Genomic DNA, 57036 nt, shown 5'->3' with positions numbered 1-57036 from the left:
AGTTCGGCGTCACCGCTCTCGGCGAAGGCGGCGGTGACGGACGGCACGGCGGTCAGGTTCGAGTAGAGGATCACGCAGTTCACGAGGATGACGAGCGGCTGGACGATCCAGGTGAGCGTCTCGTCCCACGAGCTCCCGGCGATCCCGAGCACGGCGGGCACGGCCAGGGACGCGGCGATCCCGACGGGGGCCCAGGTCTCGTGCCCGCCGGCGTCGAGGCGCATGCCGTTCTCGGCCATGACGGTGGTACGCACGCCCTGACGCCCCAACTCGGCCTCGACGGCGGCCTGGGCACGGCTCCCGTAGCGGCTGCGGACGAGCGGGATGCTCAGGAAGGCGAGGGCGATCAGGACCTGCAGGGCGGCGACGGCGTTCATCGGGGGGCCTCGTTTCGGTGTGCTTGCCTGGCGACAGGCACACCATGAACCCGCCCCCTGACACCCCCCGAACACCCACCTGACAAACCGCTGACACGCCCGCGCGGGAGGCAGCGTCCGCGTCTGTCTCGGCCTGCCCGCCGGGACGGGCGGCCCGGGCCCGGGCGCCCGTCAGGGGCGCGTCATGGCGCCGTGGTTCTGACTTCGGCCAGGAAAGGTTCCACGGCCGCGCGCCAGGCCGTTGGCTGGTCGTAGTGGAGGTAGTGGCCGGCGTCGGGGATTTCCGCGTAGCGGCCGGCCGGGAGGACGCGGACCATTTCCTGGGCTTCGGCCCGGCCCAGTTCGCCGTCGAGGCCGCGGACCACCAGGGTCGGGCAGCGGACCTGGGCCAGTTCCTCCCAGTGGGCGTCGTGGACCCAGGTCTCGCGGGCCGTCAGCATCTGGCGGCGGGAGAAGACCGGGCGCCAGCCGTCCTGCGCCTCGTGCATGACCTCGGCGAAGAAGGCGCCGCGGCCGGGGTCGGGCCGTTCCACCCGGGGGTCGTCCTCGCCGAACCAGCGGCGGGCCGCGTCCTGGGTGGGGAAGGGGAGGGGCCAGCGGTGGAACCAGTCCTCCCATTCCTGCTGGGAGGCCGCACCGAGGGCCGAGGCGCGCATGTCGCAGATGACCAGGGCTTCGACCAGGTCCGGGCGGCGGGCCGCGAGCTGCCAGGCGGTCAGGGCGCCCATGGAGTGGCCGATCAACGTCACGGGGGCCAGGCCGAGCTGTGCGACGACGGCCTCGGCGTCGGCCACGAAGGCCTCGCGGCCCAAGGAGGTGTGGACGTCGGGGCCGGGGGGCGGGCGGTCGCTCTGGCCGTGTCCGCGCTGGTCCAGGGCCACGACGCGGTGGCGCTCGCGGAGCCAGCGGGCGGTGCCGGTCCAGTGGAAGGCCCGGCCCATCAGGCCGTGCAATAACAGCACCCCGGGGCGGGGGGCGGGCTCGACCGCTGCTTCGCGGAACTCCCAGGCGGCCAGGCGGACGCCGTCGGCCCCCGTCACATCGATGCGCTGTACCACCGCAGATGCACCCCCTTCGCTCCCCACCAGACTATCGAACCCGTATTCGAAAACGGGGTTCTCGCCCACAACACCGCTCTTTCGAGTGACCTTGCTCAAGGATTGGCCGCCGCTGCCGATGGAGATCCTTTCAACAGGGAGGCGGGCCGCTCGGGGAAGACGGTCCGAGGGGATGACCTTGAGAGCTCGGGGCTCCAGGTCGCAAAGGGGAGGACCGGTCCCGGCGCCGCAAGGCGCCGGGACCGCCCACACCACAACCGATCCGCGGGATCCGCGGAACCCGCAGGGCTGAGGACCCCTACGGACGAATCCACGCCGCCGCGAACGACGCCGGCCGCAGGATCAGCGCTTCGCCACGAACACGTGCGAGGCGACCTCCGCGTCCAGCTCGGCGGCCTCGCCACCACTGCCGACCAGCACACCCCCCGGAGACTCGGTCACACTCACCACCGAGCCGGGCTGTACCCCCGCCCGCCGGAGCGTATACATCAACTGGGCGTCCGTCTGGATCGGCTCACCGATCCGGCGCACGACCACCGTCTTGCCCTCACTGCCCGCGTCGAGCTCGGCCAGGCTGACCATGCCGTCCTCCAGGAACGGATCGGCCTCCGCCTTCTCACCCAGCTCCTCCAGCCCCGGGATCGGGTTCCCGTACGGCGACTCGGTCGGGTGGCGCAGCAGCTCCAGCACCCGCCGCTCCACCGCCTCGCTCATCACGTGCTCCCAGCGGCAGGCCTCGGCGTGCACCTGCTCCCATTCCAGGCCGATGACGTCGACGAGCAGACACTCGGCGAGCCGGTGCTTGCGCATCACGCGCGTCGCCAGCCGCCGCCCCTCGTCCGTCAGCTCAAGGTGCCGGTCGCTGGCGACGGCCACCAGGCCGTCCCGCTCCATCCGCGCCACCGTCTGGCTCACCGTCGGACCGCTCTGGTCGAGCCGCTCGGCGATACGGGCGCGCATGGGGACCACACCTTCCTCTTCCAGCTCAAGGATGGTGCGGAGATACATCTCCGTGGTATCGATCAGTCCGGACATTCGTGCCCCTCGGATTGCGTGCGCTGGCCCTGCCCCCAATTCTGACGCATCGGACAGACAACCGTCCCGTGCCGAGGGTCAAGACGGGTCCCGGACATCTCCGGGGAAGATCGCACGGATGTCGCCGACGGGCCCCGCCCGGACGTTTCGGCGCGGGATTGACGTTCGTATTGACACGCCCTTGGTCCAGACCGCACGGTGAGCGGCGAACACGGACGCACCCCCCACCTCCGGAAGGGCCAACGGCGTATGAGCGAGAGCAAGCTGGCCGGTCAGTTCTTCGACGCTGCCATCGGCCTGCTGGAGCGGGTGCGGGACCAGGAGGCCGCGCACATCGCCGAGGCCGGCTCCCTCGTCGCCGACGCCGTCGCCTCCGGCAACCGGCTCTTCGCCTTCGGCGCCGGGCACTCCTCGCTGCCCGCCCAGGACGTGGTCTACCGGGCCGGCGGCCTGGCCCTGATGAACTTCCTCGCCGTCCCGGGCACGACCGGCATCGACGTCATGCCCGCCACGCTGGGCAGCGCCCTGGAACGGGTCGACGGCCTCGCCGGCGCCGTCCTGGACAGCAGCCCCGCCTCCGACGGCGACGTCCTCGTGATCATCTCCCTCTCCGGGCGCAACGCCCTGCCCGTCGAGATGGCCATGAACGCCCGCGCCATCGGCCTCAAGGTCATCGGCGTGACCTCGGTGGCGTACGCGACCGGGACCAAGTCGCGGCACGTCTCCGGCACCTTCCTCAAGGACCACTGCGACGTCGTCCTCGACAGCAAGATCGCGGTCGGCGACGCCGAGCTGAGCATCGACGGCATCGACGCGCCCTTCGCCCCCGCCTCCACCGTCGTGACCAGCGCGATCATGCAGGCGGTCATGGCGGCGGCGGCCGGCGAGCTCGCCGACCGCGGGGTGGAGCCGCCGCTGCTGCGCTCGGGCAACGTCGACGGCGGCCACGAATGGAACGGCCGCGTGATGCAGGAGTACGGCGACCGGATCTTCTTCCGGCACTGACCCCGGCCGGTCGCCGGGCGCGGGCCCCGTTTCTACGATGGGTGGGAAGGGAACCCGGGACCCGGAGACCAGACCCGGAGACCAGACCCGGAGATCGGACCGGGATCAGACCCGGTGACCAGACCAGGAGATCGGACCAGGGATCAGACCCGGAGATCAGAGGTGACCGGGCATGTCCGCCACTCCCGCCCCGAAGCCGGCACCCGCCGCGGCGCACGCCTCCCGACGGGTCCTGCGGGCCGGTGCGGCGGCGCTCCTGCTGCTCCTGACGGGCGGCGTGGCGGCCCCGGCCGCCCTGAGCGCCCAGACCGCCCAGACCGCCCAGGGCCGGGCCCAGGCCGCGTCCCTCTCCGCCGCCGCAGCGCGACAGGCCGACGCACGGCAGGACCCCGCACGGCACGACGGCCTCCGCCCCGTCGCCCAGGACCTCGACCCGGCCACCGTCGCCCGGCTCGACGCCGCGATCACCGCGGCGATGAAGAAAGACGCCATCCCCGGCGTGATCGTCGGCGTGTGGATACCCGGCCGCGGCGACTACGTGAAGTCCTTCGGCGTCGCCGACCAGGCGTCCGGGACACCCATGAAGTCCGACCTCCACATGCGCATCGGCAGCGTCACCAAGACGTTCACCGTCACCGCCGTCCTCCAGCTCGTCGACCAGGGACGCATCGGCCTCGACGACCCGATCTCGAAGTACGTGGCCGGAGTCCCGGGCGGCGACCGGATCACCCTGCGGCAGCTCGCCGCCATGCGCAGCGGCCTGTACGACTACACCAGCGACCCGAAGTTCCTCGACGCCCTGCGCACCGACCCGCAGCGCACCTACACCCCGCAGCAGCTGCTCGACCTCGCCTTCACCCACCCCGCGAACTTCGCGCCGGGAGCGAAGTGGGAGTACAGCAACACCAACACCGTGCTGCTCGGCCTGGTCGTCGAGAAGATCGGCGGGCAGCCGCTGCACACCTTCCTCCAGCAGCACGTGTTCGGCCCGCTGAAGCTGACCAGCACCTCCCTGCCGACCGGCGCGGAGTTCCCCGAGCCGCACGCGCAGGGCTACACGACCTTCACCCCGGACGGCACCGTCGCCGAGGCCACCACCTGGAACCCCTCCTGGGCCTGGGCCGCCGGCGCCGCCATCTCCGACCTCGACGACCTGCACACCTGGGTCCCGGCCCTCGTCGACGGCCGGCTGCTGACCCCCGCCACGCAGGCGCAGCGGCTGCGCACCGAATCCGTCGGCGTGCCGGGCGTCTCGTACGGCCTCGGCATCGCCGACGTCAACGGCTGGCTCGGGCACAACGGCGAACTGCCGGGATACGAGTCCATAGCGGCCGGACTGCCGCAGCAGAAGGCCACGCTCGTCGTCCTGGTCAACTCCGACGTGGACCGCGGCGGCTCGTACAGCACCGCCATCGGCCGGGCCGTCACGCAGATCGTCACCCCGGACCACGTGTGGACCCTGCCCTCCCCGGCCCAGGTCGGCGAGAACCGCAACTAGGGCGCGGGCGCGGCGCCTCCCGCCGCCAGGTCCAGGTCGGCCGCGACCCGGGCCGCGACCTCCTCCGCGTACGCCGCGTCCGCCTGCTCGAAGGCGACCCGCGAGGGCCCGCGCAGGAAGGTCAGCGCCCCCAGGGTCCGCCCCCGGCTCCGCAGCACCGTGCACAGCCCGTGCGCAGCGCCCTCGGGCCACTGGCGGACCCGCGCCCACTCCGCGTCCGCCTCCCCGCGCGGGGCGCTGGTCCGCACCGAGCCGATCCGGTCCAGCGCCTGCAGCGCCGGGTGCCCGGCCACGTACCGCACGGGGATCGACCCGGGCCCCGACAGCGCCGGCGGTGACGCGCCGGACCGTACGAGCCTTCGCCGATCGGGGTCGGCCGTCGGATCCAGTACGTCCAGCAGCACGTGCTCGGCGAAACCGGCGAGGGCGAAGTCCAGGCGTACCGCGGCCGCCTCGGCCGGGTCCTCGCACTCGGCGGCGGCCCGCCCGGCCCGGTGCAGCTGATGGGACCGGAACCGCAGCCGCGCCGTGTCCAGCTGCTCCTGCCGGGCCTCGGTGACGTCCTGGAACAGCCAGCCGACGCCCAGCGGCACCGGCTCCTCCGCGAGCGGCGAGGCCAGTCGCAGGAACCCGCACCGCCAGCACCTGCGCCGCACCCCCTCCGCCGTGCGCACCGACACCCACATCTCCACCGGCGCGGGCGGCGCCCCCTCGGCGAGCACGTGCTGCAGGGCGCCTTCGAGCTCCTCCACGCCCTGGGTGAGCAGCTCCCCGAGCGGCCGCCCGAGCAGCGCGGTGCGGCCGGTGCCGAAGGCGCGCGCGGCGTGCGCGTTGACCACGGCGGGGCGCAGGTCGACGTCGACGAGGACGACGCCCCACGAGGCGTCCTCCATCAGGGCCTCGCTCAGCGCGATCGACCGCTCCAGGTCGATCTGCGCGTGCACCTCGCTGAAGGCGCAGTACACCCCGGCGGGTTTCCCGTCCGCGCCCGGCACCCCGGCGGACTGGGTCCGTACGAGCACGCGCCCGCCGTCCTTGGTCAGCAGCGCGAACTCGTGCACCTGCCGCCCGGGCACGTGCTGGGCCGCCATGAGTCTGTCCTGCACGTCCTGCGCGTCGGCGGCCCGCACCGCCCACCCCTCGAACCCCTTGCGCCCCACGGCCTCACCGGCGGACCAGCCCAGGATCCGCTCGGCCTCCCGGTTCCAGTGGGTGATCACGCCGTCGGCGTCGAACGCGCACAGGGCGGCGTCCATCCCGTCCAGCAGCGCTGCGAGCAGATCGTCGGTGGTCTCGTTACGCCCGGAAGCAGTCACCTGGCACCCCCAGCAGGTGTTCGCGTGTGCGGCACGTCAGATCATTCAACGCGAACGTGACGCAGCCCACACCGCATTCGGGGAAATCGATCCACACCCATAGGCCCAGGGACTGCACGAACGGGGCGACCACACGTTCGAGTGACCTCGCCTGATTCGTGCGCACGGCACGGTCCACGTGCCTAGCGTCATGGGGACCACGAGAAGGGAGGTCGCTCGCTCCCTCACACGGGCGACCAGCCCCGGTCATCACGATCCCAGGATCAGACGAGGTGCCTCGATGACTACGTTTTCCACAGGTGAACAGACCCACCAGGCTGTGCTTCCTCAGCAGCCTGCTCTGGAATCCGTGTGCGCAGACACTCCTGGGAGCAGGAACGAAACGGCTCGCGGAGTCCCGGCGGCAAGGCCGGGCACCGGTGTTGAACATGGGCGAGGGGAGACCGGCGGCGTCCGCACCGGGACGCGTCGGCGACACGCCCGACCCGCTGCTTCGGCAGCGGCGACGGCAGAGACCGGGAGCGGTGACGCTCCCCGCCTGGCAGCAGCCCGGGTGTTCGTGCTGGCGAAGGGAGGCGAGCCGCTCATGCCCTGCCATCCTGCCCGTGCCCGCGCGTTGCTCGACAGCGGACGTGCCGTCGTCGCACGGCGAGCCCCTTTCGCCATCCGGCTCAAGCACCGGACCCGCACGGGCTCCACCGTCGAGGGCGTACAGCTGCGCCTCGACCCCGGCTCCAAGGCGACGGGCATCGCGATCACTGACGAGCGCCGTCAAGTCGACCCGCAGGCGCGAGCCCCCGTCGTCCGCCGGGGGCTGATCGCGATCGAACTCCGGCACCGGGGACAGCAGATCCACAGGGGGATGATGCGCCGCGCGGGCTACCGTCGCCGCAGGCGCTCGGCGAATCTCCGGTACCGGGCACCTCGATACGAAAACCGCCCCCGGCCGGCTGGTTGGCTTCCCCCGTCCTTGCGTCACCGCATCGACGCCACCCTGTCTCTCGTCACGCGACTCTGCCGGTACGCGCCGGTTGTCGAGATCCATGTGGAACAGGTCGCCTTCGATACGGCCGCTGTCGCCGGAGTCAGGCCATCCGAGATACGGGGCAACCCGGACTCGACGCTCGCCGGATCCGAGGTCCGCGAGTTCCTTCTGGCCAAATGGAATAGATCTTGCGCCTACTGCGGTGCCACCGGAGTGCCTCTCAACATCGAGCACGTCCGGCCCCGGAGCCGCGGGGGATCGGATCGCATGTCGAATCTCGTCCTCGCCTGCATCCCCTGCAATCAGGCGAAGGGGACGTCACGCGTCGAAGAATTCCTGTCCGGGCAGCCCACTCGACTGGCCGACGTGATCACCCAGCTCCGGAAACCGCTCCAGGACGTCGCGGTCATGAACGCCACCAGGCTCCAGGTCGTGGAAGCCCTCACAACGCTGGGTGTGCCCGTGCACACCTGGTCGGGCGGTCGTACGCGCTGGAACCGTTTCGCGGCGAGGCTGCCGAAGAGCCACACGCTCGACGCCCTGGCGACCGGGGTCATCATCCCCGAGCGAGGGGACGCCGTCGTCCGCGTACCCGCACAGGTCCTGGTGGTGACATCGACGGGACGTGGTTCGTACGCCAGGACCACCCCGGACCGCTTCGGCTTCCCCCGCTTGCAACGGCCGCGCGGCAAGGTCCACCACGGGTACGCGACCGGAGACCTGGTGGAGGCTGTCCTTTCCAAGGGGAAGTGGGTCGGCAAGTGGGTCGGACGTATCGCGGTGCGGACCAGTGGTCAGCACCGGATTACGACGCTGACCAGCCGGTTTGACGTCTCCCACCGGAATCTTCGACTCCTGCAGAGGGCCGATGGATACACCTACGGATTCGCCCGCGAAATTCCATTGAACGAGCAGCGCAGGGCTGCTTACAGTGGTCCCACACTGAAAGGAGGTGATCCCGGAAATGTATGAAATCCGGACGCGTGAGGTGACTGCGGGCTAAGCGCCCGTCGTCGCACGCACCCAGTGCGGTGCCCGGCGGGATCGCCAGGCGCCAATCCACAGCAGTCACCCGACCCGCGGGCTCGCCGGTACGTCCGGCCGGCTTCTCCCACTGCAGGGGAGAGACCCGAGCCCGCGGGTCGTCTGTTTCCCGCGGCCGCGCCGCTACGGGCAGAGCCGCTCGACGCGCCACTCGTCCGCGTCCAGGACGTAGCGCAGGCGGTCGTGCAGGCGGTTCTCGTGGCCCTGCCAGAACTCCACCGCGTCCGGGACCACGCGCAGCCCGCCCCACTCCGGCGGGACCGGGACCTGCTCGCCCTCCGGGTAGCGGGCGGCGAGCTCGGCGTAGCGGCGGTCCAGCTCCGCGCGGGAGCCGATCACGCTGGACTGCTCGCTCGCCCAGGCGCCCAGCTGGGAGCCGTGCGGGCGGGAGCGGAAGTACGCCGCGGTCTCGTCGCGGCCGATGCGGGTCGCCGTGCCGGTGACGACCACCTGGCGGGAGATGGGGTGCCAGGGGAAGAGCAGGGACACGTACGGGTTCTCGGCGATCTCGCGGCCCTTGCGGGAGGCGTAGTTGGTGAAGAACACGAACCCCCGCCCGTCGAACTGCTTCATCAGCACCGTGCGCGAGCTGGGCCGTCCGTCGGCGGTGGCCGTCGAGACGATCATGGCGTTCGGTTCGAAGAGGTGCGAGTCCGCGGCCTGCTGGAACCACAGGGCGAACTGGTCCATCGGGGACCCGGCGAGCGTCTCCTGGTGGACGATCTCCGAGCGGTACTGCTTGCGCATCATGGCGGGGTCAATGTCCTGGTCGGTCACGCGGGCCATCCTGCCGCAGCGCGACCGGTGACGGTGTGCCGTATGTCACGCTTCCGCAGTCGGGGCGGAGCGGCCAAAATCTTGGGGCCGGTCCGAAGGTGCCCAAGCGGGTGACCATCGGCCGTGCCGGGCATCAACGGGGATGACCGCGCCGGACCGCGAGTCACGCCGGGAGCCGCGCGTGTTCGCACTATCTGAGGAGCCGCCTGATGTCCGACTTCGTACCCGGGCTCGAAGGGGTCGTCGCGTTCGAGACCGAGATCGCCGAACCGGATAAGGAAGGCGGTTCCCTCCGCTACCGCGGGGTCGACATCGAGGATCTCGTCGGGCACGTCTCCTTCGGGAACGTCTGGGGCCTGCTGGTCGACGGTGCCTTCAACCCCGGCCTGCCGGCCGCCGAGCCCTTCCCGATCCCGGTCCACTCCGGTGACATCCGCGTCGACGTCCAGTCCGCGCTGGCCATGCTCGCCCCCGTGTGGGGTCTGAAACCGCTCCTGGACATCGACGAGCAGACCGCCCGCGACGACCTGGCGCGCGCGGCCGTGATGGCGCTGTCGTACGTCGCCCAGTCCGCCCGCGGCCAGGGCCTGCCCATGGTGCCGCAGCGGGAGATCGACAAGGCCGAGTCCGTGGTCGAGCGGTTCATGATCCGCTGGCGGGGCGAGCCGGACCCGAAGCACGTCAAGGCCGTCGACGCGTACTGGACCTCCGCCGCCGAGCACGGGATGAACGCCTCCACCTTCACGGCGCGGGTGATCGCCTCGACCGGTGCGGACGTCGCCGCCGCGCTGTCCGGCGCCGTGGGCGCCATGTCGGGGCCGCTGCACGGCGGGGCGCCGTCCCGCGTGCTCGGCATGATCGAGGAGATCGAGCGCACCGGCGACGCCGTGGCGTACGTGAAGAAGGCCCTGGACAAGGGCGAGCGGCTGATGGGCTTCGGGCACCGCGTCTACCGCGCCGAGGACCCGCGCGCCCGCGTGCTGCGGCGCACCGCCAAGGAGCTGGACGCGCCGCGCTACGAGGTGGCCGCCGCACTGGAGAAGGCCGCGCTGGAGGAGCTGCACGCGCGCCGGCCCGACCGGGTGCTGGCCACCAACGTGGAGTTCTGGGCCGCGATCATGCTGGACTTCGCCGAGGTCCCGGCGCACATGTTCACGTCGATGTTCAGCTGCGCCCGTACCGCGGGCTGGTCCGCGCACATCCTGGAGCAGAAGCGCACGGGCCGCCTGGTGCGGCCGTCGGCCCGCTACACGGGGCCGGGCCGGCGCAACCCGCAGGAGATCGAGGGCTACGCGGACATCGCCGAGACCGCCTGACGGCCTCCGTCCCCTTCCACCGCGCGGCGCCGCGTCCCGCACTCCTCCGGGGCGCGGCGCCCCTGCCACGTACCGGAGCGCCCGTGCGCAAGATCCCCTACGTCGTCCTCGGCCTCAGCGCGCTGCTCTTCGCCGTGTTCGCGTTGCGGCGCAGGCTGGTGTTGCGCCGACGCGGAGTCGCGGTACCGGCCCACTGCTCCGCCGTGCAACGGCCCGCGGAGGGCGGCCCGGCCCGGCTCACGCTGCGCTACCCGACTCCCGAAGGCCGCACCCGGACCCATCTGGCCGGCGCCGGCGACTGCCCTCCGGGGACGCGGGAGGGCGACTCGGTCGAGGTGCTGTACGACCCGAGGGACCCGTCCCGGGCCGAGACCGCGCTCGCGGCCCGGACAGCGCCCTGGCAGCACTACGACCTGTTCGGGCTGATGGGGGTGTCCCTCGCGGTGACGCTGGTGTCCGCCTTCGGCTGACCGACGGGGCTCCGCCTCAGGCCAGGGTCGTGTCGATGATCCGGGACCACTGGGCGACCACGCGGGCCCGGCGGGCCGCGTCGTCGGTGAGTACGTTGGCCAGGCCCAGGCCGCGGGCCATGTCGAGGAGGCCCTGCACGGTCTCCCGTACGCCCGGCTCGGACTCGTCCGCGCCCAGCAGCTCGACGGCTATGCGGTGGGTCTCGCGGCCGACCCGGGCCTCCAGTTCGGTGACCCGGGGGCGCAGCTGCTCCTCGTTGGAGGCGGCGACCCACAGCTGGAGCGCGGCCCGGAAGAGGGTGCCCGTGTACAGGTCCACGAGGGCCTCGACCACGGCCGGGCGGGCGACCGGGCCTGCGTGGAACAGGTCGCGCAGGGCTGTGGACCGCTCCTCGGCCACGTACTCGACGGCCGCCGTGAACAGGTCCTCGCGGGTCGGGAAGTGGTGCTGGGCGGCGCCGCGCGAGACGCCGGCGCGTTCGGCGACGACGGCGACGGTGGAGCCGGCCCAGCCGTGTTCCGCCAGGCAGGACACGGCCGCCTCCAGGAGGTGGCGGCGGGTGACGCGGCTGCGCGCCTGCTTGGGGCCGGACGTGCCGGTCGCCCCGGCCCCGGCTCCGGCTCCGGTCCCGGCCCCGGCTCCGGTCCCGGACCCGGTCGCCCCCGTCGTGCCGGTCACAGTGCCCATGACGGTTCCCGGCGCTCGAAGCGGGCGGTGATGCCCTCGCGGGCCTCGGCGGAGGCGAACAGTCCCGCGGACAGCTCCGTCAGGCGGGCCCCGTCGCGCTCCAGGGCCTCGCACACGGCCGCGGCGGTCAGCGCCTTCGTCGCGGCCAGGCCCTGCGGGGAGGCCTTGCGCAGACCGGCGAGTACGGGCTCCAGGGCCTCGTCCACGTCGTCGGCGTGCAGGGTGAGCAGGCCGATCCGGGCGGCCTCGGCGGCGTCGAAGGTCTCCGCGGTGAGGAAGTAGCGGGCGGCGGCGCGCGGGTCGAGGCGCGGGAGCAGCGGGATGGAGATCACCGCGGGGGCGAGGCCCAGATGGGTCTCGGTGAAGGCGTACGAGGACTGCGGCCCGGCGGCGGCGATGTCGCAGACGCCGAGCAGGCCGAGGCCGCCGGCGCGGACGTGGCCGGTGACGCGGGCGAGGACGGGCTTGGGCAGCCCGGCGGTCTCGCGGAGCAGGGCGAGGAAGTCGGCCGGGTCGAAGGGGGACTTGAGGTCGGCGCCGGAGCAGAAGGTGGTGCCGGTGTGGGTGAGGACGACGGCCCGGACCGCCGGGTCCGCCCCGGCGGCGGCGAGGGCGGCGCGGAGGTCTGCGACGAGCTCCGCGGAGAGGGCGTTGCGGTTGGCCGGGGAGTCGAGGGTGAGGGTGGTGACGCCGGTCGCCTGGGCGGCGTGCACGAGTGGGGCCATGTCTCCTCCGGAGCGGTCTGCGGGTCCCCTGCGGGGGGGGCTTGGCGGTGTGCGGATATCCCTCGGGGAGGGTACGTCGGCGAGTCCTTGCGGTTGCCCTGCGGGGGCTTGGCGATGTCTTCTCGGCTCGCGCCGTGTGCCGGGCGCTGCCCGGACCCGCGCCTCAAACGCCGGCGGGGCTGAATGTGCCGGTTCCCTGCGGGGCTTGGCGGTGTCCGGGGGTGGGTCGGTGCCCCGCACGAGGATCTCCTCGGCTCGCGCACTTGGCAGTGGTCCAGCCGTACGGCCTGGGTTGCGCGCTCGTCCTGCGGGGACCCTCCTGCGTGTCCCCGCCCCACCGGCCGGCTTCGGCAGTGCGGGGGAAGTTCCTTCGCGTGACTGGGGCGGAGGGGAGTGGGGACGTGCCGGGGTGTCCCCGCAGGACGAGCGCGCAACCCAGGCCGATGGCCGGGACCTGCCCGCAGGCGCGAGCCGAGGAGACACCCCGGCACGGCCCCACGCACCGACCTGCACCGACAAACCCGCACCATCCAGCCCCGCCGGCGATTGAGGCGCGAGTCCGGGCAGCACCCGGAAGCTCAGCGCAGGCAAATTCAGCCTCGCCGGCGTTTGAGGCGCGGGTCCGGGCAGCGCCCGGCACACGGCGTGAGCCCCGCCCCCCTGCCGAGACATCCGCAGGGCAAGCCGTCAGTACGACTTTGGGAGGCCCAGGGTCTGGTGGGAGACGTAGTTGAGGATCATCTCGCGGCTGACCGGGGCGATCCGGGCCACGCGGGAGGCGGTGATGAGGGAGCCCAGGCCGTATTCGCGGGTGAGGCCGTTGCCGCCGAGGGTGTGGACGGACTGGTCCACCGCCCTCACGCATGCCTCCCCCGCGGCGTACTTCGCCATGTTCGCGGCCTCCCCCGCCCCCATGTCGTCGCCCGCGTCGTACAGCCGCGCGGCCTTCTGCATCATCAGGCGCGCCAGCTCCAGCTCGATGTGGGCCTGCGCGAGGGGGTGCGCCACGGCCTGGTGGGCGCCGATGGGCTCCTTCCAGACCTGGCGGGTCTTCGCGTAGTCCACGGCCTTGGCGAGGGCGTAGCGGCCCATCCCGATGGCGAAGGCGGCGGTCATGATCCGCTCGGGGTTGAGTCCGGCGAACAGCTGGAGCAGGCCCGCGTCCTCGTCGCCGACCAGCGCGTCGGCGGGCAGCCGCACGTCGTCGAGGACGAGCTCGAACTGCTTCTCCGCCGCCTGCAGTTCCATGTCGATGACCGTGCGGAGGAAGCCGGGGGTGTCGCGCGGGACGATGAAGAGGCAGGGCTTGAGGCGGCCGGACCGGGCGTCCTCGGTGCGGCCGACGACGAGGGTGGCGTCGGCGATGTCGACGCCGGAGATGAAGACCTTGCGGCCGGTGAGGACCCAGCCGTCGCCGTCGCGGCGGGCCGTGGTGGTGATCCGGTGGGAGTTGGATCCGGCGTCGGGTTCGGTGATGCCGAAGGCCATGGTGCGGCTGCCGTCGGCGAGGCCGGGGAGCCAGGCCCGCTTCTGGGCCTCGGTGCCGAAGCGGGCGATGACCGTGCCGCAGATGGCGGGCGAGACGACCATCATGAGGAGCGGGCAGCCCGCCGCGCCCAGTTCTTCGAGGACGATGGACAGTTCGGCGATGCCGCCGCCTCCGCCTCCGTACTCCTCGGGGAGGTTGACCCCGAGGTAGCCGAGCTTCGCGGCGTCGGCCCACAGCTCGTCGGGGTGTCCGCCTTCGCGGGCGACGCGGGCGAGGTACTCGCGGCCGTAGCGCTGTCCGAGGGCGGCGACGGCGGTGCGCAGGGCCGTGTGTTCGTCGGTTTCGAGGGTGGGGCTCATGGCTGCGTTTCCTCCTGGACTACGGCGAGCAGGGCGCCGAACTCGACCTGTTGGCCGGTGACGGCGTGGAGCGCGGTGAGCGTGCCGGAGGCGGGAGCGAGGATGCGGTGCTCCATCTTCATGGCCTCCAGCCAGAGCAGGGGCTGCCCGGCGGTGACGGGTTTTCCGGGGGCGAGGCCCTCGGCGATGCGGACGACGGTGCCGGGCATGGGGGCGAGCAGGGAGCCCGGTTCGGTGCGGTCCTGGGGGTCGGGGAACCGGGGGACGGGGGTGAGGGTGTGGGCGCCGAGCGCGGAGTCCACGTAGACCTCGGTGTTGTTCGAATTTCGTTTCACGTGGAACATCCGCCGGATTCCCTCGACTTCGAGGGTGACGAGGGCGGGGGTGGCGGCCAGCACCCGGATGCCCGGGTGGTCGACGAGCCGGCCGGGCCGGTAGCGGACCTCGTACTCGGTGCCGGCCGCGGTGTAGCGGCGGGTCTGCGGCTGGGAGCGGACGTTGCGCCAGCCGCCGAGGCGGGCGGCGAGGGGGGCGTCCGGTGCGGGGGCCGCTTCGGCGAGGGCCGCGGCGAGGGCGGCCGGGGTGGCGTCCGGGGCGCCCTCGGTGAGGCCGGCGAGGTGGCGCTCGTAGAAGCCGGTGTCGAGCTGCCCGGCGGTGAACTCCGGGTGGCGCAGGGACCGTACGAGGAGCTCGCGGTTGGTGGTGAGCCCGTGGATGCGGGCTCCGGCGAGGGCGTGGGCGAGGGTGCGGACGGCCTCGGCGCGCGTGGGGGCGTGGGCGACGACCTTGGCGAGCATGGGGTCGTAGTGGATGCCGACGGTGTCCCCGTCGGTGAAGCCGGTGTCGACGCGGACCTCGCCGGGGAGGGCGAGGGTGTGCAGGACTCCGGTCTGGGGGCGCCAGTCCTGGGCGGGGTCCTCGGCGTAGAGGCGGGCCTCGACGGCGTGGCCGGTGGGCTCCGGGGGTGCGGGCGCCAGCGCCTCGCCCTCGGCGATCCGCAGCTGGAGGGCCACGAGGTCGAGGCCGAAGACGGCTTCGGTGACGGGGTGTTCGACCTGGAGGCGGGTGTTCATCTCCAGGAAGTACGGGCGTCCGTCGGCGGTGACGAGGAACTCGACGGTGCCGGCGCCCTGGTAGGAGACGGCGCGGGCGGCGGCGACGGCGGCCGTGTGCAGGCTCTCGCGCAGGGCTTCGGGGAGGCCGGGTGCGGGGGCCTCCTCGATGACCTTCTGGTGGCGGCGCTGGAGGGAGCAGTCGCGGGTGCCGAGTGCCCAGACGGTGCCGTGGGCGTCGGCGAGGATCTGCACCTCGACGTGGCGGCCCCGCTCGACGTACGGCTCGGCGAACACCTCGCCGTCGCCGAAGGCCGACAGGGCCTCGGCGCGGGCCCCGTCGAGGGCTTCCCGGAGGCTGCCGAGGTCGCGGACCACGCGCATCCCGCGGCCTCCGCCCCCGGCCGCGGCCTTGAGGAGGAGGGGCAGGTCGGCGGGGGTGGCGGTGGCCGGGTCGACGGGGTCGAGGAGCGGCACGCCGGCGGCGCGCATCAGTTCCTTGGCCCGGGTCTTGGAGGCCATGGCCTCGATGGCCTCGGGGGGCGGGCCGATCCAGGTCAGGCCGGAGTCCCGGACCTCGCGGGCGAAGTCGGCGTTCTCGGAGAGGAAGCCGTAGCCGGGGTGGACGGCGTCGGCGCCGGCGGCGAGGGCGGCCTTGATGATCAGGTCGCCGCGCAGGTAGGTGTCTGCGGGGGCCGCGCCGGGCAGGCGGACGGCCGCGTCCGCGTCGCGGACGTGCAGGGCGTCGGCGTCCGGGTCGGAGTGCACGGCGACCGTGGCCAGGCCGAGGGCGCGGGCGGTGCGGAAGATCCGGACGGCGATCTCGCCCCGGTTGGCGACGAGCAGGGAGGTGATCAGCTGGGTCATGTGAGGGCTCACATCCGGAAGACGCCGAAGCCGCCACGGGCGCCCTCGACGGGGGCGTTGTGGACGGCCGACAGGCACAGGCCGAGGACGGTGCGGGTGTCGCGGGGGTCGATGACCCCGTCGTCGTACAGCCGCCCGGACAGGAACATCGGCAGGGACTCCGACTCGATCTGCGCCTCCACGAAGGCGCGCATCCCGGCGTCGGCCTCCTCGTCGTACGGCTGTCCCTTCGCGGCGGCCGACTGCCGGGAGACGATGGAGAGCACGCCGGCGAGCTGCTGGGGGCCCATGACGGCGGACTTGGCGCTGGGCCAGGCGAAGAGGAAGCGGGGCTCGTAGGCGCGGCCGCACATGCCGTAGTGGCCGGCGCCGTAGCTCGCGCCGATGAGCACGGAGAGGTGGGGGACGCGGGAGTTGGAGACCGCGTTGATCATCATCGAGCCGTGCTTGATGATGCCGCCCTGCTCGTACTCCTTGCCGACCATGTAGCCGGTGGTGTTGTGGAGGAAGACGAGCGGGATGTCGCGCTGGTTGGCGAGCTGGATGAACTGCGCGGCCTTCTGGGACTCGGCGCTGAACAGCACGCCCTGGGCGTTGGCGAGGATGCCGACCGGGTAGCCGTGCAGGGTGGCCCAGCCGGTGACGAGGCTGGTGCCGTAGAGGGGCTTGAACTCGTCGAAGTCGGAGGCGTCGACGATGCGTGCGATGACCTCGCGCGGGTCGAAGGGCGTCTTGAGGTCGGGAGGGACGATGCCGAGGAGTTCCTCGGGGTCGTGGAGGGGTTCCTCGGCCTTCGGGGGGTCCTGGTGCGGCTTGCGGTGGTTCAGGCGGGCGACGACGCGGCGGGCCCGGCGGATCGCGTCGTGCTCGTCGAGGGCGTAGTAGTCGGCGAGGCCGGAGATGCGGGCGTGCATGTCGGCCCCGCCGAGGGACTCGTCGTCGCTCTCCTCGCCGGTGGCCATCTTGACCAGGGGCGGGCCGCCGAGGAACACCTTGGAGCGGTCTTTGATCATGATGGTGTGGTCGGACATGCCGGGGATGTACGCGCCTCCGGCGGTGGAGTTGCCGAAGACGACCGCGACGGTCGGGATGCCGTCGGCCGAGAGCCGGGTGAGGTCGCGGAAGATCGCCCCGCCCGGGATGAAGATCTCCTTCTGGGAGGGCAGGTCGGCGCCGCCGGACTCCACGAGGCTGATGCAGGGGAGTCGGTTCTGCCGGGCGATCTCGTTGGCCCGCAGCGCCTTCTTCAGCGTCCAGGGGTTGCTGGCCCCGCCGCGGACCGTGGGGTCGTTGGCGGTGACCAGGCACTCGACGCCCTCGACCGTGCCGATGCCGGTGACCATGGAGGCGCCGACGGGGTAGTCGCTGCCCCAGGCGGCCAGCGGGGACAGCTCCAGGAACGGGGTGTCCGGGTCGAGGAGCAGCTCCACGCGCTCGCGGGCCAGGAGCTTGCCGCGCTGCTTGTGGCGGGCCGTGTACTTCTCGCCGCCGCCCTGCAGTGCCTTGGCGTGCTCGGCGTCGAGGGCGGCGAGGCGTTCCAGCGCGGCGGTACGGGCCTGCGCGTGCTCGGGGGCGTGCGGGTCGACGGTGGTGCGCAGGCGGGTCATGGGCCGGTCCCCTCCGGGGCGGGTACGGGGCCCTGGGCGGGCCGCAGCAGGCGGGTGGGGATGTCGAGGTGGCGGGCGCGGAGCCATTCGCCGAGGGCCTTGGCCTGGGGGTCGAACCGGTGGCCGGAGGCGACGCCGTCGCCGAGGATGCCGGTGATGGTGAAGTTCAGGGCGCGGAGGTTGGGGAGCGGGTGGCGGTGCACTGCGTGCGGGCGGGTCTCGGGGAGCAGGTGCCGGAACAGCTCCGTGGTGAGGGTGGCGTGCAGCCATTCCCAGGCTTCGTCGGACTCGACCCATACGCCGACGTTGGCGTCGCCGCCCTTGTCGCCGCTGCGGGCCCCGGCCAGTGTCCCGAGGGGGGCGCGGGTGGTGGGCCCTGCGGGCGGCTCGTCCCCCGAACCGGGGCTCCGCCCCAGACCCCGCGCCTCAAACGCCGGCGAGGCTGAAAGATCGGGGCTCCGCCCCGGACCCCGCTCCTCAAACGCCGGAGGGGCTGAAAAGACAGCCCCCGCCGGGTCCGGGGCGGAGCCCCGGGGCGGGGGGCTGGGGGCGGAGCCCACAGTTTCGGGAAGGGGCGGGGTGGGGGAAAGGCTCCGCGCAGCGGGCAGCGGGAGGCGGGTGCCGTCCGGCAGGACTGCCGTGTGGGGGACGGACTCCGCCGGGGTCAGGGTCGACGTGAAGACGCCGTACGGCTGGGCCGGGCCGGGTGGGGCGGTGACGTGGAAGCCCGGGTAGCTGCCGAGCGCCAGTTCGATCGCCGTGGACGTCAGGGCGCGGCCGACGCGGTCCGGGGACGGGTCGCGCACCACCAGCCGCAGCAGCGCGCTCGCCGTTTCCTCCGTCGCGGCGTCCTCGTGGTCCGTGCGGGACAGGGTCCAGTCGGCGGTGGCCACGCCCTCCAGGGCCTCGGCCAGCTGCGCGCGGACCAGGGCCGCCTTGGCCTCGATGTCCAGGCCGGTCAGGACGAAGACGACCTCGTTGCGCCAGCCGCCGATGCGGGTGACGCCCACCTTGAGGGTGGGCGGCGGGGGTTCGCCCTGCACTCCGGTGATGCGCACGCGGTCCGCGCCCTCGTCCGTCAGCCTGACCGTGTCCAGGCGGGCCGTGACGTCCGGGCCGAGGTAGCGCACGCCCTGGGTCTCGTAGAGGAGTTGGGCCGTGACGGTGCCGGCGGTGACGGCTCCGCCCGTGCCCGGGTGCTTGGTGATCACCGACGAGCCGTCCGCGGAGATCTCCGCGAGGGGGAAGCCCGGACGGCGGACGTCGTGCGCGGTGAAGAAGGCGTAGTTGCCGCCGGTGGCCTGGGTGCCGCACTCCAGGACGTGGCCCGCGACCACCGCCCCCGCCAGCCGGTCGTGGTCGTCCGGGGCCCAGTCGAACCACCAGGCCGCGGGGCCGCTGACCAGCGCCGCGTCCGTGACCCGGCCGGTCACGACCACGTCCGCGCCGGCTCGCAGGCAGGCCGTGATCCCGGCGCCCCCGAGGTAGGCGTTGGCGGTCAGCGCCCCGTCCTCGCCCGGTGCGAGGTCGTCGCCCTCGACGTGGGCCACGGAGACGGGGACGCCTGCCTTGGCGGCCAGGGCCCGTACCGCGTCGGCGAGTCCGGCCGGGTTGAGGCCGCCGGCGTTCGCGACGATCCGTACGCCCCGATCGTGCGCGAGCCCGAGCCCTTCCTCCAGCTGGCGCAGGAAGGTCTTGGCGTAGCCGAGGTCGGGGTTCTTCAGGCGGTCGCGGCCCAGGATCAACATGGTCAGCTCGGCCAGGTAGTCCCCGGTCACCACGTCCAGCGGGCCGCCGGTGAGCATCTCCCGCAGGGCGCTGAAGCGGTCCCCGTAGAAGCCGGAGGCGTTGCCGATGAGGAGGGGCCGGCGCGTCACCGCGAGGCCCCCGGGGCGCGGCCGGGTCCCGCCGGGCCCGCGAAGGCCTGGGCGATGTCGAGCCAGCGGTCCGCGTCGGGGCCGGCGGCGGTCAGGGCCAGGTCGGCGCGGTGGGCCCGCTGAGTGACCAGGAGGCAGAAGTCGAGCGCCGGGCCGGTGATCCTTTGCGGGGCGTCGGGCGGGCCGTAGGTCCACACCTGCGAGCCGTCGGGGGCGGTCAGTTCCACCCGGAACTCCTCGGCGGGCGCGGGCAGTCCGCGTACGGCGTAGGCGTAGTCGCGGGCCCGTACGCCGATCCGTGCCACGTGCCGCAGCCGCGCGGTCGGGGTGCGGCGCACGCCGAGTGCGTCGGCGACGTCCTGGCCGTGCGCCCAGGTCTCCATCAGCCGGGCACTGGCCATCGAGGCGGCCTTCATCGGCGGCCCGTACCAGGGGAAGCGGGTGTCGGGCGAGGCCGCGGCGAGTGCCTCGTCGAGGGCGCCGCGCGTGGCCCGCCAGCGGGCGAGCAGCTCGGCGGGCGGCAGCGCCGCGCCTTCCTCCGCGCCCTCGTCGACGAAGGAGTCGGGAGCTTTCAGGGCCTGCTCGACCATGCCGGCGAAGCCGGTGGCGTCGGTGAGGGAGAGCAGCGAGGCCCGGTCGGTCCAGTGCAGGTGGGCGATCTGGTGGGCGACGGTCCAGCCGGGCGCGGGGGTGGGTCCGGCCCAGTCGGAGGCCGTCAACTCACCTACCAGGGCTTCGAGTTCGCGGCCCTCCTCGCGCAGATCGGCAAAGACTGCGACGGCGTCGTCGACGGCGGACGGATCGGGCACGGTGCGCTCCCCTCTCGGCGTGAGGGGAACACTGGCAGCACCCGAGAAAACAATCAAGCGTGCTTGCATGATTTTCTCGGCATGCGGCACCTTCCCGCCACGCCCGTCAATCCGACGTACAAGAAGGGGAGTTGCCGTGGGGCGCGTCGGCCGCAGGTCCGGCCGCGCGGCGGCCACCGGGAACGGAGGGGGCGATTCAGGCCGTAAGCCGGAAACTCGCGATACGTCACCGGATGTCCCGTCGATACTGGGCGTTCCGTTCCGGGGCCCGCGAGCCGGCCCCGCGAGCCGGCCTCGCGAGCCGCAGCATCCGCCACGCTCACCACTCCCCACGTTCGTGTCACTCGACGAAGACGTAGACGACAACGACGCAGAGGATGGCCCGACGTGACTCCAGCCGCCCGAACCCCCTTCTCCCTCTATCCCGAACTCGACGCGACCGCCCTCGGCGCCTTCGTCACCGCCCTGGAGAGCGGCGACGTCACCGGCCTCGCCCCCGCCCGCGCCGCCGAGGTCGCCGAAGCCCGCTCCCTCGCCGTCTTCACCCGCGGCAAGGTGACCGGCGCCGACGGGGACCTGCTCGACGCCGCGCTCTGGCGGCACACCGGCGCCCAGCCGCGCCCGGTGGTGGTCATGCCCTCGCCCTGGACCAGCCTGGGCTGGCTCACGTACGCCGTCCAGGCCACCCGCTTCGCGGCCCGCGGCTACAACGTCCTGGCCTACTCCGCCCGCGGCTTCGCCGGCTCCGAGGGCCAGGTCGACGTGGCCGGGCCGCTCGACGTCGCCGACGGCAGCCGGGCCCTGGACCACATCATCGAGCGCAGCACCGGCCCCGTGACGAGGATCGGCTTCCTCGGGGACTCGTACGGCTCGGGCATCAGCCAGCTGGTCGCCGCGCACGACACCCGTGTCGACGCCGTGGTCGCGCTCAGCACCTGGGGCGACCTCGGGGAGGCCTTCCACGAGAACTCCACCCGCCACGTCGCGGCCGTACGGGCCCTGCTCGCGGCGGCCGCGAAGGCGCGGCTGAGCCCGCAGACCCAGAGCGTCTTCGACAACGTCCTCGCCGGCCGCGACATCCAGGGCACCTTGCGCTGGGCGGAGACCCGTTCGCCCTTCAGCCACATCAAGGAACTCAACCGCCGCCATGTGCCGGTGTTCTTCGCGCACGCCTGGCACGAGACGCTCTTCCCGGCCAACCAGACCCTGAAGATGTTCAACGAGCTGACCGGACCCAAGCGCCTCGCCGTCTCCATCGGCGACCACTCCGGCCCGGAGATGACCGGCATGCTCGGCCTGCCCAACCGGATCTGGAGCGACGCCCACCGCTGGTTCGACCACCACCTCAAGGGGACCGACAACGGCATCGGCGACGAGGGGCAGGTGCTCGGCGAGGTCATGTGGAGCAGGACCCTCGAACCCCGCCCCACCTGGCCCTCCCTCACCGAGCAGGTGCACCGGCTGCACCTGGCGGACGACGGGGAGCTCGGCGAGGAACCGCAGGCCGGCTGGACGGCGACCGTGCTGTGCGGGATGGACACCCCCGCGACCGTCGCCGACAAGATCGTCGAGTCGGGGTACGCGGAGATCGCCGGCCGCCCGAAGGTCTACCCGACCCAGGACATCGACCGCACCGTCGCCGCGGTGTGGACCGCGGACCCGGCCGCGGAGACCGTCCGGCTGCGCGGCATACCGCGGCTGCGCGTGACGTACCGGGCGGCGAACCCCGGGTCCACCTTCGTCGCGTACCTCTTCGACGTGGGGCCCGACGACGCGGCGCACCTCGTCACGCACGCCCCGTACAGCGATCTCGACTCACCGCCCGACAGCCTGATCAGCGCGGACATCGAGCTCCAGGCGACGGCGTACGACGTGCCGCGCGGCCACCGGCTGATGCTGGTGATCGACGCCCGCGACCCGTTCTACGGCGACGCCAACCTGCCGCGCGCGACGCTGGCGTTCACCTCGCCGGAGGCGACGCCGTCCTATCTGGACCTGCCGCTCGGATAGCGGGCGCACGACGGCCCGCCGCGCCTGGCCTCGCCTGGACGCCCCTGGACGCGCCTGACCTCGCCTGACCTCGCCGCACCAAGGAGCGCCGGAGAGCGCAGACTTGACGGCGGGGCCGGGTGCAGCGGGCACGCGGCCGGAGGAGTTCACGGGGGTACGTCGGTGGAGCTGAGCTCGGTGGTCATCGCGGTGGCGGGCGTCGCGGGAACCCTGGGAGGCGCGCTGCTCACCCAGCGCGGCTCCGAACGGGCGAAACGCCGGGAGATAGAACTGGTCCGCGGCCATGACGAGGTCCGCGAGAACCGCGCCCTGCGGCGCGCGTGCTACGCGGAACTCAACCGGGACGCCCGGCAGTTCACCACGGCGCTCAACCGCCACCTGCACGTCCTGCGGGAGCGCGGCGCGCACGACGCGGACGGCGAGGCGCTGGAGGAGGCGAAGAACGCCCACCGCGACCGGTATTCCGAGGCGCAGATGATCGCCCCCGACGGGGTGCTCGCGCGGGCGAAGGACGTCAACCGGGCCCTGACCGCGGTCTACGGCCAGGTCAAACGCCTCGAACGCGGCGCCCCCGAACCGGGCGAGACGATGGAGACGGCCGGCAGGGCCCAGCACGAGGTCTGGGCCCTGCTCGCCGCGATGAGGGCCGCCATGCGGGAGGACCTGGGTGTCTCCCGCACGGAGTGAGGGGCGCGGTCAGGTCGTGACGTAGGCCGCGAGGTGTTCGCCCGTGAGGGTGGAGCGGGTGGCGACGAGGTCGGCGGGGGTGCCCTCGAAGACGATCTTTCCGCCGTCGTGTCCGGCGCCGGGGCCGAGGTCGATGATCCAGTCCGCGTGCGCCATGACCGCCTGGTGGTGCTCGACGACGATGACCGACTTGCCGGATTCGACGAGCTGGTCCAGCAGGCCGAGCAGCTGCTCGACGTCGGCGAGGTGCAGGCCGTTGGTCGGCTCGTCGAGGACGTACACGCCGCCCTTGTCCGCCATGTGCGTGGCCAGCTTGAGGCGCTGGCGCTCGCCGCCGGACAGGGTGGTGAGCGGCTGGCCGAGGGTGAGGTAGCCGAGCCCCACGTCGGCGAGCCGGCGCAGGATGCGCTGCGCGGCCGGAGTCTGCGCCTCGCCCGCGGAGAAGAACTCCTCGGCCTCGGCCACCGGCATCGCGAGGACCTCGCTGATGTCGCGCCCGCCCAGGCGGTACTCCAGGACCGACGCGTCGAACCGCTTGCCCCCGCAGTCCTCGCAGGTCGTGGAGACGCCCGCCATCATCCCGAGGTCGGTGTAGATGACGCCCGCGCCGTTGCAGGTGGGGCAGGCGCCCTCGGAATTGGCGCTGAACAGCGCCGGCTTCACCCCGTTGACCTTCGCGAAGGCCTTGCGGATCGGGTCGAGCAGACCGGTGTACGTCGCCGGGTTGCTGCGGCGCGAACCCTTGATCGGGGTCTGGTCGACCGACACCACGCCCTCGCCGGAGGGGATCGACCCGTGGACGAGCGAGCTCTTGCCGGAGCCGGCCACGCCGGTGACGACGCACAGCACCCCGAGCGGGATGTCGACGTCGACGCCCCGCAGGTTGTTCGTCGTCGCGCCGCGGATCTCCAGCGTGCCGGTGGCGTCGCGCACCGTCTCCTTGACGGAGGCCCGGTCGTCGAAGTGGCGGCCGGTGACGGTGCCGCCGGCCCGCAGCTCCTCGACGGTCCCCTCGAAGCAGACGGTGCCGCCCGCGCTGCCGGCGCCGGGGCCGAGGTCGACGATGTGGTCGGCGATCGCGATCGTCTCCGGCTTGTGCTCCACGACGAGCACCGTGTTGCCCTTGTCACGCAGGCGCCGCAGCAGGCCGTTCATCCGCTGGATGTCGTGGGGGTGCAGACCCGCGGTGGGCTCGTCGAAGACGTAGGTGGTGTCGGTGAGCGAGGAGCCGAGGTGGCGGATCATCTTGACGCGCTGGGCCTCGCCGCCCGACAGCGTGCCCGACGGCCGGTCGAGCGCGAGGTAGCCGAGGCCGATCTCCACGAACGAGTCGAGGGTCTGCTGCAGCGCGGTGAGCAGCGGCGCCACCGAAGGCTCGTCGAGACCGCGGACCCAGGTCGCCAGATCGCTGATCTGCATCGCGCAGGCGTCGGCGATGCTGATCCGCTTGATCTTCGAGGAGCGGGCCCCCTCGCTGAGCCGGGTGCCCTCGCACTCGGGGCAGGTGGTGAAGGTGACCGCCCGCTCCACGAACGCCCGGATGTGCGGCTGCATCGCCTCCTTGTCCTTGGACAGGAACGACTTCTGGATCTTGGGGATCAGTCCTTCGTAGGTGAGGTTGACGCCGTTGACCTTCACCTTGACCGGCTCGCCGTAGAGGAAGGCCTGCAGCTCCTTCTTCGTGTACTTGCGGATCGGCTTGTCCGGGTCGACGAAGCCCGACTGGGCGTAGACCTGCACGGTCCACTGGCTGTCGGACTTCCAGCCGGGGATGGTGAACGCGCCCTCGGCGAGCGACTTGGAGTCGTCGTAGAGCTGGGTGAGGTCGATGTCGGAGACCGAGCCGCGGCCCTCGCAGCGCACGCACATGCCGCCGGTGCGGTTGAAGGTCGCCTTCACCGCCTTCTGCGACGCCCCGCGCTCGACGGTGATCGCGCCGCTCGCCCGGACCGAAGGGACGTTGAAGGCGTACGCGCTGGGCGGGCCGATGTGCGGCTTGCCGAGCCGGCTGAAGAGGATGCGCAGCATCGCGTTGGCGTCGGTGGCGGTGCCGACCGTGGAGCGGGGGTCGGCTCCCATCCGCTGCTGGTCGACGATGATCGCCGTCGTCAGCCCCTCCATGACGTCGACCTCGGGCCGGCCCAGCGTCGGCATGAAGCCCTGGACGAACGCGCTGTAGGTCTCGTTGATCAGCCGCTGCGACTCGGCGGCGATGGTGTCGAACACCAGCGAGCTCTTGCCCGAACCGGAGACCCCGGTGAACACCGTCAGCCGGCGCTTCGGGATCTCGATGCTGACGTCCTTGAGGTTGTTGACGCGCGCGCCGTGCACGCGGATCAGGTCGTGGGTGTCGGCAGCGTGCGGCTCGGGCGCCTGCGTGCCCGTCCTCTTGGCCTTGCTCATCGTGTCTCCATCTGTGGGGCGGTCCGCCTCGGCGCTCACCGCCGGCGTCGCCCGGATCGGTCCGGGCCGCCCCGAGCCGTACGTCTGATGTCTGGTGTCTGGTAGCTGGTGTCTGGTGTCTGGTTCGGATCGTCTGCGCGGGTGCGGTCGCAGCGGCGGCCCGGTCCACGTCCGTGGGCCGGGCCTCTGCCGCGCGCGGTGCCTACCGCTTGCGCGGCTGGTTGAAACGCAGCATGTTGCCCGCGGGGTCGCGGAAGGCGCAGTCGCGGACGCCGTAGGGCTGGTCGATCGGCTCCTGCAGCACCTCGCCGCCGGCGGCGCGGATGCGTTCGAAGGTGGCGTCGACGTCGTCGGTGGAGAAGATCACCCCGCGCAGCAGGCCCTTGGCCAGCAGTTCCGCCATCGCCTGACGGTCGGACGGCGAGGCGTTGGGGTCGGCGAGCGGCGGTTCGAGGACGATCTCGACGTCCGGCTGCCCCGGCGACCCCACGGTCACCCAGCGCATCCCCTCGAACCCGACGTCGTTGCGCACCTCCAGGCCGAGGACGTCGCGGTAGAAGGCGAGCGCCTTGTCATGGTCGTCGACTGCGATGAAGCACTGTGCGAGCTTGATGTTCATGCCTTCGACGCTACGAGGCGACGCCGGTTTCCGCTCCTCCGTTCCTGACCGGTCTGGTGAAGATCTTGGCGACGCACGCCGGTATCGCGGCGCCGGCGTCGTGGCGGCGGGCCCGGTAGACGCTGGGGCTCTCGCCGACGAGCTCGGTGAAGCGGGTGCTGAACGACCCCAGCGAGGTGCAGCCGACCGCGAAGCAGACGTCGGTCACGCTCATGTCGCCCCGGCGCAGCAGCGCCTTCGCCCGCTCGACGCGGCGGGTCATCAGGTAGCTGTACGGCGTCTCCCCGTAGGCGGCCCGGAAACTGCGGGAGAAGTGCCCGGGCGACATGAGGGCGACGCTCGCCAGCGCGGGAACGTTCAGGGGCTGTGCGTAGTCGCGGTCCATCACGTCCCGGGCACGGCGCAGCCGTACCAGGTCCTCCAAGGTCATGCGCCCAGCATCCCACGGCGTCCGGGCGTGCCCTGTGGGCCGGCCGCCCGCCGAGGCGTCGACGAACTCGACGACCCCGGCGGACCTCGACGACCTCGACGACCTCGACGACCTCGGCGGATCTCGGCGGGCGGCTCTCGCGGTCAGTCCGCGGGCCGGTCCGCCCGGCGGGCGCGCTGCGCCTCGCGGCTGACCGCCCAGCCGTCCGCGACCGGGCCCACGTGCCCGAGCTTGTCGGGGTTGGCCACCGAGCGGATCGCCTGGATCCGTCCGTCGAGGATGTCGAGCGCCAGGGTGTTGATGACCTTGCCGTCCCGGTCGCGGAAGACCGCACCCGGCTGCCCGTTGACCTCGTGCGGTTCCACCGCGCCGCCGATCCGGACGAACGGCGTGACGATCGCGGCCAGCAGCCGGGCCACCTTCTCGGCGCCGAAGACGCCCGTCCCCCACTGCGGGGCCTTGCCGCCGCTGTCCCCGACCATCGCCACATCCGCGGCGAGCAGCTCCCGCAGCCCGTCGACGTCCCCCTCGCTGAAGGCGTCGAAGAACCGTCCGGCGAGTTCCTCGCGCTCCCTGCGGTCCGCGTCGAACCGGGGCCGGCCCGCCTCCATGTGGCGCCGCGCCCGCACCGCGAGCTGGCGGCACGCCGCCTCCGTGCGGCCCACGGCCGACGCGACCTCGGGGAATCCGTACCCGAACACCTCGCGCAGCACGAAGACCGCCCGTTCGAGCGGGCTGAGCCGCTCCAGCAGCAACAGGGCCGCCATCGACACCGAGTCGGCCAGCTCCGCCGACCGCGCCGGGTCCTCGTAGGGGTCGGTCAGCAGCGGCTCGGGGAACCACGGCCCGACGTACTCCTCCCGCCGGACGCGGGCCGAGCGCAGCACGTCGATCGATATCCGGGTCACGACGGCCGAGAGGAACGCCTTGGTCGACGCCGGCTGCGTCGGGGTGCCCGCGAAGCGCAGCCAGGCCTCCTGGACCGCGTCCTCGGCCTCGCTCACGCTGCCCAGGATCCGGTACGCGATCGAGAACAGCAGCGGCCGCAGCTCCTCGAACTCCTCGGTCCGGGTCATGCCAGCTCCTCCTTGAATCCCTGGCGCCAGGACGGGTGGCGCAGCTCCCAGCCGAGTTCCCGCTTGGCCTTGGCGTTGGAGAAGCCGCGGCCCTCGGTCATCATCGTCACCGCCGCCTCCCGGGCCAGCAGCCGGGCCAGCCACGCCGGGACCCGCATCGGCCGCTTCGCCCCCGCGCACTCCGCGAGGTACGGCAACCACGCGCCGGCCGGCGCCGGTTCGTCGTCGACGATGTTGAACACGCCCTGGACCCGCTGCTCCACGGCCAGGACCGTGGCGCTCGCCGCGTCGTCGAGGTGCACCCACGAGAAGTGGCCGGCGCCGCCCCCGACCAGCGGGAACTGCCGCTTGCGCACGAGCTCGACCTGGTCGTCGGTGGCACCCGGCCCGTAGAGCCCGCCGTAGCGCAGGACCGCCCCACCGGCCTTGACGACGACGTCCTCCACGTACCGGACCGCCTCCGCCCCCTGCCGGGCGCCCGCCGGGCCCGGGTCCAGCGGGTCCTCCTCGGTCTTGACCCAACCGCCCTCGCGGATGCCGTTCCACGAGGCGTAGCCCTGCGCGACGACGTGGGACACGCCGGTCGCCCCGGCCGCGGCCAGCAGGTGGTCGGTGCCCTCGCGGCGCAGCCGGATCGTGGTGGCGAACCACCGGTCGGGGTGCTTCATGTCGGGCTTGCCCGCGTGCGCCGGGGAGATCGCGGTCATCTGGTGCACGATCGCGTCCGGCCGCGCCGCGGCCACCGCCTCACCGACCGCCATCGCGTCCAGCCCGTCCATCACGACGCCGTCCGCGCCCAGCTCGGCCAGCAGGCCCAGCTTGGCCGCGCTCGTCGTCGTGGCCGTCACCTGGTGCCCCCGTGCCACGAGCTGCGGCACCAGCCGCCGTCCCAGGACCCCGGTCCCACCCGCCACGAATACCCGCATGATCGTCACCTTCCCGTGTGCGGAGCGTGTCTCCGCACACGGGACGAGACAGCCCGGCCGTCTGTGACACGGCCGGGCAGGAAGTGACCGTGGCCGGGCAGGAAGCGACCGTGGCCGCCGTTGCGGGCGCTGTCAGCAGACCTGGCCCGGGCCCGCCTGGGCCGTCGCGCGCAGGAGGTCGCGGACCAGGGTGAAGTCCATGGTGTCCGGGCGGCGGAAGCGCAGGCAGGCCTTGCCCATGTCGTGGGCGGCCAGGCGGTCCGTGAAGGCGTCCCGTACGTCCGTGCGCATCAGGTAGAAGGAGATGTACTGCTTCTGGTTCGCCCAGGCGATCTCCCCCTCGGTCTCCCCCGGCCGCACGTACACGGGCATCCCGTACGCGATGGTCTCCTCGAAGCCCGTCAGTTCCGCGAGGCACAGCTCCCGCAGTCGGACGAGGGCCGGGCGGCGGGCCTCGGGGACCCCGGCCAGGTAGGTGACGACGTCCATCAGGGGGCCTGCTTCCGGATCTGGGAACGGACCGCGCCCATGCTGGCCGCGATCACGAGGGCGATGGCCAGGGCGTCCAGTGCGGACATGGCCTGGTTCAGGACGAGGAAGCCCGCGGTGGCGGCGATGGCCGGCTCCAGGCTCATCAGGATCGCGAAGGTCGGGGCCGGCATCCGCCGCAGGGCGAGCATTTCCAGCGTGTAGGGCAGCACGGAGGACAGTACGGCGACCCCGAGGCCCAGCGCGAGGGTGCTCGGCACCAGCAGGTCCGAGCCGGCCTCGATGACGCCGAGCGGCAGCGAGAGGACCGCGGCCACCGCCATCGCCAGGGCCAGGCCGTCGGCCTGCGGGAAGCGGCGGCCGGTGCGCGCGCTGAAGACGATGTACGCCGCCCACATCGCGCCCGCCCCGAGTGCGAAGGCCGCGCCCAGCGGGTCGAGGGAGCCGAAACCGAGGCCGCCCCCGCCGTGCCCGGAGAGCAGGACCACGCCGCCGAGGGCGAGGCCGGCCCAGAGCACGTTCACCAGGCGCCGGGAGACGATGACGGACAGGGCGAGCGGCCCGAGGACCTCCAGGGTGACGGCCGGACCGAGCGGGATCCGGTCGATGGCCTGGTAGAAGAGCCCGTTCATCCCGGCGAGGGCGACGCCGAAGGCGAGCACCGTGCCCCAGTCGGAGCGGGAGTAGCCGCGGACCGTGGGGCGGCACAGGAGCAGCAGCACGAGCGCGGCGGCCGCGAGGCGCAGCGTGACGACGCCCGCCGCGCCGGCCCTCGGCATGATCATGACCGCGAGGGCGGCGCCGAACTGCACCGAGATCCCCGCCGAGATCACCAGCGCGACCGGACCGAGGCCGCGGCCGCGGTCCTGGGCGGGCGGCGGGGCCGACGCGGAAGCCGACGCGGAAGCCGGGGCGGAAGCCGGGGCGGAAGCCGGGGCGGAGGCCGGGGCAGCGCCGGATGTGGCGTCGCGGCCGCCGGTGGCGGCGGCCGGAGCGGGGGACGAGGAGGGGGCGGGCATATATCCAGATTAAGGGGTTCGTAAGGAGTGTTGCCGCAGGTCTTGCCTTACAGGCCCTCGGCCAGGAGTTCCGCCAGGTGGCGGGCCCGGACTCCGCCCAGCTGGGCGATCTGGGTCCGGCACGAGAATCCGTCCGCCTGGACCAGGGCGTCCGGCCCGGCCGCGCGCAGGGACGGGAGCAGCTGCTCCTCCGCGCAGGCCACCGAGACCTCGTGATGGCCCGGCTCGAAGCCGAAGTTCCCCGCCAGGCCGCAGCAGCCGCCGCTGAGCTCGCCCATGAGACCGGCGCGCTCGCGCAGCCGCCGGTCCGCCGCGTCGCCGAGGACCGCGTGCTGGTGGCAGTGGGTCTGGCCGGCCACCGCCCGGTCGAGGCGGGGTGGCTGCCAGGCGGGGGCGTACTCCTCCAGGGTCTCGGCGAAGGTGCGGACGGCTGCCGCGAGGCGGGCCGCGCGGGGGTCGTCGGGGAGGAGGGCGGGGAGGTCCGTGCGGAGGGCCGCGGCGCAGCTGGGTTCGAGGACGAGGACGGGCGTGCGGAGGTCTCCGACGGTGTTCAGGGTGCGGTGGAGGACCGTGCGGGCGCGGTCCAGGCGGCCGGTGGAGAGGTAGGTCAGGCCGCAGCAGACCTTGCCCCGGCCCCCGCGGGGGACGTCGACGGTCAGGCCGGCCGCCCGGAGCACGCGGACCGCTGCGCGGGCGGTCTCGGGGGCGAGGTACTCCGTGAAGGTGTCCGGCCAGAGGGTGACGGTGGGGGTGGCCGTGGGGGTGGTGCCCTGCGGGCCGCTTCCGGGCTCTGCCCGGACCCGCGCCTCAAACGCCGGCGAGGCTGAAATATGCCCGGGCCCCGCGGCAGGGTGCGGCGAAGCTGAAATATGCCCGGGCCCGGCGCCAAGGTGCGGCGAAGCTGAAATATGCCCGGGCCCGGCGCCAAGGTGCGGCGAGGCTGAAATATGCCCCGGCCCGGCGCCAAGGTGCGGCGGCGCGCCGTGGGTCTGCCACCAGCGGGTGAACGTTTGTGGGGCCAGGGGTGGGAGGGGGCGTTCGCGGGTCAGGCCCGGGAGGGGGAGGTGGCGGGACGCCGCGTTGACCGGCCGGGTCATCCGCAGCGCGGCGATCAGGCGCAGCCAGTCCGGCAGGCCGCCCAGGGTGTAGTGGGCGAGCGGGCGGATGCGGCCCGCCCAGTGGCGGTGCAGGAACTCCGACTTGTACGAGGCCATGTCCACGCCCACCGGGCAGTCGCTGCGACACCCCTTGCAGCCCAGGCACAGGTCCAGCGCCTCGGCGACCTCCTTCGAGCGCCAGCCGTCCCGCACGATCTCGCCCGCCAGCATCTCGTGCAGCAGCCGGGCCCGGCCGCGCGTGGAGTGCTGTTCCTCCCCCGTGACCCGGTACGACGGGCACATCACCCCCGGCCCGCCGCTCCCGCCCGCGCCCGTAGCCCCGTCCACGGACCGGCATTTCGCGACGCCGACGCACCGCGCGACCTCGCCCGCGAAGGTGGTGGCCGGCAGCACCGCGAAGCGGAGGTTCTCGTCCAGCCGGGCCGGCCGGACGAGCATCCCCGGGTTCATGCCGCCCGCCGGGTCCCACACGTCCTTGTACGCGCCGAAGAGCCGGATCACCTGCGGCCCGTACATCTTCGGCAGCAGCTCGGCCCGCGCCTGGCCGTCGCCGTGCTCCCCCGACAGGGACCCGCCGTGCGCCACGACCAGGTCGGCCAGGTCGGCGGAGAAGGTGCGGAAGCGGGCCACGCCGTCCGCCGAGACGAGGTCGAAGTCGATCCGTACGTGGACGCATCCCTCGCCGAAGTGCCCGTACGGCGTCCCGTGCAGCCCGTGCTGCGCCAGCAGCGCGCGGAACTCCCGCAGGTACGCGCCCAGCCGGGCCGGCGGCACCGCGCAGTCCTCCCATCCCGGCCAGGCCATCCCCCCTCCCGGCATCCGGGTCGCCGTGCCCGCCGCGTCCTCGCGGATCCGCCACAGCGCCCGCTGCGCCTCCGGGTCCGTGACCACCACCGCGTCGAGCGCGTCGGCGGCCCGTACGAGCGACCGCGCGCCGCCCTCGTCGCGCATCTCCACAAACAGCCAGGCCCGGCCGCGCGGCAGCCCGGCGCGGGCGGCCGCGTCCCCGACCAGGTCCTCGGCCATCCCCTCCACGGTCAGCGGCCTGTACGGCAGCAGGCCCGCGGCCGCGTCCGCCGCCACGCCCTCGTCCGCGTACCCGAGCACGGCCAGGGCCGGTGCGCGCGGCAGCTCCACCAGGCGCACCACCGCCTCCGTCACCACCCCGAGCGTGCCCTCGCTGCCGCAGAACGCCCGTGCCAGCTGCACCCCGCGCTCGGGCAGCAGCGCGTCCAGGCCGCCGTAGCCCGAGATGCGCCGCGAGAAGTCGGGCGGCATCCCGGTCCGCAGCAGGCCCAGGTGCCCGGCGACCAGTTCGGGCAGGCCCGCGGGGGCGCCCGCCCAGCCGGTGGAGATCCGGTGCGAGGTGCCCCCGTACGCGGTCACCGCCAGCTCGGCCACGTTGTCCGCGGTGGTGCCCCAGGCCACCGAGTGGGCTCCGCACGCGTTGTTGCCGATCATGCCGCCGAGGGTGCAGCGGGAGTGCGTGGAGGGGTCCGGTCCGAAGGTCAGGCCGTACGGGCGCACCGCGTCCCGCAGCCGGTCGAGGACCAGCCCCGGCTGTACGACGGCGGTGCGGGCGGCCGGGTCCACGGACACCAGGGCGTTCATGTGCCGGGTGAGGTCGAGGACGACCCCGGTCCCGGTGGCCTGCCCGGCGATGGAGGTGCCGCCGCCGCGCGGGACGACCGGGACGCCGGCCTCGGCGCACACGCGCAGCGCGGCCGCCACGTCCTCGGCGTCGCGCGGGGCGACCACGCCCACGGGGACGCGGCGGTAGTTCGAGGCGTCCATGGTCACGAGGGCCCGCGCCGCGGCGCTGAAGTCCACCGCCCCGCGCAGCTCCGCCCGCAATGTCCGCTCGACTTCCCCGGGTGACGTCACGGCGCCCAGCCTGCCACCGTTCCGGTGCGTCTCATCGGGTGGACGCGCTTCCAAGGCGCGGACCTGGACCCGATACGCTCCGCTCGTGGCTGAGATCCAGATTCCCGCTGACATCAAGCCCGCCGACGGACGCTTCGGCGCGGGCCCCTCCAAGGTGCGGACCGAGGCGCTGGACGCCCTCGCCGCCACCGGTACCTCCCTGCTCGGAACCTCACACCGCCAGGCTCCGGTCAAGAACCTGGTCGGCTCGGTCCGCCAGGGCATCCGGGACCTCTTCTCCCTCCCCGAGGGCTACGAGGTGATCCTGGGCAACGGCGGCTCCACCGCCTTCTGGGACATCGCGACCGCCGGTCTGATCGAGCGGAAGTCCCAGCACCTCACCTTCGGCGAGTTCTCCTCGAAGTTCGCCAAGGCCGCGAAGCTCGCGCCGTGGCTGGACGAGCCGTCCGTGATCTCCTCCGAGCCGGGCACGCACCCCGAGCCGGTGGCCGAGGCGGGCGTGGACGTGTACGCGTACACCCACAACGAGACCTCGACGGGTGTCGCGGCGCCCGTCAAGCGCGTCGCGGGCGCGGACGCGGGGTCCCTCGTTCTGGTGGACGCGACCTCGGGCGCCGGCGGTCTGCCGGTGGACATCACCGAGACCGACGTCTACTACTTCGCCCCGCAGAAGTCCTTCGCCTCGGACGGCGGCCTGTGGCTGGCGGCGTTCTCCCCGGCGGCCCTGGAGCGCGCCGCGCGCGTGCACGCCTCCGGCAGCCGGCACATCCCGGAGTTCTTCTCGCTGCCGACGGCGATCGACAACTCGCTGAAGAACCAGACGTACAACACCCCGGCGCTGTCCACCCTCTTCCTGCTGGACCAGCAGCTGGAGTGGATGAACAGCCAGGGCGGTCTGGAGTTCACCACCGGCCGTACGGCGGCCAGCGCGCGCAACCTGTACGGCTGGGCGGAGGCGTCCAAGTACGCGACCCCGTTCGTCGTGGACGCCGACAAGCGCTCCGCCGTCATCGGCACGATCGACTTCTCGGACGACATCGACGCGGCGGCCGTCGCCAAGGTGCTGCGCGCCAACGGGATCGTGGACACCGAGCCGTACCGCAAGCTCGGCCGCAACCAGCTGCGCATCGCGATGTTCCCGGCGATCGACCCGGCGGACGTGCAGGCGCTGACCGCCTGCATCGACTACGTGATCGAGAAGCTCTAAGGACCGGCCGCGGAGCCCCCGGTGACCTCGTGTCGCCGGGGGCTCCGTCGTGTTCGCCCACCTCACGGGGAGGGTGTGGTCCCGTACGCGCTACCTTGCAGGAGTCCGGGTACGGCAATTCTTGGAGGCAGCGGCGTGAGCGTGCGAGTGACGGCGGCCCAGAGCGGTGTGGACCCCTTCGGCACGGCCCGGCTGCGGCGCGGGGTGCTCGACGCCTGGGGTGCGGGACCGGCCCGTTTCCGCGAGGACGCCAACGCCGAGGAGGACCTCGCGCTCGGCGGCTACCGGGACCGGCTCGTCGTCGAGCTGGCGCAGAACGCCGCCGACGCCGCGGCCCGGGCCAAGGTGCCCGGCCGGCTGCGGCTCACCCTGCACGAGGGCGAGAACGGGCACGCGCTGCTGGCCGTCGCCAACACCGGTGCCCCGCTGGACGCGACGGGCGTGGAGTCGCTGAGCACCCTGCGCGCCTCCGCCAAGCGGGAGTCCGCCGGCGACAGCGTCGGCCGCTTCGGCGTCGGCTTCGCGGCCGTCCTCGCCGTCACCGACGAGCCCGCGGTGCTCGGCCGGCACGGCGGTGTCCGCTGGTCCCTGGCCGAGGCCCGCGAGCTGGCCCGGGAGGCCGCCGTCGGCAGCCCCGGCCTCGGCGACGAGCTGCGCCGCCGCGACGGGCACGTCCCGCTGCTGCGGCTCCCGTTGCCCGCCGAGGGCACCGCGCCCGAGGGCTACGACACCGTCGTGGTCCTCCCGCTGCGCGACGCCGCCGCCGAGGATCTGGCGGAGCGGCTGCTGGCGGCCATCGACGACGCGCTGCTGCTCACCCTGCCGGGGCTGCGGGAGGTCGTCGTGGAGACCCAGGCCGGGGGCACCCGCACGCTGCAGCGCCGCGAGGAGGGCCCGTACACCGTCATCGAGGACACCACGGCGGCCGGCACGGGCACGAACCGCTGGCGCACCGTGCGCCACGGCGGCCCCATCGAGCGGGCGCTGCTCGCCGACCGGCCCGTGGAGGAGCGGCTGCGTCCCGCCTGGGCGGTGTCCTGGGCCGTGCCCGTCGACGCCGAGGGCGCGCCGATGCGCCCGGTCACCGCGCCGGTCGTGCACGCGCCGACGCCGACCGACGAGCCGCTGGGCATCCCCGCGCTGCTCATCGCGACCCTGCCGCTGGACACCACCCGCCGGCACCCCGCACCCGGACCGCTGACCGACTTCCTCGTGGAGCGCGCGGCCGACGCGTACGCCGAACTCCTCGGCGCCTGGGACCCGGTGACCACCGCCCTCGTGGACCTGGTCCCCGGCCCGCTCGGCAAGGGCGAGCTGGACGGGGCCCTGCGCGGCGCGATCCTGCGGCGGCTCCCCCGTACGGCCTTCCTCGAACCGGCCGCGCCGCCCGAGCACGCGGAGGAGCGCAGCGCCCTGCGCCCCTTCGAGGCCGAGGTGGTGGAGGGCGCGGGGACCGACACCGTACGCGTCCTCGCCGAGGTCCTGCCGACGCTGCTGCCGGCGGGCCTGGAGCGCCGCGCCGAGCTGCGCACCCTGGGCGTGGGCCGGCTCCCGCTGGGCGACGCCATCGAGCGGATCGCGGGCATCGAGCGGACCCCCGACTGGTGGCACCGCCTCTACGACTCCCTCGCCGGCGTGGACCCCGACCGGCTGTCCGGGCTGCCCGTGCCGCTCGCCGACGGCCGTACCGCGATCGGCCCGCGGCACATCCTGCTGCCCTCCGTGGAGACGCCCGCGGACCTGGCCCGCCTGGGGCTCAAGGTGGCCCACCCGGACGCGGCCCACCCGCTGCTGGAGAAGCTCGGCGCACTGCCGGCCACGGCGCGGGCCGTCCTGACGACCCCGCAGGTGCGGGCCGCCGTCGCCGGCTCCCTCGACGCCGGGGAGATCTGGGACGAGGACGCGGACGCCCTGGACGCCGACGAGCTGGCCGAGGTGGTCCTCGGGCTGGTCCGGGACGCGGACCTGGCGCCGGGCGACGAGCCGTGGCTGGGTGCGCTGGCCCTCCCGGACGAGGACGGGGAACTGACCCCGGCGGGCGAACTGCTGCTGCCGGGCTCGCCGCTCGCCTCGGTCATCCGCGAGGACGAGGTCCCGTACGTGGACGTCGACCTGGCGCAGCGGTGGGGCGAGGGCCCGCTGACCGCCTGCGGGGTGCTGGCGACCTTCCAGCTGGTGCGAGCCACCGACGTGGTCCTGGACCCGGACGAACTGGAGCCCCGCGAGGGGGACTTCGCCGAGCCCGACGACGCGGGGCTGCTGGACGCGGTCGACGTGTGGTGCGAGGACGTGCTGGACCAGCTGCCGGACACCCCCGTCCCGCCGGTGGCGACCGAGCTGGTCGCCGTCCGCGACCTCGACCTGGTCGACGACGACTGCTGGCCGCAGGCCCTGGCGATGCTCGCGCAGCCGCCGCTGCGAGACGCGCTGACCCAGCCCGTGCGCATCCTGCTGCCGGACGGCACCACGCAGTCGGTGCGCCCGTACACCGCCTGGTGGCTGCGCGACCACCCGGTGCTCGACGGCCGCCGCCCGGCGGGTCTGCGCGCGGCGGGCGGCGACCCGCTGCTGGCGGGCCTGTACACCTCGGCGGACGCCACGGGCTTTGAGGACGAGCAGGTCCTGCGGGCCCTGGGCGTACGGACCACCGTGCCGGCCCTGCTGGACGAGCCCGGCGGCGCGGCCGAGCTGCTGGGCCGTCTCGCGGACCCGGAGCGCGAGGTGACGGGCCGCCAGCTGCACGGCCTGTACGGCGCGCTGGCCGATCTGGACCCGGAGCAGGTCACGCTCCCGGACGAGCTGCGCGCGGTGGTGGACGGCGAGGTCCTCGTGGTGGACGCGGCCGACGCCGTGATCGCGGACGCCCCGGACCTGCTGCCCCTGACGGCGGGGCTGCCGCTGCTGCCGGTCCCCCCGTCCCGTGCGGCGGACCTCGCGGAGCTGCTGCAGGTGCGCCGGCTCTCGGAGACGGTCCCGGCGGAGGTGACGACGCCGGGCGAGGAGCACGAGGTCCCGGAGTCGGTGCGCGCCCTGCTGGGCCCGGCCACGCCGGCGACGTACGTCGAGCACGAGGAGCTGGTCGCGGGCGGCACCGAGCTCGACTGGCGCCGCACCCCCGACGGCACCCTCCACGCATCCACGCTGGAGGGCGTGGCGGCCGGCCTCGCCTGGTCGGCGGGCCAGTGGCCGCGCCGCTTCGAGGTGGCGGCCCTGCTGGAGGACCCGTCCCGCACGGCGGAACTGGCGCGGGACCGCTGGTTCGACTAGGAGGCGTCCGAGGGCGTGGCGTCCAGCGGGAGCAGGGCCGGGCGCTTCGCGGTGCGGCCGTCTCCGGAGGAGCGGCCGCGCAGGCGGCGGCCCAGCCAGGGGCCGAGGAACGCGGCCGCCCAGCGCAGTTCGGCCGCCAGGGCCGAACCGCCCGTGGCGGCTGCCCGCGGCGGCAGCGCGTGGGTCCAGCTGTCGTCGCTGCCGGGCAGGCCGATGGCGTGGGCGAGGGCCGCGGCGATCCGTTCGTGGCCGAGAGAGCTGGCGTGGAGCCGGTCCTCGGTCCACATCCGGGGGTCGGCGACGGCGGCCGGCCGGGCGGTCTCGGCGACCGTGACCCCGTGCCGGGCGGCCGCGGCGCGGATCCGGTCGTTGAGGTCGGCGATGCGGGCCCCGACGGGCCGGGCCAGGGGCACCACCTTGCCCAGGTCGGGGAAGGTCACGGTCACCACGTGCGCCCCGGCGGCCGTGAGCGCGGCGAACATCTCCTCCAGGTGCCCGGCGACCTCCTCTGCGTCGAACCGCGGCCGGAGCATGTCGTTGACCCCGGCGACGACGGTGGCCACGTCGGGGCGCAGGGCCAGGGCGGGGCCCAGCTGTTCGGCGCGGACCTGGCCGGCGAGCCGTCCCCGGACGGCCAGATTGGCGTACTGGAGGCCGGGGTTGACGGCCGCGAGGTGCCCGGCGAACCGGTCGGCGAAGCCGCGCAGGCCCACCGTGTCGTCCCCGTCTCCGAGGCCCTCGGTCTGGCTGTCTCCCAGCGCGACGTAGCGCAGGTACTCACCGTTCGGCACGGTTCTTCTGCCTTTCCCTGAGGATCGCCGCGCTCCGGCGGCACCAGTCCCGGTGACCCTGCTCGAAGGCCAGGCCGCGCAGGCAGGTCAGGTACCCGCCGATCCGCTCGCCCCGGAGCAGGAACTCGTCCTCGTCCAGGTCGCCGCGCATCTTGCGCGCCACCTTGCCGAGGAGTTCGATCTTGGCGTCGGCGGCGGACGCCCGTTCTTCGAGCTGTTCGATCACCGACGCGGTGCCGATCCGGTCGGCGGTCTGGACCTTGACCAGGAGGTCGTCACGGATGACCAGGGGCTTGGACGCGGCCGCCGCGAAGGCCTCCAGCTCGTCGCGTCCGGCGTCGGTGACCTGGAACAGGCGCTTGTTGGGCCGCCCCTCCTGGACCACCTGGCGGCCCTCGACCAGCCCTTCCTTCTCCAGCTTGGCCAGCTCGGCGTACAGCTGCTGGGGGGAGGCGTGCCAGAAGTTGGCGACGCCGATGCCGAAGGACTTCGCCAGTTCGTATCCGCTGTACTCGGCGTCCAGCAGCGCCGCCAGTACGGCATGTCGCAAGGCCATTGCGGCAGCCCCTTCCCTTTGCCCGTCCGTCCCTGCATCCTACTCATGAATATGACTAGTCAATTCCTTGAGTATGAGGAGGGGCCGTGGAGCCTGTCATGGGAACCGCCGAACGCTTCCGCACCGCCGTGGAGAAGCGCGATCTCTCCGCACTGGAGGACCTGTTCACCGAGGACATCCGGCTCTACAGCCCGGTGAAGTTCACCCCGTTCGAGGGCAGGCCCATGGTCCTGGGGCTCTTCGGGGTCCTGCTGCGCGTCTTCGAGGACCTGCGCTACATCGGACGCTTCGAGGGCGCGGCCGAGACCAGCACCGACGGCGAGCAGGCCCCGGCGGTGATCCTGCCCTTCCGGGCCACCGTGGACGGCAAGCAGATCCACGGCATCGACCAGCTCCAGTTCGACGAGACGGGCCGGGTCAAGGAGTTCACGGTCATGGTCCGCCCCCAGTCCGCCGTCCACGCCCTGGGCCAGGCGGTCCTCGCCGGCCTGGTCGCCGACGGCCTCGCCTAGTACTCGGCCCCGTCCAGGCCGCTTCTTTTGGATCAGGCCGGTGATCCCGCGGCGTCCGGTGCCGTGCACCGCAAGGCAAAGGGTCGTACTTCGCGCCGGACGGCGAGCGGCACGGCGTCGGGGTCCAGGCCTGCGGGGGCGCTACTGGAGCCAGCCGCGCTGGGCCGCCTTCAGCCCGGCCTCGAACCGGCTCGATGCGTCCAGGCGTTCCATGAGCCCCGCCATCTGCCGCCGCACACTGCGGGCCGAGATGCCGAGCCGCCGCCCCGCGACCTCGTCGGTGAGGCCGGACGCGAGCAGCGTGAGCAGTTCCTGCTCGGACGTACTGAGACCGGTGCGGGCGTCCTTGGAGCGGTCGGCACCGAGCGGGACCGCGGAGTGCCACGTCTGCTCGAACAGGGCGACCAGGGAGGCGACGACCCCGGCTTCGCTGATGCAGATCGCGCCGCGCTTCGTGTCGGCCGGGTCGATCGGCACGACGGCGACCCGGCGGTCGAAGACGAGCATGCGCGGCGGGAGCGTCGGACAGGTGCGCACCATGCCGCCGCGCCCGGTCATCCACCGCGCGTACGCGAGGGTGGCGGGGTCGTACCGCACACTGTCCTGGTAGAGCGTCAGCATGGAGATTCCCCTGCCCAGGGCCGCATCGTCCAGGGGTCTGGAGGCATCGAGGCTGGCCTGCGACTGGGCTCCGCCGGGCATCACCGCGAGGCACTCGCCGGACATCTCCCGCGCGAGGCCCTCCAGTCGCGCCTGGATGGCGTCGAGGCCGACCAGGCGCTCGCTGGTCGCGGTCCGGGTGGCCGGCCGGAGGTCGGCGTACTCGGCGATCGCCCGCGCGGCGGCGGCCTTGCCGAGTTCGAGGTCCTGCCGCCGGCGCAGGAGCTCCTCCTCCTGGCGTCGCAGGAGCAGATCCAGGCCGAGCTCAGGGCTGACCGGCCGCATCTCGCCCATGACGTCCCGGGAGGCGCGCAGCAGCCTGAGGTCGGCGAGCTTGTCCAGGGCGTCGCGCACCGTGCTCTCCGGTACGCCCAGTTGGTCGCAGAGATCCTGCACGCCGCCCTCCGGATGGGCAAGCATCGCCCGGTACACAGCTTCCACCCCGCGGTCCAGCCCCAATACGTCCAGCATCCGCCCAGCCCCCCAGCCATGCGACGATTACAATCGCCACGAGCCTACGGTCCGCCCCGCAGGGCGCCAAACAGCCTGACGACTTCCGGCCAGTAAATGTCCCAACCCGCTCGTAACGGGCGACAGATGGTTCCGCTAGTAAAATCGCCAACAAGGTTGGGGGTATCGTGTTTTCCCGACGGATGGGAGCTGGCTGGGATGAGCACAGGAGCAGATGGAGGCCGTGAGCACCCGGCACCGCTGCCCGACCGCGCTCACAAGATCTCCGAGCGGCTCGACGGGCTGATCGTCCAGGAGACCGCCCGGGCGGGAGGGAAGGCACCCGCCTACCGGGAGCTGGCCGACCGGGTCAACCGGATCGCCGGACGCAGCGTCATCTCCCGGGACACGATCCGCAATCTGCACCAGGCCACCACGCAGAAGGGCCAGTCCCCGAACCCCACCGTGGAGACCCTGGACTGGCTGGGCCTCGCGTTCGGGATCCGCTGCGGGGCGACCTACTTCCTCGACGACGCCAAGGCCGCTGTCGTGGACGAACAACTGCTCGCCCTGGACGCGTTGGCGAACATCCGCGCGGCCACCGGGAACGCCGGCGTCATCGGGCTCGCTCAACGCGCCTCGGGTCTGTCCGACAACAGCCTCCACATGCTGGCCGCGCTCGCGGACCGGCTGAGCGCACTGGAGGCGGAGGCGGCCGGGGACGGCGGCGCCACCGCCCGCACATCCCAAGACGGCTGCTGAGAAAGATCGTTAGTAGTCTGAGGGCGTCGCACGGACCGCCGACCTACTGCTGACCGAAGGATTCGCTGCCGCCATGCCTGTACCGCGGGGTCTGCGAAGACGGTGCGAGGGCATCCTGGCCGAGATCGAGCTGCCCGACCCGTTCACGGTCGACTCCTTCCGGGACGCGCTGGCCCGTCACCGCGGACGTCCGATCGTGATGGAGCCGCTGCCCGAGCTCGGGTTCGCCTCACCGTGCGGGGCGTGGATCGCCCTGCCCAGCCTGGACGTCATCTTCTACGAGCAGAAGACCAGTCCGGCCCACCAGGATCTGATCAAGCTCCACGAACTCGGCCACGTCCTGTGCGGCCACACCCACAACGTCGAACTGGCCCAGCTCGCGCGGGCACTTTCCGAGCTGACCCCGGACCTCGTCGTCCGGACGCTCGGCGCTGCACGCACCAACTTCGCCTCCGTCGAGGAACAGGAGGCGGAGATGATCGCCGTGCTCCTGGCCGACCTCGCCGGTGCCGACCAGGTCGGCACCCCTTCCTCGCGCCGGCTGGCCACCAGCCTCGCCCACCCGGTACGCCGTCTGCGCCGCTGGCGGGGCAACTGATGTACTCGATCTACCAGTTCACCCTGCCCGCCCTCATGTGGACGATGGTGATCTGGCGCGCGCCCTCCGCCTTCGGCGGCACGCGCGCCTCCCGGTTCCTGTGGGGCTTCCTCGCCGCGGTCGCCGTGGCGCTGACGACCAGGCCGCCCGAGGTGGTTCACCTCATCCGGAGCCTCACCGGGGCGCCCGACCTGTCCGTGCTGATCAAACACCTCGCCGGGCTGGCGTCGAACTACTGCGTCGTGGAATACGTGATCGCGGTCCACGGCCGCGGACCGCGACGGGCGGCGGCCGCGCGGCTGCGCCTCGTCTTCGTGATGGCCGCCGCACTGGCCCTCACGGTGCTGTTCGTCTTCTTCTTCGAGCACGACCCCGGCGCTCCGGCGACCCGGGTGACCGACGCCCACCTCGGCGACCCGGCGGTGCGCCTGTACGAGGGCATCGTCTACGTCTACCTCGGTATCGCCACAGCCCTGTCGGCGAAGCTCTTCTGGTCGAACCGCCGCAGCGTGCCGGCGGGTCTCCTGCGCGCCGGAGTCGTGTGCCTGGCCGGAGGCGGCGCGATGGGCTTCGTCTACACCCTGTACCGGGTGGTGTTCCTCGCCCGCCAGGAGAGCCGGCCGGACGTCCCGGGGCGCGGGACCCCCGATGCCCTCTCCGAGATCCTTCCGGTGATATCCCTCCTCCTCATCGTCGTGGGCCTGGGCCTGCCGCCGCTGAGGACCCTCGTCCGCCACGTCGGTGACCAGTACGCGCTGTGGCGGCTGCATCCGCTGTGGTCGGACCTGCTCCACGCCGTCCCGTCCGTGGCGTTCGGACCGCGCATGGGCCGGACGCGCGATCTGTTCGTCGCCGGCGACCGGACGCTCGACGTGGCCCACAGGGCCTTCGAGATCCGCGATGCCTGCCTCGTCCTTCGAGACCGGTCCGCGGCGACCGGGGCGGAGCGCCCCGCGGAGGCGCCCGACGAGGCTCCCGTCGGGGGCGGTGTGCCGACCGCCCGGGCGGAGGCGGAGTGGCTGTTCTCGATGCTCCACCAGGAGCCGGACGACGGCCGGGCCGCCGCGCCGCCCCCGGCGGACAGCAGGACGCCCGCCGAGGAGGTCGCATGGCTGCTCAAGGTCGCCGCGGCCTACGGGCAGTTGCCCCGCGGGGGTGCCACGGCGATGCCGCGGCCGGCCGGGGTCGGTGGCCGGCCGCAGGGCGGCCGACCCTCGTCCGGGCACGGACAGGAGCACGGGCGCAAAGGCGGCCAGGAGGTCCGGTAGGGGCCATCGCCGCAGGTCGGCAGGGTTCGCGTCCTGATGCGGCCAGTCCTAATGCTGACGTCCGGATCGGCTTCCCGGGGGTCGCCGGGGTCGGCAGGATAGTGCTCACCGGGAAGGCGGGGGAGGCAACTCCCGGCCGGAACCGGGGGCAACGGCGCCGACGCCGGGTCCCGAACTTCCTGCTCACGCCGCCACTGGGGGAAACAGCCATGTCCACGACCGCCCGCCTGCTCACCGCCGTACTCGTCACCTCGGTCCTGTCCGGTGTGGCGGCCCCCGTCGCGTCGGCCGCCCAGGCAGCGACGAACCCGACGGGGATCGGCTGGGACGTGATCCCGGCCCACGCGACGGTGTCCGTGTCCGCGGCGGGCGCGTCGGACAACGGCATCGGCTGGGACTGACCCCGCGGTGTTGCCCGTCCATCTCACCTTGATGCCGACGGGAGGAGCCCCGCCAACCGACAGTCAGGCACACGCCCTGGTCGACGCCCTGTGGGCCCACGCCACACCCGAGTGCGGCATGGAACACATCCGGGCGCGCACGGGCCCGGACGGCATCGGGATCGTCCTCTTCATCCGCGCCCCCAGCACCGGCATCGCACAGGCCAAGGCCGGCCGCCTCGTCACCGACACGCTCGCCTCGGGCGGCACCGGCACGCACGGCTACTCCGTCACGCTCCACCGCTGAGCGAGGCCCCGCACACAGCGGTCCGCCCGCCCCACGAAGGCCGGCCTGCTTTTCTCCCGCTTCCTTCCTCAGCTCTTCCAACGGCGCCCAGGCCCATCGGCCGGCCCGTCGATCAGCCATGCCTTCCAGGAGACTTCATGCCCAGCAAGTCCAACGTGGCCCGCGCCACCGGCACCATCGTGGCCCTCTCCATCGCCACGGCCGTCCTCGCTTCCGCACCCGTCCACGCCAACGCCGCTCAGGTGGACTCGCCGTCCGCCGCCGCGGCGGCCGCGGCCACCGCGGACGTCGAGCGTCCGCAGGGCAAGCCGGAGCCCCTCAAGACCGAGGGGGCCGGCAAGAGCACCTTCTCCGGAGCGGCAGCCGCGCAGAGCGCCGCCGCCGCGCCGATCACTCGCAGCGCGGTCATCGCCCGGGCCAAGACCTGGGTCGACGCCAAGGTCCCGTACAGCATGAGCAACTACCGCGACGGCTACCGCACCGACTGCTCCGGCCTGGTCTCCATGGCCTGGAACCTCGGCACCAGCGCCTGGACCGGCAACCTCGACACCTTCGCGGACCGCATATCGAAGGACGAGCTGCGCAAGGGAGACATGCTGCTCTTCCACAACCCCTCCAACCCGGAGCGCGGTTCGCACGTCACCATCTTCGAGCAGTGGACCGACTCTTCCCACACGTCCTACATCGGCATCGAGCAGACACCTCCGCACGCCGTGCGCCGTGTCATCCCCTACGCCTACTTCAACAACGCCAGCTCCTACATCCCCTACCGCTACAAGAACATCATCGAGGACTCAAAGCCGACGAATGCGGGTGTGTACCGGTCGGACGAGGCGAAGTTCTATGTGGCGGACCGCAGTGGCGGTCTGTACGGATGGGCCGGTTTCGGGGTACCGGGTGACAAGCCGTTGACGGGTGACTGGAACGGGGACGGCCAGGACACGTTCGGTGTCTACCGACCCGAGGACCAGACGTTTCATCTGAGCAATGACAACGGCACCGTTGCGATATCGGCGATGTACGGGAACCCCGGGGACATTCCGCTGATGGGCGACTGGGACGGGAACGGCACGGACACGATCGGCGTGTACCACCCGGCGGATCAGACGTTCTACCTGAGCAACGACAACCGTGTCGCCGCCTATGCCGTGAAGATGGGCGTCGAGGGTGACACCCCGATGACCGGTGACTGGAACGGCGACGGCAAGGACACCATCGGCGTCTACCGCGGTTCCGACCAGACGTTCTACCTGACGGACTCCCAGACGAGTGCGCCGGTGGACCACCAGATCAAGTTCGGAAACCCGGGCGACACCCCGATCAAGGGTGACTGGAACGGCGACGGCACGGACAAGATCGGCGTCTACCGGGCCTCCGAATCCGACTTCTTCGGTGCCGCCAAGGACTCCGACACGGTCATCTACTCCGTCCGCTTCGGGGTTCCCGGCGACACCCCCCTCACCGGCCAGTGGTGACGGGCGATCACACGGAGCCCCGTCCGGTGCGGAGCCGCGAGCTCCGCACCGGACGGCAGGTCCGTGCCCGAGCAGCCGCCGCCGCACTGGGTGCGGCCATGGTGCTGGCCCTGCCGGCCGCAACGGCGGACGCGGCATCGGTCGCGACGTGGGACAAGGTCGCCCAGTGCGAAAGCAGCGGCAATTGGAGCTACTACCGCTCCGGCTGGCCGTACTTCGGAGGTCTGCAGATCTCCCTGCCGACCTGGCGCGCCTTCGGTGGCGAGCAGTACGCGAGCTACCCGCACCAGGCGACCAAGAAGCAGCAGATCCTGACCGCCGAGAAGATTCTCGCCGGTCAGGGACCAGAAGCCTGGCCCAACTGCGGTCGTTCGTCCGGCCTCGGCAGCGATCACGCGGATCCGTACCCGGAACCCAGCCACAAGGCATCCAACGCGGGTGTGTACCGGTCGGACGAGGCGAAGTTCTATGTGGCGGACCGCAGTGGCGGTCTGTACGGATGGGCCGGTTTCGGGGTGCCGGGTGACAAGCCGTTGACGGGTGACTGGAACGGGGACGGCCAGGACACGTTCGGTGTCTACCGACCCGAGGACCAGACGTTTCATCTGAGCAATGACAACGGCACCGTTGCGGTATCGGCGATGTACGGGAACCCCGGGGACATTCCCTTGATGGGCGACTGGGACGGGAACGGCACGGACACGATCGGCGTGTACCACCCGGCGGATCAGACGTTCTACCTGAGCAACGACAACCGTGTCGCCGCCTATGCCGTGAAGATGGGCGTCGAGGGTGACACCCCGATGACCGGTGACTGGAACGGCGACGGCAAGGACACCATCGGCGTCTACCGCGGTTCCGACCAGACCTTCTACCTGACGGACTCCCAGACGAGTGCACCCGTGGACCACCAGATCAAGTTCGGAAACCCGGGCGACACCCCGATCAAGGGTGACTGGAACGGCGACGGCACGGACAAGATCGGCGTCTACCGGGCCTCCGAATCGGACTTCTTCGGTGCCGCCAAGGACTCCGACACGGTCATCTACTCCGTCCGCTTCGGCGTTCCCGGCGACACCCCCCTCACCGGCCAGTGGTGACGGAAAGCCGAACGCGGTACTGACCCCTTCCACCGAGCAGCTCCGGCTCCGCGGGTCCCGCTGACTTCAGCGGGACCCGGGCCCCGTACTGCTCCCCACAGGAGACCTCCATGTCACGAGCACGTGTTTCTCTGCCGCCCCTCGGGCGGGGCCTCGCCGTACTGGCCGCGGCAGCAGCCGTCATCGGCCCGGCCACCGTGTCGGCCCAGGCGGCGGCGCCCGCCTCCGGCTCCAAGGCCGTGACCTTCCAGGGGCACCGGTTCGAGGTTCCCGCCGGCTGGGACGTCGTCGACCTCGGTGCCGACCCGACCGCCTGCGTCCGGTTCGACCGCCACGCCGTCTACCTCGGCACTCCCGCCACGCAGCAGAACTGCCCGTCCCGGCTGGTGGGACGGACCGAAGCGCTGCTGGTGGAGCCCGACACGTCCGGCGAAGCGGCGCGGGGCGGCACCACGGTGTCCGAGGCCGATCGCGAGATCGTCGGAGGGGCCCAGGGCATCCGCGTGACGGCGACCTATGCCGAGGACCAGTCCCTGGTCCGCAAGATCCTCACCGGTGCCGGCATATCGGCCTCGGCCCCGAAGAGCCGGGCGCGCGCCTCCGCCGCGCCGGCCGCGCAGCCGGAGGCGTCGGCGTCGGCCTCGGTCTCGGCCTCGGTGTCCGCGACCGCCGCCGCCTCGTCGGCCACCCTGACGAACTACACCGGCAAGGGGTTCGACGCCTGCGCCGCCCCGGACTCCGAGACCATGAACGCGTGGAAGACGCACTCTCCTTACAACGCGGTCGGCATCTACATCGGTGGCCGCAACCGGGCGTGCGCGCAGAAGAACCTCACCGCCTCGTGGGTCCAGCAGCAGGCATCGGCCGGCTGGCGCTTCATGCCGATCTACGTCGGCGCCCAGGCGAGCCAGATCACCTCGCCCGCCGCCGAGGGGCGGAGCGCCGCGGACGACGCGGTGAACCAGGCCGCGGCTTTGGGGCTCGGGCCCGGAGCGCTGCTGTACTACGACATGGAGGCGTACAACAAGACGTACTCGGGCAACGTGCTCGCTTTCCTGTCCGCGTGGACCGAACAGCTCCACGCCCGGGGCTACAACTCGGCGGTCTACAGCAGCTCCTCGTCCGGAATCGCCGACCTGGCCGCCCACGCGGGCAGCCACACGATGCCCGACGTCGTCTTCAGCGCCAACTGGAACGGTGTCGCCGACACCAACGACCCGGCACTGCCCGGTTGGGCGTGGGCCAACCGCCAGCGCGTCCACCAGTACAGCGGGAACGTCACGGAGACCTGGGGCGGCAAGCAGATCCAGATCGACCGGGACTACATGGACGTCGCGCTGAACGGGACCCACAAGCCGACGAATGCGGGTGTGTACCGGTCGGACGAGGCGAAGTTCTATGTGGCGGACCGCAGTGGCGGTCTGTACGGATGGGCCGGTTTCGGGGTACCGGGTGACAAGCCGTTGACGGGTGACTGGAACGGCGACGGCCAGGACACGTTCGGTGTCTACCGACCCGAGGACCAGACGTTTCATCTGAGCAATGACAACGGCACCGTTGCGGTATCGGCGATGTACGGGAACCCCGGGGACATTCCCTTGATAGGCGACTGGGACGGAAACGGCACGGACACGATCGGCGTGTACCACCCGGCGGATCAGACGTTCTACCTGAGCAACGACAACCGTGTCGCCGCCTATGCAGTGAAGATGGGCGTCGAGGGTGACACCCCGATGACCGGTGACTGGAACGGCGACGGCAAGGACACCATCGGCGTCTACCGCGGTTCCGACCAGACGTTCTACCTGACGGACTCCCAGACGAGTGCGCCGGTGGACCACCAGATCAAGTTCGGGAACCCGGGCGACACCCCGATCAAGGGTGACTGGAACGGCGACGGCACGGACAAGATCGGCGTCTACCGGGCCTCGGAATCGGACTTCTTCGGTGCCGCCAAGGATTCCGACACGGTCATCTACTCCGTCCGCTTCGGGGTTCCCGGCGACACCCCCCTCACCGGCCAGTGGTGACGGACTCCTGAGCGAACGATGTCCACCGGTTCCGCGGGTGCGAGAGGCTCCCGCGGAGCCGGTGTTCGTCGGTGCTCAGCGCGTCCGCCGGCTAGGCCGGGAACTTCCGGTCGACCCATCTGAAGGTGAACTCGATCAGCGTCGCCGCGACCGCCGCGATCGCCACCGCGATCCACGGCATCGTGGTGCCCTCCAGCTTGAGCTGGAAGAACTCCTGCAGCCACGGCACGACGAGGACGATCAGGAACGCCCCGCCCATCGCGCCGACCAGGGCCACCCGCCACCACGTGTACGGGCGGGCGATGATCGCCAGTACCCACATGGAGGTCAGGAACAGCGTGAGCGTCGCCGCGCTGGTCTCGGCCTTCAGGGCGTCGGGGCCGGTGTAGTAGTGGCGGGCGACCAGGTACGTCACGAAGGTGGCCGTGGCCGCGATCGCGCCGCCGGGGATCGCGTACCGCATCACCCGTTTCACGAAGTGCGGCTTCGCGCGTTCCTTGTTCGGGGCCAGGGCCAGGAAAAAGGCCGGGATGCCGATGGTGAGCGTGGACAGCAGCGTCAGGTGGCGGGGCAGGAAGGGGTACTCGACCTGCGAGCAGACCACCAGGATGGCCAGCAGCACCGAGTAGACCGTCTTCGTGAGGAAGAGGGTGGCGACGCGGGTGATGTTGCCGATGACCCGGCGGCCCTCGGCGACCACCGACGGCAGGGTCGAGAAGCTGTTGTTGAGGAGGACGATCTGCGCGACGGCGCGGGTGGCCTCCGAGCCGGAGCCCATGCTCACGCCGATGTCCGCGTCCTTGAGGGCGAGCACGTCGTTGACGCCGTCGCCCGTCATGGCGACCGTGTGGCCCTTGGACTGCAGGGCCCCGACCATGTCGCGCTTCTGCTGCGGGGTCACGCGGCCGAAGACCGAGTTGGCGGCGAGGACCTTCGCCATCTCGTCCCGTTCGGCGGGGAGCCTCCGCGCGTCGATGGTGTTCTCCGCGCCCGGCAGCCCCAGCTTGCCGGCGACCGCGCCGACGGAGACCGCGTTGTCGCCGGAGATGACCTTCGCCTTGACGTCCTGGTCCTCGAAGTAGCGCAGCGTGTCGGCGGCGTCGGGGCGCAGCCGCTGTTCCAGGACGACCAGGGCGGTCGGCCTGACCCCGGTGGCGACGGCCGCGTCGTCCAGCTCGCGGCCGGAGCGGGCCAGCAGCAGGACCCGCAGGCCCTGCTCGTTGAGGTCGGTGATCTCGTCGAGGGCCGGGTCCCCGGCGGGCAGCAGGACGTCGGGGGCGCCGAGCAGCCAGGTGTTGTTCTCGCCGTCGCCCTCGCTGAAGCTGGCGCCGCTGTACTTGCGGGCGGAGGAGAAGGGCAGGGACTCGGTGCAGCGCCACTCCGCGCTGGCGGGGTAGGCGTCGATGATCGCCTGGAGGCTCGCGTTGGGACGCGGGTCGGACTCGCCGAGGGCGCCGAGCACCTTCTTGACGTACTCCGTCTCCGCGCCGCCGAGCGGTCGGAGCTCGGTGACGTCCATGCCGCCCTCGGTGAGGGTGCCGGTCTTGTCGAGGCAGACCACGTCGACCCGGGCGAGGCCCTCGATGGCGGGCAGCTCCTGCACCAGGCACTGCTTGCGGCCGAGCCGGATGACACCGATCGCGAAGGCCACGGAGGTGAGCAGGACGAGCCCCTCGGGGATCATCGGGACGATGCCGCCGACGGTCCGGGCGATGGAGTCCTTGAGGTTGTTGTCCTTGACGATCAGCTGGCTGATGATGAGGCCGATCGAGGTCGGGATCATCATCCAGGTGACGTACTTGAGGATGGTGGAGATGCCGGAGCGCAGCTCGGAGTGGACGAGCGTGAAGCGGGAGGCCTCCTCGGCCAACTGGGCGGCGTAGGCCTCGCGGCCGACCTTGGTGGCGGTGAACGCACCACCGCCGGCGACGACGAAGGAGCCGGACATGACCTGGTCGCCGGGCTTCTTCAGGACCGGGTCGGCCTCGCCGGTGAGCAGGGACTCGTCGATCTCCAGGCCGTCGGCCTCGCCGACGGATCCGTCGACGACCACCTTGTCGCCGGGGCCGAGTTCGATGACGTCGCCGAGGACGATCTCGGAGGTGGAGATCTCCGCGGTCCTGCCGTCGCGGCGCACGCTCGGTTTGGCCTCGCCGATGACGGCGAGGCCGTCGAGGGTCTTCTTGGCGCGCAGTTCCTGGATGATGCCGATCCCGGTGTTCGCGATGATCACGAAGCCGAAGAGGCTGTCCTGGATCGGCGCGACGATGAGCATAATCACCCAGAGCACGCCGATGATCGCGTTGAACCGGGTGAAGACGTTGCCGCGGACGATGTCGGTGGTGGAGCGCGAGGAGCGGACCGGGACGTCGTTGACCTCTCCGCTCGCGACGCGTTCGGCCACCTCGGCGGTGCTCAGCCCGCCCGGCTTGAACCGGGGCGCGGGCGGCTGCACCGGATGTACTGGGTCCAGTTCCGCCCCCGCGTCGATGGCGGCGCCGCCTCGCTCCGGCCCGTCCTGATCGATCTTCGCCCGCTGCGTCATGCCTCCGACGTTAGAGGGGGTTCGAACGGTTCACCCCCCGAGCGGCGGGAAGATCCGACCTCGGGATGACCCGGATCGTCCCTGGGTAGGGCCCGGCCACTCGCTGGGCAGGGGCAGCTGGGCAGGGGCAGGGCCCGGCTACTCGTTCCGCTCGGCCCGCTCAGCGGCCGCCGCCTCGGCCTCGGCCGCGTGGCGCTTGAGCGCGGCGTCGCGGCCGCGGACGTACCAGATGCCGATCAGGCCGAGGAAGCCGCCGGCCGCGCAGGTCCAGACCCACCACAGCTGGCCGCGGTCGGCGAACCACCCGTAGAAGGGGAGCTGGACCACGAAGAGGGCGAACCACAGGATCGTGCCACCCGTGACGGTCGCGACGACCGGACCCTCCAGGGGCTCGGGTGCCTCATGCTTCGCAGTCCATTTCGCCATGCGGCAAGTCTAGGCGCGCGGATTCGTGGTCTACGCGCGGAGATGGACGCCCTTTCGTTCATGTGTTCATACTGAAACGGTTTGGGCGTGGCCCATTTTCTTCGTATGAACCACCCAATGAGGACCGTATGAGTACCCCGGCCCCCGCCCCCGCAGCCACCGCCACCGCCACCGCCCCGGAGCCTTCCCCCCAGGAACCCTCCGGCGGACTGGACCGCTACTTCAAGATCTCCGAGCGCGGCTCGACCGTCGCCCGCGAGGTCCGCGGCGGCTTCGCGACCTTCTTCGCGATGGCCTACATCATCGTGCTCAACCCGATCATCCTGGGCAGCGCGAAGGACATGTACGGGCACCAGCTCGACGGCGGTCAGCTGGTGACGGCCACCGTCCTGACGGCCGCCTTCTCCACCCTCCTCATGGGCGTCATCGGCAACGTCCCGATCGCCCTCGCCGCCGGCCTCGGCGTGAACACCGTCGTCGCCCTCCAGCTCGCCCCGCGCATGAGCTGGGCCGACGCCATGGGCATGGTGGTCCTGGCCGGCTTCGTGGTGATGCTGCTGGTCGCCACCGGCCTGCGCGAGCGGGTCATGCACGCCGTCCCGCTGGGCCTGCGCAAGGGCATCGCCATCGGCATCGGCCTGTTCATCATGCTGATCGGCCTGGTCGACTCGGGCTTCGTCTCCCGCATCCCGGACGCCGCGCACACCACGGTCCCGCTCCAGCTCGGCGGCAACGGCCACCTGGAGGGCTGGCCCGTCCTGATCTTCATCATCGGCGTGCTGCTCACCCTCGCCCTGCTGATCCGCAAGACGCCGGGTGCGATCCTGATCTCCATCGTGGCCATGACCGTCGTCGCGGTCGCCGTCCAGATGGTCGTCGGACTGCCCGACTCGGGCTGGGGCCTCACCGTCCCCGAGTGGCCCGGCAACCCGGTCGCCGCGCCCGACTTCGGGCTCGTCGGCGAGGTCAGCCTCTTCGGCGGCTTCGAGAAGGTCGGGATGCTGACCGGCGTCCTCTTCGTCTTCACCGTGCTGCTGTCCTGCTTCTTCGACGCCATGGGCACGATCCTCGGCGTCGGCGACGAGGCGAAGCTGATCGACAAGAAGAGCGGCGAGTTCCCCGGCATCAACAAGGTCCTGCTCGTCGACGGCCTGGCCGTCGCCTCGGGCGGCGCCACCTCGTCCTCGGCCACCACCTGCTTCGTGGAGTCCACGGCCGGGGTCGGCGAGGGCGCCCGTACGGGTCTGGCGAACGTCGTGACGGGCAGCCTCTTCGCCGTGGCGCTGTTCCTGACCCCGCTCGCCACCATGGTCCCGTCGCAGGCGGCCACCCCGGCGCTCGTGGCGGTCGGCTTCCTGATCCTGGCGGGCTCGGTCAAGGACATCGACTGGAGCGACTTCACCATCGCCGTCCCGGCCTTCCTGGCCATGGTGATGATGCCCTTCACCTACTCGATCACCAACGGCATCGGCATCGGCTTCGTGAGCTTCTGCGCGCTGCGCCTGGCGACCGGCCGGGGCCGTGGGGTCCCGGTGGCCATGTACGTCGTGTCGGCGGTGTTCGTCTTCTACTACGCGATGCCGGCCCTCGGACTCGGATAGCAGCCCTGTCCGGGCCGACGTGAGCCGAGCCCCGACCGGGCTCACGTCAGCCCGTAGAACTTCTCCGTCTCGTCGACGGCCGCCTTGAAGCGCTCGTCGAAGTCATCGCGAATGAGCGTCCGGACCACATAGTCCTGGACGCTCATTCCGCGTTTGGCGGCATGGATCCGGAGCCTGTCGAGGAGCTCCCCGTCTATGCGCATGCTCAGCACATGTGTCCCCATGTCGAAAGAGTCGGGGCAGAGGGTGTGTACGCGTGTCACTTTCCGCCGCCGACTCACCCGTACGAGTGACCTCATGCGTGACGCCCGAAAACTGGTGTTCCTTAGGAAGAGTAATGAGTTACTCTAAAGACATGCATGACCTTTCCCAAGGTGACGATGCCGCCGCCGTGAACGACCTCCGCTCCGCCGTCATGCGGCTGGGGCGGCGCCTGAAGCACCAGCGCGTCGACGAATCGCTGAGCCCGACCGAGATGTCGGTCCTCGGCACCCTCGCCCGGTGCGGCCAGGCCACACCCGGCGAGCTGGCCCGGCGGGAGCACGTCCAGCCGCCGTCGATGACGCGCATCGTCGCGTTGCTGGAAGCCAAGGGACTGGTCACGCTGGAACCGCACCCCGACGACCGCCGCCAGAAGGTGGTCCGCCAGACGGAGGAAGCCGAGGCGATGCTCGAAGAGAGCCGCCGCAAGCGCAATGCCTTCCTGGCCGGGCTCGCGGCCGAGCTGACCGAGGACGAATGGGCCAAGCTGCGCGAGGCCGCACCCGTCCTGGAGAAGCTCGCGCACCTGTAGGAACGACGCCAGGAGGCGAACGCTTTTGAGTACGGGAACCGGAGCAGACTCCGCACCCGGCCACATATCCACCCCCACTACCGCCGCGCGCACCGCGACCGCGGCACCCATGGGCAAGAACCTGGGGGCACCTCCCGGCAATGGCCGGGGGATGTTCAGCTCGCTGAAGATCCGGAACTACCGGCTCTTCGCCACCGGGCAGGTCGTCTCGAACACGGGCACCTGGATGCAGCGCATCGCCCAGGACTGGCTGGTCCTCTCGCTGACCGGCTCCGCCTCCGCCGTCGGCATCACCATCGCCCTGCAGTTCCTGCCGATGCTGATGTTCGGCCTCTACGGGGGCGTCCTCGCGGACCGGCTGCCCAAGCGGCCGCTGCTGCTCGCCACCCAGAGCGCGATGGGCCTGACCGGCGTCGCGCTCGCCGTCCTCACCCTCGCGGGACAGGTCCAGGTCTGGCACGTCTACCTCGCCGCGTTCCTGCTCGGCATGGTCACCGTCGTCGACAACCCGGCCCGGCAGACCTTCGTCTCCGAGATGGTCGGCAAGGACCAGGTGGCCAACGCCGTCAGCCTGAACTCGGCCAACTTCCAGTCCGCGCGGCTGGTCGGCCCGGCGATCGCCGGTGTGCTGATCACCGCCGTCGGCTCCGGCTGGGCCTTCCTGCTGAACGGACTGTCCTTCGCCGCGCCCATCGCCGGCCTGCTGCTGATGCGGACGAGCGAACTGCACCCCGTCGAGCCCCGGCCCCGCGCCAAGGGCCAGCTGCGCGAGGGCCTGCGCTACGTCGCCGGGCGGCCCGAGCTGATCTGGCCGATCGCCCTCGTCGGCTTCATCGGCACCTTCGGGTTCAACTTCCCGATCTGGCTGTCGGCGTTCGTGAGCGACGTCTTCCACGGCGACGCGGGCACCTACGGGCTCTTCAACACGCTGATCGCCGCCGGCTCCCTGGCGGGCGCGCTGCTCGCCGCCCGGCGCGGGCACTCCCGGCTGCGGCTGCTCGTGGCGGCGGCCGTGCTGTTCTCGGCCCTGCTGCTGGTCACCGCCTTCGCGCCCGGCTTCTGGCTGTTCGCCGCGCTGCTCGTACCCATCGGGATCTTCGGCCTGACGGTCAACGTCACGGCCAACTCCAGCGTGCAGATGGCGACGGACCCGGAGATGCGGGGGCGGGTCATGGCCCTGTTCATGATGGTGTTCACCGGCGGCACCCCGCTGGGCGCTCCGCTGCTGGGCTGGATCACGGACACGTACGGCGCGCGGATCGGCATGGCCGCGGGCGGCGTGATCTCCCTGGCCGCCTCCGTGACGATCGCGGTGGTCCTGGCGCGGGTCGGCAACCTGCGGCTGCGGGTCAGTCGGCACGGGGTCACGTTCGTCCCCGCGGCCGCCTCGCGCCGCCGCGAACTGGTACCGGTCGCCTGACCCTGCGGTCCTCCCGGGGCTCCGCCCCAGACCCCGCGCCTCAAACGTCGGCGAGGCTGAAAGTCCGGGGCTCCGCCCCGCACCCCGCTCCTCAAACGCCGGAGGGGCTGGAAATGCAGCCGAGGCTGCGCAATTCCAGCCCCGTCGGCCAACCCCAGCCCCGCCGGCCGACCCCAGCCCCGCCGGCGTTTGAGGCGATCTTTTCAGCCCCGCCGGCGTTTGAGGCGATCTTTTCAGCCCCACCGGCGTTTGAGGCGCGGGGGTTCGGGGGCGGAGCCCCCGCAGCGGCGGCGCACCCGGCTACGCTCGCCGCATGAGACTGTTCGCAGCCGTCCTGCCGCCGGACGCGGCCGTAGCCGAGCTTGCCCGGGTCGTGGACGGAGTCCACGACGACCGGCTGACGTGGACCGCGCGAGCGGGCTGGCACTTCACGCTCGCCTTCATGGGCGAGGTACGCGACGACGTGCTCCCCGAGCTCCACACCCGCCTGGAGCGCGCAGCCCACCGCACACCCCCCTTCCCGCTGCGCCTGCACGGCTGCGGGCACTTCGGCGACCGCGCCCTGTGGGTCGGCGCCGCCGGAGAGCTCCCCGCCCTGCGCATGCTCGCCGAGCGGGCCGACGCCGCGGCCCGGCGAGCCGGGGTGCCGATGGACCAGCACCGCCGGTACACCCCGCACCTCACCCTGGCCCGCAGCCGCAACGCCTCCACCCCGCTGCGCCCGTACCTGGACGCCCTCGCCGACTTCGAGGGCACGCCCTGGCAGGTCGACACGCTCAGCCTCGTCCGCAGCAACCTGCCCGTCAGCGGGGTGCCGGGCGAGCAGCCCCGCTACGAGACCGTCCGGTCCTGGCCGCTCGCCGGCTGACCCCCCTACCGCGTGCGGGAGCGGTCCCGGGCCGCGTTAGGCTCGACGGGTGGATCCCAAGACCAGAAACCGCGTGATGGCCGGTGTGCTCGTACTGATGTTCGTCGTCGTGGCCTTGGCGGCTGCCGTCGGCCAGTAGCTACCAGGCGAAGGCCTCCGGCGACGGCCCCGGCCCGGGGAAGATCTCGTCCAGGCCCGCCAGGACCTCCTCCGAGAGCTCCAGCTCCACCGCGCGCAGCGCCGAGTCGAGCTGCTCCTGCGTCCGCGGCCCGACGATCGGCCCGGTGACCCCGGGGCGCGTCAGCAGCCAGGCCAGCCCGACCTCGCCCGGCTCCAGGCCGTGCTTGTCCAGCAGGTCCTCGTACGCCTGCACCTGCGCCCGCACCGTGCTGCTGGCCAGTGCGTCCGCCGACCGTCCGGAGGCGCGGCGGCCGCCCTCGACCTCCTTCTTGATGACGCCGCCCAGCAGGCCGCCGTGGAGCGGGGACCACGGGATGACGCCGAGCCCGTACGCCTCGGCGGCCGGGATGACCTCCATCTCCGCGCGCCGCTCGGCGAGGTTGTAGAGGCACTGCTCGCTGACCAGGCCGAGCCGTCCGGTGCGCGCCGCGGTCTCGTTGGCCTGGGCGATCTTCCAGCCGGGGAAGTTGGAGGAGCCCGCGTAGAGGATCTTGCCCTGCTGGATCAGGACCTCGACGGCCTGCCAGATCTCCTCGAAGGGGGTCCGCCGGTCCACGTGGTGGAACTGGTAGAGGTCGATGTGGTCGGTCTGGAGCCGCTTGAGGCTGGCGTCGACGGCCCGCCGGATGTTCAGCGCCGACAGGCGGTCCTGGTTGGGCCAGGTGTCGCCCTCGCGGGACATGGAGCCGTAGACCTTGGTCGCCAGCACCGTCTTCTCGCGCCGTCCGCCGCCCTGGGCGAACCAGGTGCCGATGATCTCCTCGGTGCGGCCCTTGTTCTCGCCCCAGCCGTAGACGTTGGCGGTGTCGAGGAAGTTGATGCCCG

General features: G+C 72.4%; 49 protein-coding genes (2 of these 49 cut by a window edge). 22 read left to right on the top strand and 27 right to left on the bottom strand.

Annotated elements, in window-relative coordinates:
- The 3 genes from OG534_RS20585 to OG534_RS20575 form a co-directional block, all read right to left on the bottom strand.
- Nucleotides 1-377 carry the 5' portion of a hypothetical protein gene (locus tag OG534_RS20585; protein ID WP_326589632.1) on the bottom strand. Its footprint begins 142 nt before the window's first position, so the window shows 377 of its 519 coding nt (coding positions 1-377); the start codon lies at nucleotides 375-377; the stop codon falls past the left edge of the window.
- 182 nt (nucleotides 378-559) lie between these two features.
- Complete coding sequence (locus tag OG534_RS20580) at nucleotides 560-1435, bottom strand: alpha/beta fold hydrolase (protein ID WP_326589631.1); 876 nt, start codon at nucleotides 1433-1435, stop codon at nucleotides 560-562.
- A gap of 342 nt (nucleotides 1436-1777) precedes the next feature.
- Nucleotides 1778-2470 carry a metal-dependent transcriptional regulator gene (locus OG534_RS20575; RefSeq protein WP_326589630.1) on the bottom strand — a complete coding sequence of 231 codons (693 nt, stop codon included), beginning with the start codon at nucleotides 2468-2470 and terminating at the stop codon, nucleotides 1778-1780.
- 249 nt (nucleotides 2471-2719) lie between these two features.
- On the opposite strand from OG534_RS20575, the gene OG534_RS20570 reads away from it, so the two are divergent.
- Together OG534_RS20570 and OG534_RS20565 are read left to right on the top strand one after the other, a co-directional pair.
- Nucleotides 2720-3475, top strand: a complete 756-nt coding sequence (locus tag OG534_RS20570) for an SIS domain-containing protein (RefSeq protein WP_326589629.1) — start codon at nucleotides 2720-2722, stop codon at nucleotides 3473-3475.
- Nucleotides 3476-3647: 172 nt separating this feature from the next.
- A complete protein-coding gene (locus OG534_RS20565; RefSeq protein ID WP_326589628.1) occupies nucleotides 3648-4973 on the top strand; it encodes a serine hydrolase domain-containing protein in 1326 nt (441 codons plus the stop codon).
- On the opposite strand, the gene OG534_RS20560 is transcribed toward OG534_RS20565, so the two are convergent.
- The gene (locus OG534_RS20560) at nucleotides 4970-6289 is read right to left on the bottom strand and encodes a PAS domain-containing protein (protein ID WP_326589627.1); all 1320 of its coding nucleotides are present in this window, start codon (nucleotides 6287-6289) and stop codon (nucleotides 4970-4972) included. The genes OG534_RS20565 and OG534_RS20560 overlap by 4 nt on opposite strands.
- 553 nt (nucleotides 6290-6842) lie before the next feature.
- On the opposite strand from OG534_RS20560, the gene iscB reads away from it, so the two are divergent.
- Complete coding sequence (iscB, locus tag OG534_RS20555) at nucleotides 6843-8246, top strand: RNA-guided endonuclease IscB (RefSeq protein WP_326589626.1); 1404 nt, start codon at nucleotides 6843-6845, stop codon at nucleotides 8244-8246.
- Nucleotides 8247-8441: 195 nt separating this feature from the next.
- On the opposite strand, the gene pdxH is transcribed toward iscB, so the two are convergent.
- Nucleotides 8442-9104, bottom strand: a complete 663-nt coding sequence (gene pdxH / locus OG534_RS20550; protein WP_326589625.1) for a pyridoxamine 5'-phosphate oxidase — start codon at nucleotides 9102-9104, stop codon at nucleotides 8442-8444.
- 200 nt (nucleotides 9105-9304) lie between these two features.
- Between pdxH and OG534_RS20545 the strand changes: the two genes are divergently transcribed.
- Together OG534_RS20545 and OG534_RS20540 are read left to right on the top strand one after the other, a co-directional pair.
- Nucleotides 9305-10411: a citrate synthase 2 gene (locus OG534_RS20545; protein WP_326589623.1), complete on the top strand. Its 1107-nt coding sequence runs from the start codon at nucleotides 9305-9307 to the stop codon at nucleotides 10409-10411.
- Nucleotides 10412-10494: 83 nt separating this feature from the next.
- Nucleotides 10495-10881, top strand: a complete 387-nt coding sequence (locus tag OG534_RS20540; protein WP_326589621.1) for a DUF3592 domain-containing protein — start codon at nucleotides 10495-10497, stop codon at nucleotides 10879-10881.
- Nucleotides 10882-10897: 16 nt separating this feature from the next.
- Here OG534_RS20540 and OG534_RS20535 read toward each other — a convergent pair whose 3' ends face one another.
- From OG534_RS20535 to OG534_RS20505, 7 genes are all read right to left on the bottom strand, one after another.
- A complete protein-coding gene (locus OG534_RS20535; RefSeq protein WP_326589620.1) occupies nucleotides 10898-11569 on the bottom strand; it encodes a TetR/AcrR family transcriptional regulator in 672 nt (223 codons plus the stop codon).
- Nucleotides 11557-12294: an enoyl-CoA hydratase family protein gene (locus tag OG534_RS20530; RefSeq protein WP_326589619.1), complete on the bottom strand. Its 738-nt coding sequence runs from the start codon at nucleotides 12292-12294 to the stop codon at nucleotides 11557-11559. The genes OG534_RS20535 and OG534_RS20530 overlap by 13 nt, the downstream gene beginning before the upstream one ends.
- 687 nt (nucleotides 12295-12981) lie before the next feature.
- Nucleotides 12982-14142 (bottom strand): acyl-CoA dehydrogenase family protein, encoded by a 1161-nt coding sequence (locus tag OG534_RS20525; RefSeq protein ID WP_326589617.1) that lies wholly within the window; start codon nucleotides 14140-14142, stop codon nucleotides 12982-12984.
- Nucleotides 14139-16061: an acetyl/propionyl/methylcrotonyl-CoA carboxylase subunit alpha gene (locus OG534_RS20520; protein WP_326589616.1), complete on the bottom strand. Its 1923-nt coding sequence runs from the start codon at nucleotides 16059-16061 to the stop codon at nucleotides 14139-14141. The genes OG534_RS20525 and OG534_RS20520 overlap by 4 nt, the downstream gene beginning before the upstream one ends.
- A gap of 8 nt (nucleotides 16062-16069) precedes the next feature.
- A complete protein-coding gene (locus OG534_RS20515) occupies nucleotides 16070-17668 on the bottom strand; it encodes an acyl-CoA carboxylase subunit beta (protein ID WP_326589615.1) in 1599 nt (532 codons plus the stop codon).
- Nucleotides 17665-19473 carry an acyclic terpene utilization AtuA family protein gene (locus tag OG534_RS20510; protein WP_326593726.1) on the bottom strand — a complete coding sequence of 603 codons (1809 nt, stop codon included), beginning with the start codon at nucleotides 19471-19473 and terminating at the stop codon, nucleotides 17665-17667. The genes OG534_RS20515 and OG534_RS20510 overlap by 4 nt, the downstream gene beginning before the upstream one ends.
- Nucleotides 19474-19541: 68 nt before the next feature.
- Nucleotides 19542-20354 carry a TIGR03084 family metal-binding protein gene (locus OG534_RS20505; protein WP_326589614.1) on the bottom strand — a complete coding sequence of 271 codons (813 nt, stop codon included), beginning with the start codon at nucleotides 20352-20354 and terminating at the stop codon, nucleotides 19542-19544.
- Between the two features lie 387 nt (nucleotides 20355-20741).
- Here OG534_RS20505 and OG534_RS20500 point away from each other — a divergent pair, with 387 nt between their 5' ends.
- Nucleotides 20742-22364: a CocE/NonD family hydrolase gene (locus OG534_RS20500; RefSeq protein ID WP_326589612.1), complete on the top strand. Its 1623-nt coding sequence runs from the start codon at nucleotides 20742-20744 to the stop codon at nucleotides 22362-22364.
- 162 nt (nucleotides 22365-22526) lie between these two features.
- On the top strand, nucleotides 22527-23051 hold the full coding sequence (locus OG534_RS20495; RefSeq protein WP_326589611.1) for a hypothetical protein: 525 nt from the start codon (nucleotides 22527-22529) through the stop codon (nucleotides 23049-23051).
- A gap of 9 nt (nucleotides 23052-23060) precedes the next feature.
- Here OG534_RS20495 and OG534_RS20490 read toward each other — a convergent pair whose 3' ends face one another.
- The 8 genes from OG534_RS20490 to OG534_RS20455 form a co-directional block, all read right to left on the bottom strand.
- Entirely contained in the window at nucleotides 23061-25454 is a 2394-nt protein-coding gene (locus OG534_RS20490; RefSeq protein ID WP_326589609.1) for an excinuclease ABC subunit UvrA, read from the bottom strand.
- Nucleotides 25455-25656: 202 nt separating this feature from the next.
- On the bottom strand, nucleotides 25657-26073 hold the full coding sequence (locus OG534_RS20485) for a VOC family protein (RefSeq protein ID WP_326589607.1): 417 nt from the start codon (nucleotides 26071-26073) through the stop codon (nucleotides 25657-25659).
- Nucleotides 26074-26083: 10 nt separating this feature from the next.
- Nucleotides 26084-26503: a helix-turn-helix transcriptional regulator gene (locus OG534_RS20480; RefSeq protein WP_326589606.1), complete on the bottom strand. Its 420-nt coding sequence runs from the start codon at nucleotides 26501-26503 to the stop codon at nucleotides 26084-26086.
- A 143-nt stretch (nucleotides 26504-26646) separates the two neighbouring features.
- Complete coding sequence (locus OG534_RS20475) at nucleotides 26647-27579, bottom strand: RNA polymerase sigma-70 factor (RefSeq protein WP_326589604.1); 933 nt, start codon at nucleotides 27577-27579, stop codon at nucleotides 26647-26649.
- Complete coding sequence (locus OG534_RS20470) at nucleotides 27576-28505, bottom strand: NAD-dependent epimerase/dehydratase family protein (RefSeq protein ID WP_326589602.1); 930 nt, start codon at nucleotides 28503-28505, stop codon at nucleotides 27576-27578. The genes OG534_RS20475 and OG534_RS20470 overlap by 4 nt, the downstream gene beginning before the upstream one ends.
- 132 nt (nucleotides 28506-28637) lie before the next feature.
- Entirely contained in the window at nucleotides 28638-28994 is a 357-nt protein-coding gene (locus OG534_RS20465; protein WP_326589600.1) for a DUF1801 domain-containing protein, read from the bottom strand.
- Nucleotides 28994-30013 (bottom strand): EamA family transporter, encoded by a 1020-nt coding sequence (locus OG534_RS20460; protein ID WP_326589599.1) that lies wholly within the window; start codon nucleotides 30011-30013, stop codon nucleotides 28994-28996. Before OG534_RS20460 ends, OG534_RS20465 begins: the two co-directional genes overlap by 1 nt.
- A 47-nt stretch (nucleotides 30014-30060) precedes the next feature.
- The gene (locus OG534_RS20455; RefSeq protein ID WP_326593725.1) at nucleotides 30061-32925 is read right to left on the bottom strand and encodes an FAD-binding and (Fe-S)-binding domain-containing protein; all 2865 of its coding nucleotides are present in this window, start codon (nucleotides 32923-32925) and stop codon (nucleotides 30061-30063) included.
- Nucleotides 32926-33100: 175 nt separating this feature from the next.
- On the opposite strand from OG534_RS20455, the gene serC reads away from it, so the two are divergent.
- Nucleotides 33101-34222 carry a phosphoserine transaminase gene (gene serC / locus OG534_RS20450; protein WP_326589598.1) on the top strand — a complete coding sequence of 374 codons (1122 nt, stop codon included), beginning with the start codon at nucleotides 33101-33103 and terminating at the stop codon, nucleotides 34220-34222.
- Between the two features lie 135 nt (nucleotides 34223-34357).
- On the top strand, nucleotides 34358-37489 hold the full coding sequence (locus OG534_RS20445; RefSeq protein ID WP_326589597.1) for a sacsin N-terminal ATP-binding-like domain-containing protein: 3132 nt from the start codon (nucleotides 34358-34360) through the stop codon (nucleotides 37487-37489).
- Here OG534_RS20445 and OG534_RS20440 read toward each other — a convergent pair.
- The gene (locus OG534_RS20440; RefSeq protein WP_326589596.1) at nucleotides 37486-38280 is read right to left on the bottom strand and encodes an SGNH/GDSL hydrolase family protein; all 795 of its coding nucleotides are present in this window, start codon (nucleotides 38278-38280) and stop codon (nucleotides 37486-37488) included. The genes OG534_RS20445 and OG534_RS20440 overlap by 4 nt on opposite strands.
- Nucleotides 38267-38836 (bottom strand): PadR family transcriptional regulator, encoded by a 570-nt coding sequence (locus tag OG534_RS20435; protein WP_326589595.1) that lies wholly within the window; start codon nucleotides 38834-38836, stop codon nucleotides 38267-38269. Before OG534_RS20435 ends, OG534_RS20440 begins: the two co-directional genes overlap by 14 nt.
- 98 nt (nucleotides 38837-38934) lie before the next feature.
- Here OG534_RS20435 and OG534_RS20430 point away from each other — a divergent pair, with 98 nt between their 5' ends.
- A complete protein-coding gene (locus OG534_RS20430; protein WP_326589593.1) occupies nucleotides 38935-39348 on the top strand; it encodes a nuclear transport factor 2 family protein in 414 nt (137 codons plus the stop codon).
- Between the two features lie 141 nt (nucleotides 39349-39489).
- Here OG534_RS20430 and OG534_RS20425 read toward each other — a convergent pair whose 3' ends face one another.
- Complete coding sequence (locus OG534_RS20425; protein ID WP_326589592.1) at nucleotides 39490-40479, bottom strand: helix-turn-helix transcriptional regulator; 990 nt, start codon at nucleotides 40477-40479, stop codon at nucleotides 39490-39492.
- Nucleotides 40480-40677: 198 nt separating this feature from the next.
- On the opposite strand from OG534_RS20425, the gene OG534_RS20420 reads away from it, so the two are divergent.
- The 8 genes from OG534_RS20420 to OG534_RS20385 all read left to right on the top strand — a co-directional run bounded on the left by OG534_RS20420 (nucleotide 40678) and on the right by OG534_RS20385 (nucleotide 48378).
- Complete coding sequence (locus OG534_RS20420; protein WP_326589590.1) at nucleotides 40678-41220, top strand: hypothetical protein; 543 nt, start codon at nucleotides 40678-40680, stop codon at nucleotides 41218-41220.
- 73 nt (nucleotides 41221-41293) lie between these two features.
- The gene (locus OG534_RS20415) at nucleotides 41294-41818 is read left to right on the top strand and encodes a hypothetical protein (protein ID WP_326589588.1); all 525 of its coding nucleotides are present in this window, start codon (nucleotides 41294-41296) and stop codon (nucleotides 41816-41818) included.
- Nucleotides 41818-43086, top strand: coding sequence for an MAB_1171c family putative transporter (locus OG534_RS20410; protein ID WP_326589585.1), 1269 nt, complete (start codon nucleotides 41818-41820; stop codon nucleotides 43084-43086). Before OG534_RS20415 ends, OG534_RS20410 begins: the two co-directional genes overlap by 1 nt.
- A 209-nt stretch (nucleotides 43087-43295) precedes the next feature.
- Nucleotides 43296-43487: a hypothetical protein gene (locus tag OG534_RS20405; RefSeq protein WP_326589583.1), complete on the top strand. Its 192-nt coding sequence runs from the start codon at nucleotides 43296-43298 to the stop codon at nucleotides 43485-43487.
- Nucleotides 43488-43518: 31 nt separating this feature from the next.
- Nucleotides 43519-43773, top strand: coding sequence for a hypothetical protein (locus OG534_RS20400; RefSeq protein WP_326589581.1), 255 nt, complete (start codon nucleotides 43519-43521; stop codon nucleotides 43771-43773).
- A gap of 137 nt (nucleotides 43774-43910) precedes the next feature.
- Entirely contained in the window at nucleotides 43911-45248 is a 1338-nt protein-coding gene (locus OG534_RS20395; RefSeq protein ID WP_326589580.1) for an NlpC/P60 family protein, read from the top strand.
- A 26-nt stretch (nucleotides 45249-45274) separates the two neighbouring features.
- Nucleotides 45275-46348: a transglycosylase family protein gene (locus OG534_RS20390; protein WP_326589579.1), complete on the top strand. Its 1074-nt coding sequence runs from the start codon at nucleotides 45275-45277 to the stop codon at nucleotides 46346-46348.
- Between the two features lie 110 nt (nucleotides 46349-46458).
- Nucleotides 46459-48378 (top strand): DUF1906 domain-containing protein, encoded by a 1920-nt coding sequence (locus OG534_RS20385; protein WP_326589578.1) that lies wholly within the window; start codon nucleotides 46459-46461, stop codon nucleotides 48376-48378.
- A gap of 91 nt (nucleotides 48379-48469) precedes the next feature.
- Here OG534_RS20385 and OG534_RS20380 read toward each other — a convergent pair whose 3' ends face one another.
- Together OG534_RS20380 and OG534_RS20375 are read right to left on the bottom strand one after the other, a co-directional pair.
- On the bottom strand, nucleotides 48470-50923 hold the full coding sequence (locus OG534_RS20380; RefSeq protein ID WP_326589577.1) for a cation-translocating P-type ATPase: 2454 nt from the start codon (nucleotides 50921-50923) through the stop codon (nucleotides 48470-48472).
- A gap of 138 nt (nucleotides 50924-51061) precedes the next feature.
- Nucleotides 51062-51349, bottom strand: a complete 288-nt coding sequence (locus OG534_RS20375) for a DUF2530 domain-containing protein (RefSeq protein WP_326589576.1) — start codon at nucleotides 51347-51349, stop codon at nucleotides 51062-51064.
- A gap of 128 nt (nucleotides 51350-51477) precedes the next feature.
- Here OG534_RS20375 and OG534_RS20370 point away from each other — a divergent pair, with 128 nt between their 5' ends.
- Entirely contained in the window at nucleotides 51478-52950 is a 1473-nt protein-coding gene (locus tag OG534_RS20370) for an NCS2 family permease (RefSeq protein WP_326589575.1), read from the top strand.
- Nucleotides 52951-52991: 41 nt separating this feature from the next.
- On the opposite strand, the gene OG534_RS20365 is transcribed toward OG534_RS20370, so the two are convergent.
- Complete coding sequence (locus OG534_RS20365; protein WP_030010567.1) at nucleotides 52992-53174, bottom strand: hypothetical protein; 183 nt, start codon at nucleotides 53172-53174, stop codon at nucleotides 52992-52994.
- A gap of 131 nt (nucleotides 53175-53305) precedes the next feature.
- Between OG534_RS20365 and OG534_RS20360 the strand changes: the two genes are divergently transcribed.
- The 3 genes from OG534_RS20360 (at nucleotide 53306) to thpR (ending at nucleotide 56031) form a co-directional block, all read left to right on the top strand.
- The gene (locus OG534_RS20360; protein ID WP_326589574.1) at nucleotides 53306-53743 is read left to right on the top strand and encodes a MarR family winged helix-turn-helix transcriptional regulator; all 438 of its coding nucleotides are present in this window, start codon (nucleotides 53306-53308) and stop codon (nucleotides 53741-53743) included.
- A gap of 25 nt (nucleotides 53744-53768) precedes the next feature.
- Complete coding sequence (locus tag OG534_RS20355; protein WP_442807112.1) at nucleotides 53769-55163, top strand: MFS transporter; 1395 nt, start codon at nucleotides 53769-53771, stop codon at nucleotides 55161-55163.
- A gap of 313 nt (nucleotides 55164-55476) precedes the next feature.
- Nucleotides 55477-56031, top strand: a complete 555-nt coding sequence (gene thpR, locus OG534_RS20350) for an RNA 2',3'-cyclic phosphodiesterase (protein ID WP_326589571.1) — start codon at nucleotides 55477-55479, stop codon at nucleotides 56029-56031.
- A 139-nt stretch (nucleotides 56032-56170) separates the two neighbouring features.
- Here the strand turns inward: thpR and OG534_RS20345 are convergent, their stop codons facing one another.
- Nucleotides 56171-57036, bottom strand: partial view of an aldo/keto reductase gene (locus OG534_RS20345; protein WP_326589570.1) — the 3' portion only. Its footprint extends 124 nt past the window's final position; only the last 866 of its 990 coding nucleotides appear in the window; the start codon falls outside the window, past its right edge; its stop codon occupies nucleotides 56171-56173.

The organism is Streptomyces sp. NBC_01294 (assembly GCF_035917235.1).
In the GTDB taxonomy this organism is placed as follows: domain Bacteria; phylum Actinomycetota; class Actinomycetes; order Streptomycetales; family Streptomycetaceae; genus Streptomyces; species Streptomyces caledonius.
This window is presented reverse-complemented; position numbering and strand designations above follow the sequence as displayed.

What these genes read in the sequence shown, in the direction of transcription:
- OG534_RS20575 (WP_326589630.1), bottom strand. Translation starts at nt 2,470, where the DNA reads ATGTCCGGACTGATCGATACCACGGAGATGTATCTCCGCACCATCCTT.
- OG534_RS20570 (WP_326589629.1), top strand. Translation starts at nt 2,720, where the DNA reads ATGAGCGAGAGCAAGCTGGCCGGTCAGTTCTTCGACGCTGCCATCGGC.
- OG534_RS20565 (WP_326589628.1), top strand. Translation starts at nt 3,648, where the DNA reads ATGTCCGCCACTCCCGCCCCGAAGCCGGCACCCGCCGCGGCGCACGCC.
- pdxH (WP_326589625.1), bottom strand. Translation starts at nt 9,104, where the DNA reads ATGGCCCGCGTGACCGACCAGGACATTGACCCCGCCATGATGCGCAAG.
- OG534_RS20545 (WP_326589623.1), top strand. Translation starts at nt 9,305, where the DNA reads ATGTCCGACTTCGTACCCGGGCTCGAAGGGGTCGTCGCGTTCGAGACC.
- OG534_RS20535 (WP_326589620.1), bottom strand. Translation starts at nt 11,569, where the DNA reads ATGGGCACTGTGACCGGCACGACGGGGGCGACCGGGTCCGGGACCGGA.
- OG534_RS20530 (WP_326589619.1), bottom strand. Translation starts at nt 12,294, where the DNA reads ATGGCCCCACTCGTGCACGCCGCCCAGGCGACCGGCGTCACCACCCTC.
- OG534_RS20525 (WP_326589617.1), bottom strand. Translation starts at nt 14,142, where the DNA reads ATGAGCCCCACCCTCGAAACCGACGAACACACGGCCCTGCGCACCGCC.
- OG534_RS20520 (WP_326589616.1), bottom strand. Translation starts at nt 16,061, where the DNA reads ATGACCCAGCTGATCACCTCCCTGCTCGTCGCCAACCGGGGCGAGATC.
- OG534_RS20515 (WP_326589615.1), bottom strand. Translation starts at nt 17,668, where the DNA reads ATGACCCGCCTGCGCACCACCGTCGACCCGCACGCCCCCGAGCACGCG.
- OG534_RS20510 (WP_326593726.1), bottom strand. Translation starts at nt 19,473, where the DNA reads ATGCTCACCGGCGGCCCGCTGGACGTGGTGACCGGGGACTACCTGGCC.
- OG534_RS20490 (WP_326589609.1), bottom strand. Translation starts at nt 25,454, where the DNA reads ATGAGCAAGGCCAAGAGGACGGGCACGCAGGCGCCCGAGCCGCACGCT.
- OG534_RS20485 (WP_326589607.1), bottom strand. Translation starts at nt 26,073, where the DNA reads ATGAACATCAAGCTCGCACAGTGCTTCATCGCAGTCGACGACCATGAC.
- OG534_RS20480 (WP_326589606.1), bottom strand. Translation starts at nt 26,503, where the DNA reads ATGACCTTGGAGGACCTGGTACGGCTGCGCCGTGCCCGGGACGTGATG.
- OG534_RS20475 (WP_326589604.1), bottom strand. Translation starts at nt 27,579, where the DNA reads ATGACCCGGACCGAGGAGTTCGAGGAGCTGCGGCCGCTGCTGTTCTCG.
- OG534_RS20470 (WP_326589602.1), bottom strand. Translation starts at nt 28,505, where the DNA reads ATGCGGGTATTCGTGGCGGGTGGGACCGGGGTCCTGGGACGGCGGCTG.
- OG534_RS20465 (WP_326589600.1), bottom strand. Translation starts at nt 28,994, where the DNA reads ATGGACGTCGTCACCTACCTGGCCGGGGTCCCCGAGGCCCGCCGCCCG.
- OG534_RS20460 (WP_326589599.1), bottom strand. Translation starts at nt 30,013, where the DNA reads ATGCCCGCCCCCTCCTCGTCCCCCGCTCCGGCCGCCGCCACCGGCGGC.
- OG534_RS20455 (WP_326593725.1), bottom strand. Translation starts at nt 32,925, where the DNA reads ATGGACGCCTCGAACTACCGCCGCGTCCCCGTGGGCGTGGTCGCCCCG.
- OG534_RS20435 (WP_326589595.1), bottom strand. Translation starts at nt 38,836, where the DNA reads ATGGCCTTGCGACATGCCGTACTGGCGGCGCTGCTGGACGCCGAGTAC.
- OG534_RS20430 (WP_326589593.1), top strand. Translation starts at nt 38,935, where the DNA reads ATGGGAACCGCCGAACGCTTCCGCACCGCCGTGGAGAAGCGCGATCTC.
- OG534_RS20425 (WP_326589592.1), bottom strand. Translation starts at nt 40,479, where the DNA reads ATGCTGGACGTATTGGGGCTGGACCGCGGGGTGGAAGCTGTGTACCGG.
- OG534_RS20420 (WP_326589590.1), top strand. Translation starts at nt 40,678, where the DNA reads ATGAGCACAGGAGCAGATGGAGGCCGTGAGCACCCGGCACCGCTGCCC.
- OG534_RS20415 (WP_326589588.1), top strand. Translation starts at nt 41,294, where the DNA reads ATGCCTGTACCGCGGGGTCTGCGAAGACGGTGCGAGGGCATCCTGGCC.
- OG534_RS20410 (WP_326589585.1), top strand. Translation starts at nt 41,818, where the DNA reads ATGTACTCGATCTACCAGTTCACCCTGCCCGCCCTCATGTGGACGATG.
- OG534_RS20405 (WP_326589583.1), top strand. Translation starts at nt 43,296, where the DNA reads ATGTCCACGACCGCCCGCCTGCTCACCGCCGTACTCGTCACCTCGGTC.
- OG534_RS20400 (WP_326589581.1), top strand. Translation starts at nt 43,519, where the DNA reads ATGCCGACGGGAGGAGCCCCGCCAACCGACAGTCAGGCACACGCCCTG.
- OG534_RS20395 (WP_326589580.1), top strand. Translation starts at nt 43,911, where the DNA reads ATGCCCAGCAAGTCCAACGTGGCCCGCGCCACCGGCACCATCGTGGCC.
- OG534_RS20385 (WP_326589578.1), top strand. Translation starts at nt 46,459, where the DNA reads ATGTCACGAGCACGTGTTTCTCTGCCGCCCCTCGGGCGGGGCCTCGCC.
- OG534_RS20380 (WP_326589577.1), bottom strand. Translation starts at nt 50,923, where the DNA reads ATGACGCAGCGGGCGAAGATCGATCAGGACGGGCCGGAGCGAGGCGGC.
- OG534_RS20375 (WP_326589576.1), bottom strand. Translation starts at nt 51,349, where the DNA reads ATGGCGAAATGGACTGCGAAGCATGAGGCACCCGAGCCCCTGGAGGGT.
- OG534_RS20370 (WP_326589575.1), top strand. Translation starts at nt 51,478, where the DNA reads ATGAGTACCCCGGCCCCCGCCCCCGCAGCCACCGCCACCGCCACCGCC.
- OG534_RS20365 (WP_030010567.1), bottom strand. Translation starts at nt 53,174, where the DNA reads ATGGGGACACATGTGCTGAGCATGCGCATAGACGGGGAGCTCCTCGAC.
- OG534_RS20360 (WP_326589574.1), top strand. Translation starts at nt 53,306, where the DNA reads ATGCATGACCTTTCCCAAGGTGACGATGCCGCCGCCGTGAACGACCTC.
- thpR (WP_326589571.1), top strand. Translation starts at nt 55,477, where the DNA reads ATGAGACTGTTCGCAGCCGTCCTGCCGCCGGACGCGGCCGTAGCCGAG.